Source organism: Streptomyces sp. NPDC059875, assembly GCF_042731085.1.
GTDB lineage: Bacteria > Actinomycetota > Actinomycetes > Streptomycetales > Streptomycetaceae > Streptomyces.
In genome coordinates, this window is the sequence record NZ_JBHWJZ010000005.1 from 227,687 (window position 1) to 284,577 (window position 56,891).

Consider the following 56,891-nt stretch of genomic DNA (forward strand, 5'->3'; position numbering starts at 1 on the left):
CCGACGAGGCCGACGGAGAACGGCGAGCGGGTGATGTCGTACACCTGGAGCGAGACCGCGAGCGCGGTCATGCCCTGGCCGACCCAGGAGACGGTGTTGCCGAACCAGAGGCGGCGGTAGTGCGCGGAGGTCCGGAGCGGGGTGAGGTCGGCGAAGACGCGTCGGCGGTCGGCCTGTTCGGTGGCGCTCACGCGACGTCGTACCGGAGCTCGGGCCTGGCCCAGTGGATCCGCCCGGCGGGCTCCACGGTGCCGGTGCGGCGGGCGCCGGTCCGCAGGTAGAAGTCCTCGGCGGGCGGATGCGCGACGACGCGTATGGACACGAGCCCGGCGGCGCGGGCCTGCCCGACCATGTGGTCCATCAGCAGCCGCCCGATGCCCCGCCCCTGGGCCTCGTCGGCGACGAAGGCGAGATCGAGCTCGGCCTCGTCGAGAAGGAGGGCGTAGAACCCGAGGACCCGGTCGTGCGCGTCGACGGCGACGAAGACGGGGTGGTGCTCGATGTACGTCCCTCCGACGACATAGCCGTCGACCATGGAGGCGTAGTCACCACGGTAGGCGGCGGATTTCCGGACGAGACGCGTGAGACGACGGGAGTCGTCGGCGGTGGCCCGCCGGATGGTGAGGGACGACATGGGACGAGTATAGGGGCGGGGTAGGGATTGAGTCCTTACAAAATCCTCTCCGCCACCCGCCCGCCCCCCTTGTGGGCATACGCCCCGCCGAGGCGGACCGCCACGACGATCCCCCCACCGTTGTGGGCATCTGTTCCGCTGGGGCTGGGGGTCCTCCCGGACGGAGTCTGGGGGAGGGTGGGCACGACCCACGACGAGCGGCACGCTTACGGGACCGGCTCGCCCAAGGCCCTCCGCGCCTCCGCCACGGCCGCCTCCGGCGAAAGGCCCCCTCCCCGCGCGTGGGCGACCTCGAAGGCCTCCTCCCCAAGGGCCCCCCGGGCCGCCGCGGCAACCCGCTCCACATCCCCCCGCTCCGCCGCAGGCAACGGCGCCCCCGTAGAAGCCCGCAACGCGGCGGCGGCCCCCAACAACACCGCCGCCCCCACCGCGCCGCCCGCCAGGGCCCCCGCTCCCGCCAACCCCTCCAGCGCCAGCGCCACCGCCCGCGGGTCCCCGGTCGTCAGCGCCGTCGCGTACCCCTCCTCGTGCAGCGCCAGCGCCGCCTCCGCGTCGCCGCGCAGCTCGGCCGCGAAGCCCAGCTCGGCGAGGATCAGCGCGTTGGCGCCGTCGAGCCCGACCAGCCGGTGCCAGTCCAGGACCTCCCGCAAATGCCCTTCGGCCTCCTCCAGGAGGCCCTCGCGGCGGGCGCCGAGCCCGAGCCCGAGGACCGCGTTGATCTCGCCCGCCCGGAAACCGACCTCGACGGCCTTCTCCCGCCCCGCCTGGTGGTACGCACGGGCCTGCGCCAGATCCCCCATGAGCAGGGCTGTCCGGCCGAGGCCCGACAGCAGATCGGGCACGTCGGTGGTCAGCCCGAAGCTCCGGGCCGCGTCCAGGGCGGCGCGCCTGAGCCGGGCGGCCCGCTCGTACTCGCCGCGGATCTCCGCGACCGTGGCCAGCGGGTAGACGGACCAGAGCCCCGCGCACGCGTCGCCGAGCCGCGCGAACAGCTCGGAGCCCGAGGCGGCGTCGGCCTCCGCGCCGGCCAGGTCCCCTCTGAGGAGCCGCTGGACGGACCGGTCCGCGAGCGCTGCGGCCTCACCCCACCGGTCGCCATGTTCCCGGAACCCTTCGAGCGCCTCCCCGGTGAGCTCCTCGCCCTCGCTCTGCCCTCCGGTGCCGCACAGCGCGTGGGCCAGGAACCACCGCGGCCAGGGGGCGGGCGCCCCACCGGGCGTCGCCGCGTCGTACGCCGCGAGCGCCCCCTCGATCCGCTGCCGCCGGTCGGTCCCGTCGCCGCTCATGACCGCCAGACCGGTCCGCCAGACCTCGACCCTGGCGCGCAGCCGGGCGTCACCGCCGTCCGTCCCGAGGGCCGCGTTCACCGAGCGGATCGCCTCGCCGAGCCGCCCGCCCCTGATCCAGTACCAGCCGAGGGCGTCCACGAGCCCCAGCGCTTCCCGCGCCGCGCCCTGTTGCACCGCCCGGTCCAGGGCCGCGCGCAGGTTCGCGCTCTCGGCGTCCAGGCGGGCCAGCCACTCCCGTTGCCCGTGCCCGCGGAGCTCCGGTTCGGCCGTCCGGGCGAGCCGCGTGTAGTACGCGAGGTGCCGTTCCCGTACGGCCTCGGTCTCGCCCGCCTCCCGCATCCGCTCCACGCAGTACGCCGCGACGGACTCGAGCAGCCGGTAGCGGGGGCCGTCCTTGCCGTCCACGGTGACGACGAGCGAGCGGTCCACCAGCCGTACGAGCAGGTCGAGTACGTCCTCGGGCGCCACCTCGCCGCCCCCGCAGACCTCCTCCGCCGCCTCCGGCGTGCAGCCCTCCGCGTGCACGGCGAGGCGCCGCAGGACCGCGCGCTCGGGGTCGGGCAGCAGCTCCCAGCTCCAGTCGATGACCGCGCGGAGCGTCTGCTGCCGGGCCGGCGCGCCCCGCTGCCCCGCGCTGAGCAGCCGGAACCGGTCGTCGAGCCGTTCGAGCAGCCGGTGGACGCCGAGTGCCCGCACCCGGGTGGCGGCCAGTTCCAGGGCGAGCGGTACGCCGTCGAGGCGCCGGCAGATGCCCTCCACGGCGGCGGTCTGGGCCGCGTCCGGCGCGAAGCCGGGAGCGGAGGCGGTCGCCCGTGCGACGAACAGCTCGACCGCCCCGGAGAGGTCGAGCGGCGGCACCGCCCACAGCGTCTCCCCGGCGAGGGCCAGGGGCTCCTGACTGGTCGTCAGCACCACCAGGTCGGGAACGGTGCGCAGGAGCAGCTCCGTCAGCGCGGCGGCCTCGTCGATCACGTGCTCGCAGTTGTCGAGGACGAGCAGCATCCGCTTGCCCCGCAGGACGGCGGCGAGCCGCTCCGCCCCGCCCATCGGACCCTCCGGGAGGACGCCCCAGACGCCGTCGTCGCGCAGTTCGAGGGTGGCCGCCACGACCTCGGCCAGGTCGCCCCGGGCTCCGGCGAGTTCGACGAGCCAGGCGCCGTCGGGGAAGTGCTCCCGGGCCCGCCGGGCCGCCTCGACCGCGAGCCGGGTCTTGCCGACCCCGCCGGGCCCGGTGAGCGTGACGAGCCGCCGGGTGGCCAGCAGACCGCACACCTCCACGACGGCGCCTTCGCGCCCGACGAGCCCGGCGAGCGGCACGGGCACATTGCCCCGAGCCTCGCCCCGCGTTGCACCGGCTGCGGCCTCGGCCGGTCCGTGGATTCCGACCCCGTCCTCGCTCCCGGACCCCACCCCCGCGCCTACCCGCACCGCGTCCAGCTCCGGGTCCTGGCGAAGCATCGCCCCGTGCAGGGCGACCAGTTCGGGGCTCGGGTCCAGGCCGAGGTCATCGGCGAGGCGGGCGCGCAGGTCCTCGTACCCGGCCAGCGCCTCGCTCTGCCGGCCCGAGCGGTACAGCGCGCGCAGGTGCGTGGCGCGCAGCCGCTCCCGCAGCGGATTCCGCTCGACGAGCTCGGCCAACTCCCCCACCAGCAGCGCGTGTTCCCCAGCAGCCAGCCGGGCCTCGGCCGCCTCCTCCCGTACGACGAGCCGCTCCTCCTCCAGCCGGTTCACCGCCGCCCGGGCGAAGGGTTCGTCCGCGAAGTCGGCGAACGCGGGCCCGCGCCACAGCTCCAGCGCCTCGGCGAAGAGCGCGGCCCGGCGCGCCGGATCGGGTACGGCACGGGCGCGGGCGGCGAGCGCGGTGAACCAGCCGGAGTCCAAAGCACCTTCCGGCACCACCAGTTGGTAGCCGGGCGCGCGGGATGCGACGAGGTCGCGGCCGCCGGGCTCGGCCTCCTCCAGGACGCGGCGGAGCTGGGAGACCTTGGCCTGGAGGGCGCGCAGCGGGTTGCCGGGCGGCTCCTCGCCCCACAGGTCGTCCACGAGCCGGTGCGTGGCGACCGGCCGGCCCGGATCGACGAGCAGCGAGGCGAGCAGGGCCCGCACCTTGAGCTCCGGGACGCGGACGGCCCGCCCGTCCTCGGTCCGTACGGACGTCTCCCCCAGCACCCCGAATCGCATGCGGCCACCGTAACCCCCGCCTGAGCAGGGCCGTAACACCGTCCGAACCGGACCCGAACACGTCCCGGGCCGAACCCGAACCGCCGCCCCGCAGAGTCGTCCCCGTCAAGCGAACGCCACACCGGCGGAAGGCCACAGCGGCCATACCGGCCACACCGGCCACACCGGCCACACGCCGAACGCCCCACACCCGAGGAGAGACCCATGTCCCCCACCACCCTCACCGGCAAGACCGCCCTCGTCACCGGCGGCAGCCGCGGCATCGGCCGCGCGATCGCCCTGCGCCTGGCCGCCGACGGCGCCCGCGTCGCCGTCCACTACGCGTCCAACGAGGCCGCCGCGAAGGAGACGGTCGCCGCGATCGAGGAGGCCGGCGGCGCCGCCTTCGCGATCCGTACCGAACTGGGCGTCCCCGGGGACGCCGAGGCCCTCTGGAAGGCCTTCGACGCACACGCCGACGGCGTCGACATCCTCGTCAACAACGCCGGAATCGCCGGCCCCGGCACGATCGACGAGGTCGAGGAGGCCGACTACGACCGGGTGTTCGCGGTCAACGCCAAGGCGCCGTTCTTCATCGTCAAGCACGGTCTCGGCCGGCTGCGCGACGGCGGCCGGATCATCAACATCTCCTCCGGCGTCACCAAGGTCGCCTTCCCCGGCATGACCTCGTACGCCGCCTCCAAGGGCGCGGTCGAGGTGCTGACCCTCACCCTCGCCCAGACCCTCGGCGGCCGGGGCATCACCGTCAACGCGGTCTCCCCCGGCACGATCGAGACCGACATCCACCCGTGGATGGCCGACCCGGCCGCCAAGGCGCACGCCGCCGGCTTCTCCGTCTTCGACCGGGTGGGACAGCCGGGGGACGTGGCCGACGTGGTCGGCTTCCTCGCCTCGGACGACGCCCGTTGGGTGACCGGCCAGAACATCGACGCGAGCGGCGGCTCCGGCCTCGGCCTCTGATCCCCCTCACTGCCCCGTCACGCCGGAAGGAAGCCGTCATGACCCGCCACACCCTCCTCGTCCACGCCCACCCCCGCCCCGACTCGCTCACCGCCCAGGTCGCCGACCTCGTGCACGCCCGGCTGAAGGACGGGGGCGGGACCGTCGACGTACTCGATCTGTACGCCGAGGGCTTCGACCCCGTCCTCCACCCGGCCGACGAACCGGACTGGGAGGACCGCGAGAAGACCTACACCCCCGAGGTCCACGCCCACATGGACCGCATCCTGGCCGCCGACGACATCGTCATCGTCTTCCCGGTGTGGTGGATGGCGCCGCCGGCCGTCCTCAAGGGCTGGATCGACCGGGTGTGGAACTACGGCTTCGCGTACGGGCGCAGCAGGCCCCGCCTGGCCTCGAAGCGGATGCTGTGGCTGGCCCTGATGGGCAATCCGCTGGAGGAGATCGAGCAACTGGGCCTGGACACCGTCCTCGACACCCAACTGCGCGTCGGCGTCTCCGAGTACTGCGGGATCCGGGACACGTCGGTACGGATCGTGTACGGCACCGAGCTCTCGGGCGTGCCGAAGGATCTGCGCCCGGCGCGGGTGCGGGAGCTGCTCGTCGAGGCCGGCGCGGCGTTGGACGGAGGGCTGTCGCGATGACCACGACCGCGCCGCCTCCCGAGGCGGCACCGGCGAAGGCCGGCGCCCGCCAGTGGCTCGGACTCGCCGTGCTGCTCCTGCCCGTGACGCTGATGACGGCCGACCTCGGCGTGCTGTGGCTCGCCACCCCGTACCTGGCGGCCGATCTGCGGCCGAGCAGCGCCCAGTTGCTGTGGATCACCGACATCTACGGCTTCCTCACCGCCGGCACCCTGGTCATCATGGGTACGCTCGGCGACCGCCTCGGCCGGCGCCGGCTGCTGATGGCGGGCTCAGCGGGCTTCCTGCTGGCCTCGCTGCTCGCCGCGTACGCACCGAACCCGGAGACGCTGATCGCGGCCCGCGCCCTGCTGGGCGTGGCGGGCGCCGCCGTGCTGCCCTCCACGCTCGCGCTGATCAGCCATATGTTCACCGACGCACGGCAGCGGGCGACCGCGATCGCGATGTGGGTGACGGCGCTCTCGGTCGGTCTTGCGATCGGACCGATCGTGGGCGGGGTGCTGCTGGCGTCCTGGTGGTGGGGTTCGGTGTTCCTGATCGGGCTGCCGGTGATGCTGATCGCCCTGGTCACGGCGCCGGTGCTGCTGCCGGAGTACCGCGATCGGGGAGCCGGCCGGATCGATGTGCCGAGCGTGGCGCTCTTCCTGCTGGCGGTGCTGCCGCTGGTGTACGGGGTGAAGTCGGTGGCCTCGCACGGCCCGACGGCGGAGGCGGCCGCGGCTTTCGCCGGGGGCGTCGCCCTCACGCTGGTCTTCGTCCGCCGCCAGAACCGGCTGGCCACCCCGCTGCTCGATCTGCGGCTCTTCCGCGATCGTGCCTTCACGGGGGCGCTGCTCACCCTGCTGCTCGGCATGACCGCGCTGAACGGGGTGGAGTACCTGGTCCCGCAGTACCTCCAGGCGGTCGCCGGCCAGTCGCCGCTGGTGGCCGGTCTGTGGCTGCTGCCGGGGGCGGTGGGGCTGATCGCGGGATCGCAGCTGACCCCTGTGCTCGCCCGCCGGTTCCGCCCGGCGTACGTCCTGATCGGCGGCCTGCTGGTGTCGCTGACCGGGTACGCGGCGATCGCCCTGGCCGCCGGGGTGGGCGTGGCCTCCCTGGGCCTCGCGGTGATCATGTTCGGGGCGGCCCCGATCAGTGTGCTGGGCACCGCCCTGGCGGTCGGCGCGGCTCCGCCGGAGAAGGCGGGCGCGGCGGCGGCGACCGGCCAGACGGCGTACGACCTGGGGCTGGCCCTGGGTATCGCGGTGACCGGCAGTGTGGCGGTCGCGGTCTACCGGAGCGGCATCCCGGGCGACGCCCCGGCAGCGGCGCGCGAGTCGCTGGGCGCGGCGAGCGCGCTGGCCGACGAGGGGCTGCTCGCGACGGCCCGGCAGTCGTTCACGACGGCTCTGCAGTCGGCGTCGGCACTGAGCGCGGGGTTCGCGCTGCTGACGGCGGTGCTGGTGGCGGTCTTGCTGCGAGGCGTTCCGCGGATCGCCTCGGGCGACTAGGCGCACAGGGCAGGCGGGGCCTGTCCTGCGGACTCTGCCGGGCGGCGCATGCCCGACGGAATCCGCAGGACAGGCCCTTCGTGCGTGCCGCTACCTGCAGGACAGGCCCTTCGTCCGTGCCGCTACCCGCAGGTGCTCAGTCCGTCGTCCCGCAGGCGCTCAGGTCGTCCGGGTCGGCGCTGTCGAGCCGGGCGGACAGTTCGTCGAGCCGGGCCCGCAGGCTGCGGATCTCCTCCAGCTCCATCCCGGTCGCGGCGGCGATCCGCCTGGGTACGCCGAGGGCCTTCTCCCGCAGCGCCGCCCCTTCCGCGGTGGGTCGCGCGGTCACCGACCGCTCGTCCTCCGCGCTGCGTCGCCGCTCGACGTAGCCGGCCGCCTCCAGCCGCTTGAGCAGCGGGGACAGCGTGCCCGAGTCCAGCCGCAGCCGCTCCCCGATCCCCTTCACGGGCAGCTCGCCGTGCTCCCAGAGCACCAGCATCACCAGGTACTGGGGGTAGGTGAGCCCGAGCTCCTTGAGCGCCTCGCGGTAGACGCCGTTGAAGGCGCGGGTCGCGGCGTGCAGCGAGAAGCAGATCTGGCGGTCCAGCCGGAGGAAGTCCTCGTCCCTGGTCGTGTCGAGCGTTTCCATGGCTCCAGAGTACGGGACACCTCATCGCGAGCCATTAAGTTGTGCACAACTGAATTGCACGCTACTGTCTATCTCAGACCCCGACCGAGCACGGAAACGAGGACCCATGAACGCGATCTACACCGCCGTCGCCACCGCCAACGGCCGCGAAGGCCGTGCCGTCAGCTCCGACGGCCACATCGACCTCCCCCTCGCCCACCCCCAGGCCCTCGGCGGCAACGGCCAGGGCACCAACCCTGAGCAGCTCTTCGCCGCCGGCTACGCGGCCTGCTTCGCGAGCGCCATGGGCCTGGTCGCCCGCCAGGAGAAGATCGACATCGCGGACGCCTCGATCACCGCCGAGGTCTCCATCGGCAAGGACGAGACGGACGGCGGCTTCGGACTCGCGGTCGTCATGCGCGCCGAGTTCCCCGACCACCTCCAGGGCGAGCCGGGCCGTGAGCTGCTCGAGAAGACCCACGCGTTCTGCCCGTACTCCAAGGCCACCCGCGGCAACATCCAGGTCGAGCTCGTCGTCGAGTAGTCGGCCCGCACACACCGTCGAGGGCCCGTACGCGTCAGGGGACGCGTACGGGCCCTCGGTGTGTTCCGCCGTTCGGTGCTTCCGCCGGCGCGCCGGTCAGCCGAAGCGGCCCTCGACGTAGTCCGCGGTGCGCTGGTCGCGGGGGCTGCCGAACATCGCCTCCGTCGGGCCGTGCTCGACGATCACGCCGGGGGTGGCCTGCTCGGCGAGGAAGAACGCGCACTGGTCGGAGACGCGGGCCGCCTGCTGCATGTTGTGCGTCACGATCACGATGGTGACCTCGTCCGCCAGGTCCCGGATGGTCTCCTCGACACGCCGCGTCGAGGTGGGATCGAGGGCCGAGCACGGCTCGTCCATCAGCAGGATGCGCGGCCGGACCGCCAGCGAGCGGGCGATGCACAACCGCTGCTGCTGACCACCGGAGAGCGCGCCGCCGGGCTGGCGCAGTCGGTCGCGGACCTCCTTCCACAGGCCGGCCCGGGTCAGGCACTCCTCCACCAGGTCGTCCCGGTCGCTCGCGGCGACCCGGGTCCCGGTCAGCTTCAGGCCGGCGGTGACGTTGTCGTACACCGACATCGCGGGGAACGGGTTCGGCTTCTGGAAGACCATGCCGATGCGGTGGCGGGCCTCGGTGAGCCGGCGCCCGCGCGCGTAGATGTCGTCGCCGTCCAGGAGCACCTCGCCGGCCAGCTCGGCGCCCGGGATCAGCTCGTGCATCCGGTTCAGGATGCGCAGGAACGTCGACTTGCCGCAGCCCGAGGGGCCGATGAGCGCCGTGACCCGGCCGGCCGGCATGGTCAGGGAGACGCGGTTGAGGACCTTGCGGGTCCCGAACCAGGCGGAGATGGAACGTGCGTCCAGGTGGGAAGCCACGGCTGTCCTTACAGGAGGTTGGGAAGGAGGAGGGCCGCCTGGTCGCCGGCCGTGAGGGCCAGCGCGACGAGGACCGGGAAGCCGACCAGCCAGACGTGCGCGCGCGGCACGCGGGACCGCGCCCAGACGAGACCGGCGGCGGCGAGCAGCAGCGCCTGCGACCACAGGACCAGCGGGATCCAGGACGAGGGCTGCCCCGCGAGCGGGAGTTCGTCGGCCGGGACCCGGCCGAAGCGGAAGGCGGGGACGGCGCCCGGCTGCGGCTCCGAGATCAGGTCCGCGTCGACCTGGAGGACCCCGGTCGGCCGGTACGGGGAGCCGGTCGCGGTCATCAGGGTGAGCCGGCCCGTGCCGGGCTGCAGGGCGGGCGGCTGCGGGTCGCCCGCGCGCCGGACTCCGCGCACCCGGTAGATGTGCTCGCCCTGACCGGTGGTGACCTGGAAGGTCTCACCGGTCTGCAACCCCGCGAGGTGCGCGAACGGGCCCCCGTACCCCGCCCGGCGGCCCATCACGATGCTGTTGCCGGCCTGGCCGGGCAGCACGGTGTCGCGACGGTGCCCGGGGCCGGAGGCCAGCACCTCCGCGGTGGTGCCCTCCCGGACGACCTCCTTCAGGCCCAGCTGAGGAATGGTCAGCAGCGCCATGGGGGTGCCCGGTTCGGTGGTCGCGCCGATGGGGGTGGTGGCGTTGGCGAGCGTGCCGCGGACGTCCGCGTAGCCGACGCGGAGGTCCCGCTCGTGGCGGAGGTGGCCGAGCGGGCCGACCTCGGCGACGAAGCCGAGGAGCAGCGCGCCGAGGATGGCCAGGGCCCCGCCGAAGGCCCACAGCGGGCTGGTGCGGGGTGCGGGCCCGGCCGGGGCCGGGGAGGCTTGGGGCTTCCCCGGCCCGGCGGGGGCGGGACGCACGTCCACCGGGGTGGAGGTGGCTGTCATCGCATGTGCTCCGTACGTCAGTTGTTGCCGAAGGTGATCAGTCCGCGCCGGCGGGCCCACCGGACGGCGAGCGCACCGCTGACCACGAGGACGGCGCTGAGCAGGCCGAGCACGACGGGGTCGGAGCCGGTGTCGGCCAGTCCCCCGCCGTTGCCGCCACCGGAGCCGCCGGAGGTGGACGAGCCGCCGGCCCCGCCCGCGGCGGAGGACGCCGGGTCGGTGGTCGAGGGCGACGTGCTGGGCGGGATGCTGGTGGAGACGCCGACCGTGTCGCCGCCGGTCGCGGTCGTGCTCGGCGAGGGCGACGCCGAGCCGGTGGGCGAGGCGGTGTCGGTCGGGGTCGCGGTCGCCGTGGCCGACGGAGTGCCGGACGGGGTGCCGGAGGGAGTACCGGACGGCGTGCCCGTGGGGTTCGGGCCGGCCGGGTCGGTGTCCTGGTAGACGGTGTTCGAGGTGAACCAGATGGTCCCGGTGAACTCGCCGAAGGTCTCGGTGCCGAACGCCTTGCGGCACACGACCGTCAGGTCGTACCGCCCCTCCAGGGTGGTGAACCCCGCCTCGTTGGCGTAGTCCCGCATGGTCATGGTCAGCGGCACGATGAAGCCGGTGCCGCCCGGGTCCTGCGGGTAGGTGGTGAGCGGCGAGTTGCCGACGACGTTCTTGCCCTCGGCGGGGAAGCCCTTGCCGGTCACCTTCACCAGGATGTTGGTGGCGGGCGCCGGGCAGGCGGCCGAGGTGGTCAGGTCGATGCTGGTGTCGTCGGTGCCCTGGCCCGGGTTGACCTTCGCCGTGCCCAGCGGGGCGGCCGAGGCCGTCGGCACCGTGAGGACGCCGACGCCGGCGAGGACCACCGCCGCGGCGGCGGCCGCACCGGCCGCGGTCCGCCGGGAGAGGCGAGTGAACTGCACGATGAGCTCCTTGTCGGGGGTCTCAGGGGTCTCGGGAGTGTTCTTCGGAGCCCAGCCCGCTCCGGCCTGCGCCGCCCGACGGTCCGAGCGCCGCCGGCGCCGCCGCCACAGGACGCCCGCGACGATCAGGAACAGCAGGGCGAGCAGCGTCCAGGGCACCGCCCAGAGCGAGACCGTGCGGGTCAGCGAGGGCAGCCGGGGGTCGACGCCGTCCCGCGTGGCGACCGGCTGCACGGAGACGACGGCCGAGGCCCGCACCAGCGGCAGCACGCCGTCCGCCTCGGCGGTGACGGTCAGCGAGTTGCCTGGCAGCAGTTCGCCCAGGTCACGGACGCCCTTGGCGGTGATCGAGGAGCCGAACACACCGTTGACGCGCACGGCCTGGCGGGCGCCGAGCCGGACGTTGCCGCTGTTGCGGACGGTGTACGTGACGGTGGCCGAGCCGGACCCGAAGGGGTTGAGGGTGCCGTGGTACTCGGCGCGGACGTTCTCCACGGTGAGCTCGGGCTTGATCGCGCCCGCCACCCGTACGTAGACGCGGGCACCCACCCGCTGGTCGAGCCGGACCTGGTTGCCCTGGGCGTCCTTGCCGGTCCCGGAGAGCGAGGCGACGATGCCTCCGGTGTGGTCGCCGGGGGTGACGTTGCGGGGCACCGTCATGGTGAAGGGGACGATGACGTTGCCCTTGGGCGGCACCGTCACCTTGTTCCTCGCCAGTGTGATCCAACTGCCCGTGTCGATCGGCTTCTTGTTCGCGGCGAGCAGGTCGAAGCCACCGTCGACGGTGTTGACGGCGTCGCTCGCGTAGACGGCGAGGGTGAGCGGCTCGGAGCCGTAGTTCCACAGGGCGATCTGGTCGCGGATGCCGGCGCCGCCGGTGACCCCGTACGAGAAGTGGGGCCGCTGGTCGGGCTTCCTGGGGCCGGCGGGCTGCACGCCGAAGACGGCCTTCTTCTTGTCGTCGGCGGCGAGGGCCGGTCCGGTCGGCAGCAGTGCCACAAGGACGAGCAGCAACAGGCCGACGGCGCCGGCCCGTTGGAGGAGACGGGAAACGGTCATGACGGTTCTCCAGAAGTCAGGGGCGGGGCGGAACCCCGGGCGCGCGGTGGGCCGTACGCGGCGCGGCTCCGCCCCGGAACTCACGCCTGGATCAGATGGCGGTGAGGGTGAGCGTGGCGGTGTACGTGCCGGCCGCCGTGGAGGTCGGCACGTTGAGGGCCAGGTCGGCGCCGACGTGGGCGGTGCCGAGCCCGGTGCCGTTGGCCAGCGTGCGCGCGGCCTTCAGGCCCGCGGTGCCCGCGTCGCCGGGGGCCGCGCCGGACGCCGCCGGGACGGCGGAGCCGGCGGTGACGGTCTGTGCGGGCGCCTTGTCGACGACCTTCGGGGACCATCCGAGGTTCTGGCCGTTGATGGTGTGGGTGGCTCCGTCGGAGAAGTCACCGACCTGGCCGCTCACGGTCCAGCCGGGGTTGCCGGCGCGGGTGTCGGTCAGGGTCACCGGGCTGAGGGCGCCGGCGGTGGTGAGCAGGTCGCCGTCGTTGTTGAGGACCGGCGAGGGGAGGGTGACCTGCGGGTTGTCGACGCTGATGACGAGGGCGCCGGCGTTGACGGTGGTGGTGATGGTCTCGGAGGCGGTCACTCCGGCGAACGCGCCGATCGTGTACGGGATGGCGGCGGAGTCCGAGCCGGTGTACCGGGCCGGGTCGGCCGGGATGAAGACGGCGGTGAAGGAGTGCGGTCCGGCCGGCAGGCTGGAGGTCGTGAGGACGGCGGTGCCGTTGCCGACCGGGACCGTGCCGAGCGGGGTGGTGGTACCACCGACGGTGTCGGTGAACCGGATCGAGCCCGCCGCGCTCGCCGGGGCGACCGTGCCGGTCAGGGTGACCGGGCTGTACTGCGGCGTGCTCGCCGCCGGGGAGACCGCGAGGGCCGTGGTGGTCTGGGTGGCCGCGGCGGGCTGGACCTCGTAGGAGACGGCCGTCGAGGTGGAGCCGTTGTACGAGGCGTTGGACGGGGTGAACACGGCGGTCAGCGCGTGCGTGCCGGCCGTCAGGTTGCTCGTGGTCAGCGCCGCGGTGCCGCCGGTCACGGTGACCGGGGTGCCGAGGTCGGCGGAGCCGTCCTTGAACTGCACGGTGCCGGCGGCGCCGGAGGGGGTGACGGTGGCGGTCAGGGTGACCGCGGTGCCGACCTGGGCCGGACCGGCCGGGGTGACGGCGAGCGAGGTGCTGGTGTCCGTCTTCACCGCCGGGTCGTTGGCCTGGTAGGTGGTGTTGGAGGTGAACCAGATCGCGCCGGTGAAGTCACCGAGGCTGGTGCCGTTGAACGCGGTCCGGCAGATGACCGTGAAGTCGTACTTGCCCTGGAGGGTGGTGAAGCCCGCCTGGGAGGCGTAGTCGCGCATGGTGGACGTCAGCGGGATGACCATGCCGCCGTTGCCCGCCGTGGGGTAGGTGGTGATCGGCGAGTTGCCGACCACGTTGAGGCCGCCGGCCGGGAAGCCGGAACCCTCCACCTTCACCAGCACGTTGGTGGCGTTCGACGGGCAGGCGCCCGAGGTGGTGAAGGAGACGCCACTGGTGTCGGCGCCGGTGGCGGGGGTGATGTCGAGGGTGCCGATCGGCGCGGCGTACGCGGCGCCCGCGGTGGCCAGGCCCGCCGCGAAGGCGGTGGTGACGGCCGCGACACCGAGGGCCAGGGCCCGGGAGATTCTGTTCTTCAGCACGTCAAGCTCCAGATCAGGGGGTCTGCTTGGTGGTGTCGCCGCAGTTCGGGTTGGTCGCGAAGCCGTAGGTGTTGATCACGGCGGTCTGCTTGCAGATCCCGGAGTTCGGGCCGACGAAGACGTCGCTCCAGGGCGAGGTGCCGACCTTGCTGGTCGGGATGACGTTGTAGACATCGCGCTTCACGCCGAAGCCGCTGTTCAGGACCGTCGGCGACAGGCCGTCGACCGTGCCGAGGATGGCGCGACCGCGCAGGTCGGCGATGGTCTGCGAGGACTGCGACTGGTACTGCGCGATAGAGAACGGCACGATCGACTTGTCGTCGAGGACCCGGCCGTCGTGCTCCTGGACCGGGGCGGTGCCCTTCTTGTCCTTGATGCAGGGGTAGACGCCCGCGACCACGTCGGCCTCGGTGATGCCCATCTGCGACTGCCAGAAGGAGCGCGTTCCGGAGCCGGCCTGCGGCAGGTAGACCGTCATGTCGTAGTTCGGCCCGGCGCCCACGTAGTTCGGGTCGCAGTGGTAGATGGCCTTCAGGTCGTTCAGCGTCAACTTGCGCGGGATCGACGAGCCGGGGGTGATGGCGTAGCTGACGCCGTCGATCGCGAACGGCACGTAGGTCAGGCCGGGGTTGGCCGCCCCCAGGCTCAGCGAGGAGGAACGGGAGAAGTCGAGGCACCCGTTGCCCGCCTGGAGGGAGTTCAGCAGCGCGGACCGCCCTGCGCCGGAGCCGTTGGGGCGGGCGATGGTGCAGTTGGGGTTGGTCGCCGGGTTCTTGGTGGTGATGTTCGCGGACCCCGTGGCGTCGTACGAGCCGATGACCTTCTGCCCGTTCACCATGACGACGTCGGCGAGGCCGTTCATGACGTCCTGGGTGGTGTCGGAGCCGACGCCGGAGAGCTGGCGGTACTGCGGAGGGCCGGCCGGGTCGGCGGAGGCGAGGCCACCGCCGACGGTGACGACCGCGATCGCCGCCACGGCGAGCGCGAAGCCGGTCTTCTTCTTGTTCACTGGGGGTTCTCCTCAGCTAGGCTGCGCTCCGGGTGGTGCCCGGGGCGCGTGTGCAGGACTTCCGTTGGCGCGGACGAATCAGACGCTTTCGGGCATCACCTCCTTACGCGGTGGCGTGCGGCCGCCAGCAGGCGCGGCAGGTACCTCGGCAGCAGCGGGCCCGCGAAGGCCGCGAGCGCGCCGACGATCAGACAGACGAGCAGCACGTTCCGGACGAAGCCGACGGCCCAGCCGGGTGTCGGCGCGCCCAGCGCCGTGGCGGCGGGCGCGCCCGGGGAGGGCTTCCCGGTCGTCGGTGGCACCGCGGCCCGGCTGGGGCTCGGGCTCGTGGCGGACTGCGTACCGCCCGCGGCCGCCGCGCCACCGGAGCCCGTACTCGATCCCGTACCGGACCCACCGCTCGTGCCGGTGGAACCGCCGGCACCGCCGTCACCGGACGTGCCGGCGTCACCCGCCCCCGGAGGGGGCGTGGGCGTGGACGTCGACGGGGTCCTGCCCGCCAGCGTCGTCACCTGGTGCGCCACCTGCCGGGTCTGCGCGCGCAGCGCCTGCGGCAGCGGCGCGTAGCCGTGCGGCAGGGTGCCGGCGGCGACGCCCGGGGTCTGGCCGGCGCCGGCCGCGTACGTCAGGAGGGTTCCGTAGTCGCGGCCCTCGGCGGCGGTGAGGTCGGCCGGCACGGTGGCGGCGTAGGTGAGGACGGTGAGCGGGTAGGCGGCCGGGTCCTTGGCGCCCGGGTCGGGCAGGCTGACCCCGTCCAGGCTCTGCTTGCGGGCGTTCGCGGCGGCGGTCAGGGAGGCCGCGTCGGGGGCGGTGAACCGGCCGGCCGCGTTGAGCAGTTCGGCGCGCATCAGGCCGTACCGCTCGGCGGTCGCGGTGTCGGTCACGGCGAGCACGGCCCGCTGGCCGGCCGGCTGCGGCGGGTCCTTCTTGTACGCGGGCGGGGTGGCGGTGGCGTCCCAGGAGGTACGGGCCAGGGTGTCGCCGCGGCCGGCGGCGCGCGCCGCGGAGTGCATGTCGGTGGCGTAGGGGTGCTTGTCCTGGATGCAGAGCGGGAAGTCGGGCCGGTCGTCGAAGGGCTGGCAGTACGGGTCGCTCTTGGGGAAGGTGTCCAGCGGCAGGGCGATGTTCTTGTAGTGCGGGTTGACCTTCATGCCGGAGTTCCCGCGGTCCCCGTGGGCGCCCTCGTTGTCGGGGGTCCCCTTCAGGAACTCCGCGGCGGCCGGGTCCTGGGCCACCCACTCCCACAGCTGCCGGGTGGTGTCGGCGAGCGGTTGCGGGACGAGGGCGTCGCCGAGCTTGCCGCCGAACTCCAGGTCGGCGTAGTCGGGGTTGTGGCGGATGAACTCCGGGTCGCGGCCGAGGTTCTCGGGGTTCTTCGCGACGCTGTCGGCGAAGCGGGAGACGCCGTCGCGGTAGGACTCCGTCAGGAGCTTGGCGACCAGCCGCGGGGTCAGCCGCAGGCTCGCCATCCGGGTGCCGTTGCGCTGCTTGACCTCTTCGGGGGCCCGGAAGGACGCCTGGCTCTCGATGAAGTAGCCGATGGTGATGCCGGAGAGCGCCACCGGGGCGTAGACGGGCTTGCGGTGGATCTCGCGCGGGGTGGTGATCTGGGCGGCGCGGCCGACGAAGACCAGGCCGGGCTTGCCCGAGAGCAGCTTGACGCGGGCGGTCTCGTCGGGGACCTGGGCGTAGCCGTAGAGGGCCTTGGCGCCGCTCTGGCAGAGGGCGGGCTGCCAGCGGGTGACGGCCTCGGCGGCCATCTCGCTGCCCAGCGTGCCGCGTTCCTCCGCGCCGATCGGGCAGTGGCTGCCGATGGGCTCGAAGCCGAGCGGGACGGTGATGCGGTGCTTCCAGTTGGCCGGGCTGAGCGGGGAGGACTGGAGCTGGCCGCTGGACTGGGCGGTGTACGCGGAGCCGTCGACCTCGGTGGTGCCGCGCGGCACGATCACCAGCCAGCAGCCGCGGCCGGTGACCTCGCCCTGCTCCTCGATCGCGGCACCGCAGCCGAGGCCGGGGGCCTCGACACCGGTCTGGGCCTCGAAGTAGACCTCGCCGGTGCCGCGGGCGTTGGTGCGGGCGTACGGGATCTCGTTGGTGCTGTTGACGTCGAAGAACTCGTTCCAGTTGCCGGGGCTGACGTCGTCGCCGGTGACCGAGCGGAACGGCGCGTACGAGATGCCGCTCGGGCTGGGAGGCGGCAGCGGCTGGTTCTCGGAGTCCTTGAGGTGGGCGCCGTAGTTGAGCTGCCGGCTGTTGGTGTACGCCCCGGCGGCCTGGTTGCCGGCTCCCGCGCCGAGGGCGGAGGAGCCGCCGAACTGGCACTGGTCGGTTCCCGGGCCGTTCCTGTCGCCCCAGCACTGCATGATCTGGAGGTAGTTGGCGGCGTACGCGGTGTCGGAGACGGTGGGCGCGCCGCCGGTCCAGGTGATCCTGACGACCTGGTTGACGAGGTTGCGGGTCTGGCTGACGGTGATCTTCAGGTCGGCGAACGGGCCGGTGCCGGAGACGGTCGTCTGCGAGCCGTCGCCGGTGGCGGCGTACGCGGGTGCGGCGGCCGGGTCCAGGCCCGTGCCGACGGTCGCGACGACGGGGACGAGAGCGAGGCAGAGGGTGCCCAGCAGCGCGCGCAGCCGGGCACGGGCGCCGGTGCCGGTGCCGGTACGCATCGCGGTACGAGTTCGGGTGCGGTCGCCGGTCATCGGGACTCCTCCCCCGCGCGGCGGGCGGCCAGGCGCCGGTGCAGCAGCGGCGGACCCACGGTGATACCGAAGAACAGCAGGGCGCCGACGACCATCAGGGTGGTCTGGAGCCCTCCACCCAGGCCGGCGGCCGTGGTCACGGGGACGCCGTACAGCTCGCCGCCGCCCCCGCCGGAGCCGCCCGCGTCGCCCGCGGCGATGGGCTGGCCGGTGTCGGGGTCGAGCGCGCCCCCGGTGGCCGCGCCCGAGCCGGCGGTCGTGCCGGCTCCGCCCGCGCCCGCCGTGCCGGCGCCGCCGGAGCCGGAGCCGCCCGTGGCTCCGCCGGTCGCGCCGCCCGCCGCCGTACCGCCGGACCCCCCGCCGCTCGCACCTCCGCTGCCGCCGGAACCGCCGGAACCGCTCGAACCGCCGGAGGAACCGCCCGTCTTGGTGGGGGTCTTGTTGCCGCCGGTGCCGGTGTCGCACTGGGTGGCGCCCTTGAGGTCACAGGCGGGCGGGTACGGCGCGGTCTTGGCGAGGGTGTTGGTGCCGTCGCTGGAGAACGTCGGGTTCTTGCACTTCTTGATGTCGATGGTCTCGGCGGCCACGCCGGGGATCCGGCGGACCTGCGTCAGGCCCGCCTGGACCAGGTTGATGGGCAGCGGCGAGTAGCCGAGCCGGTCCACCGACTGCTGTCCCTGGCACAGGAAGTAGTAGGCGAACGCCCCGAGCGACTTGCCCTTCTGCGGGTTGAAGTTCGACTCCGCCGCCGTCGGGACGATCATGTAGCTGTAGCTGGAGAGCGGGTACGTGCGCGCGTCGGTGCTGTTGTAGACCTCGTCGAGGCGCTGGGTGAGGTCGGGGTTGATGCCCGCCTTGGTGAGCGAGACCGCCACGTTCTGGGCGGTGGGCTCCGTGTAGTAGCCCTTCTCGTTGAGGATCTTGGCCACCGGGAAGCCGGTGGTGGAGACCGCGTACGAGTACTCGACGTAGGTGATCGTGCCCTGGTTGCCGTCCTGGGCGACGTAGCCGGAGACGCCGTTGGAGCCGGACTGGCCGACGAAGCCCTTGCCGCCGATGACGGGGAAGTTGGAGGTGGGCCCGCAGGGGGTGCGGCGGCCCGCCCGGCCGCAGTACGCGTCCCACAGGCCGGCGTGCTTCTTGCTCAGCCAGGTGGTCAGCTGGGCCGTCGTACCCGAGCCGTCGGAGCGGACCACGGGGACGATCCGGCGGGCGGGGAGGCTCGCGGCGAGACCGGGGTTGTCGGCCTTGAGGGCCGGGTCGTTCCACATCGTGACGGCGCCGGTGAAGATCTTGGCGACGTTCTCGCCGGAGAGCCGCAGATTGGTCACCCGGCGGTTGCCGATCTTCAGGTTGTACATGAAGGCCGTGCCGCCCGCGACGATCGGCATGTAGCTGAACTTCCGCGAGGGCGGCGGGTCGGCGACGCCGGAGTCGTTGATGCCGTACGGGATCTCCGAGACGGCGAAGTCGACGGTGCCGTTGCGGAACTGGTTGCGCCCGTCGGAGGAGCCGGTGCCGTTGTAGTTGACCGTCATCCCGTACTGCTTGACGTTGGCCCGCCACTGGTCGAGGGCGTTCTGGCTCCAGGTGGAGCCCGCGCCGGAGACCGGTACGTAGCTTTCGGCGGCGGCGGGCAGCGCACCGGGCACCACGAGCGCGAGGGCGGTGACGAGCACGGCCAGGGTGCGCCGCAGCACGCGCGCGGGGAGCGCCGGGGGGCGTCCGGACATCGAGGGTCTCCTGATCGGTGGCGGGTCGTACGGGTCGTGCGGGTCGTGCGGCGTGCGGTCGCACGGGGGGGGCGGGTCGCTCGCCGGCGGCCGCGGGCCGTACGGGTGCGGGTGTGCGGTGAGAGGGGCGACGGACCGTCAGTCGACCGGGGGCGGCGGCGCCGCGTCCGTCGGTCCGGCGCCGGCCGGACCCGGCTCGGCCGGGCCCCTGGGCGCCGGGAGCACCGCGCCCGGTGGCCAGGTCGGCTTCGCGGGGCGGGACCCCATCCGCTCCAGGTCCTTCAGCGAGGCGGCGGCCCGGCGGCGCTGCTGGCCGCGGCTGAGCTGACCGGGGCCGCGCCCGCCGATGACGCGGGCCAGCAGGAAGAGCAGCAGGACCAGCGCCATCAGCAGGGCCGCGCAGCCGAAGCCGCGGGTGATCATGGTCTTCTCGGGCGAGGCGACGAGGGTGAACGTGGCGAGCGGCAGCGAGGTCTGCGGCCCGTCGAACGGGTCGAGGTTGAGACCGGTCGCGGCGCCCGAGGTCAGCAGCACCGGGGACGTCTCGCCGATGCCGCGCGCGGTGCCGAGGATCACGGCGGTGGTCAGGCCCGAGCGGGCGGTGGGCAGCACCACCGTCCACACGGTGCGCCACTGCCCGGCGCCCAGCGCGTACGAGGCCTCCCGGAGCGAACCGGGCACGAGCCGGATGACCACGTCCGCGGCCCGGATGATGATCGGCAGCATCATCACCGAGAGCGCGAGGGAGGCGGCGAAGCCGGACTTGTCGAGGCCGAGGGCGAGGATGGCGGTGGCGTAGATGAACAGGCCGGCCACGATGGACGGCAGCGCGGTCATCGCCTCCACGATGGTGCGCACGAACCGTGCGTAACGGCCGGGCACCTCGTTGAGGAAGACCGCGCAGGCCAGCCCGAGCGGCACCGTGATCAGCAGGGAGATGCCGATCTGCTGGAGGGTACCGACGATGGCGTGCAGCATGCCGCCCTCGGTGATCGGCTGGAGGGGTCCGGTGCCGGACATGTCCTCGGTGAAGAAGTTCAGGTGCGGCAGCGCCTCGCGGCCGCGCCACAGGGCGTAGCCCACGATGAACAGCAGCGCCGCGAGCAGCAGCGCCGCCAGGGCGTGGACCATGGTCTGGGCGAGCCGGGCGCGGACCGTCGCCCCGTTCTCGTCGAGGGAGACCAGGACGGCGTACAGCGCCATGAAGGCGAGGTAGGCGACGACGGTGAAGCCGAGCGGGGCGTCGAAGGGCAGCACCCGGCCGAAGATCACGGCGGTCGTGGCCACGGCCGCGGCGCCCGAACCGACCAGGGCGAAGACGTCCCGGGCGTGCAGCGTGGAGGTGGCGCGGCGGGCCTCGGCGGGCGCGCCGGGACCGTCGGGGACGACATCGGGCGTGACCGTGAGGGTCGCGGTGTCGGCGGTGGTCGGGGTCATGCCTCGGCTCCCGTTCCGGACCGGCTGCGCGCGACCACGGAGGACGCGATGAAGTTGACGACGAGGGTCATCAGGAACAGCGACAGGCCGGCCGCCATCAACGCGGACATGCCGAGCGGGCTGGCGGCTCCGTAGCGCAGGGCGATCAGCGCGGAGACGGAGTTGGCGCCGTTCTCCAGGATGTGCGGCTGGAAGAAGAAGACCGGCGAGATGATCATGACGACGGCGATGGTCTCGCCGAGGGCCCGGCCGAGCCCCAGCATGGTCCCGCCGATGATGCCGCCCTTGCCGAAGGGCAGGACGACCGTGCGGATGACACCCCACTGGCTCGCGCCGAGCGCGAAGGCCCCCTCGCGCTCGCCGGGCGGGGCCTGCGCGAACGCCTCGCGCATCACCGAGCAGGCGATCGGGGTGACCATCAGCGCCACGACGATCCCGGCGATGAAGGTGGAGGAGGTGTAGACGGTGGCGGGTGCGAGCGGGTCGCGCGGATCGGCGCCGTCCACCGTGAAGATCGGGATCCAGCCGAAGTACGTGGAGATCCAGCGGGCGAGGCCGGTGATGTGCGGCTGGAGGAAGAAGAACCCCCACAGGCCGTAGACCACGCTGGGGACGGCGGCCATCAGGTCGACGAGGCTGACCAGGGTCCGGCGCAGCCGGCGGGGCGCGTACTCGGTGATGTAGAGGGAGGTGCCGAGGGCGAGCGGCACGGCGAAGGCGATCGCGGTGATGCCGATCAGCAGCGTGCCGGGCAGGACGGCCGCGATGCCGAAGCGGTGGGAATCGGGTTCCCAGGCGGCGGTGGTCACGAACGACCCGCCGGCGTCGCCGAGGGCCTGGGCCGCGCGGACGCCGAGGAAGACGCCGACCAGCGTCATGGTGACCAGGACGACGGCGCCGGCGCCGCGGGCACCGCCGCGGAACAGCCGGTCGGCGGGGTCCCCGGCCTTGGACCTGGCGCGCGGCACGTCCGTGTCCGTCGTGTCCGCGGTGGCCGTGGTGGCGGTGCTCACGAGGCGTTCCCCCGGACGGCGTCGGGCAGCCGCAGGCCGCGCAGCCGCCGGGTGTGCGTCACGCCCGCGGCCACCTCTCCCTGGGCGGCGGCCGTGAGGAAGAGCTGGAGGCTGTGACGGCACTCGCGCTGGCGCCGGTAGCTGCGGGCGGCGACGGCGACGCAGCGCTCGTCCAGGGCGAGTTGCCAGGTCCAGGCTCCGGTGGTGGCGGCCATGGACACCAGGGGGACTGTGCGGTCGAGCCCGTCACGCAGCCCGACGACGGCGGCGCAGCAGGCGGAGTGGCCGGCGTGGAGGTCGGGGCCGCGCCCGAGTTCGTGGTTGTTGGCGCCGACGAGCCGCCAGGTCACGGCTTCCGCGTCGGCACCGCCGGGCGTCCACGCGTGCGGGGCCTGGCGTCTTTCGACATCCACCCATGAGACAAACAGAAACCGTGGCCGAGACACGGAACGCCCCCTCCGCCCGGAACCCACGCGTGGCCGACAATCGACGACGCGGCCGTGGCTGCGCGCATGACAATCACGGCGCTGGGCGCTGGGCGCTCCACGGACCGGTGAAGCAGAGACGGAGAAACCATGAACGAGGAGTAGAAGTCCTCGGGAGGTGTCGCAGAGGGTGCGGGCCCTCGATCCGTGGATGTACGGCGGTGAGGCAGATGCGACATTCGGAAGGAGGCGCTCCGAGAGCACCGCGCCGGAGATGTCATCCGGCCACGGGGGCCGCTCGGCGGCGGGGTGTGGGGTGGCTCCCAGAGGCCGGACCGGGCCGGCGGTGCGGGGACGGCTTCCAGGATCGCCCGGGGCGGGTCAGCCGCGCAGGGCTTCGGCCGGTTGCACGGAGGACGCACGCCGGGCGGGATAGATCCCGGCCACGACTCCGGTCGCCAGACCGATGAGCGGGGCGGTGGCCAGGGTCACCGGGTGCATGACCGGCGTCCAGTCCCTGATCAGCGCCACCACCAGGACGGCCAGCGTGCCGATGGCCGTACCGATGAGTCCACCGAACGCGCCCAGCGTGCCCGACTCGGCGAGGAACTGGGCGGTGACATGCCGCCTCTGCGCGCCGAGGGCACGGCGCAGGCCGATCTCCCCGGTGCGCTCCAGGACCGCTACCAGGGTGGTGTTGGCGATCCCGACCGCTCCGATGACCAGGCACACCCCGGCGAGCAGCAGAAACAGCTGTTCGAGGTCGGAGGTCACCGAGGTCCGCAGGCTCTTCGGGTCGGGCGGCGGCACCGCCTTGAAGTACTCCGGGTGGTCGGGGCGCAACGCCGTGGGGGCCTCCCCGGCCACTTGACGGGCCGCGCCCAGATCGGTGGCGACGAGCATCCTGGCGCCCGCGGTCGGCCGCCCCCACAGTTCAACCGCGGTGGTCTGCGGTACGAGAACCGAGAGCAGCACGTCCGGCTGGCGCTGGACGTCCTCGACGATGCCGGTGACGGTGAACGGCTGCCCCCCGATGAAGATCGCCGGCTTGGTCTCCAGCGTGGTGATCCCCAGCCGTGCGGCGATGCCCGAGCTGATCACGGTGACGCGCTGACGGGTGTCGGTGTGGAAGTCGTCGTACAGCCTGCCCTGGGAGAGCCGGGGCTCGGCCGCGCGCAGGGCACCGGGGGCGGCGGCCACCACGTTGAGGGTTTCCCCTCCGGTGTCGCCCACCGGGGCGGCGGTGACGGCGAGTTCGGCGGGGTTGCGTCGGGGCTGCACCGTCCACAGCACGCCGGCGTGCCGCACCCCGTTGAGCCGCTCGACGCGGTCCGAGGCGTCGTCCGGGAACGCCGCGTCGGCGAACTCGTTCTGTTCGCGGGCGATGTCCTCGACCGTCACCTCGGTCGCGGAGAGCACGTTGAAGCGGGAGTCGATCTGCGAGGAGGCGGTGGCGGTGAGGCCCAGTACGGCGACGAAGGCACCGACACCCAGGACGGTGCCGAGCATGGTGAGCGCGGAGCGGGCGGGGCGCTGCAGCATCCCGGCCAACGCCTCGGCCAACAGGTCCCGTGGCGCGAACGCGGAGCGCCCGATTCCGTGCGGGGGCGCGGCCTTCCGTGCCTTTCGGTTCCGGCTCAGCATGCGTGTGCCTGCTCGCTCTCGCTCAGAATGCCGTCCCGGATGGTGACCGTCCGCCGCCCGCGGTCGGCCACGGCCAGGTCGTGCGTGATGAGGACGATCGTGATGCCCTCGGCATTGAGGGCCTCCAGCAGCTGGAGCACCGCCTCGGCGTTGCCGGTGTCGAGGTTTCCCGTCGGCTCGTCGCACAGGAGCAGCGAGGGCCGGGCGACCAGGGCCCGCGCGATGGCCACCCGCTGGCGTTCGCCGCCGGACATCCGGGTGGGCAGTGCGTCGGTCCGGTGGCCGAGGCCGACCCGGTCCAGCGCCTCGCGGGCCCGCTGGGGGCGCTCGCGGCGCGGGGCGCCGCTGTAGACCATGGCGAGTTCGACGTTCTCGCGGGCGCTGCGGTGCGGCAGCAGGTGGAAGGCCTGGAAGACGAACCCGATACGGCGGCCGCGCAATGCGGTGCGCTCGGTGTCCCTGAGCCGGCCGGTGTCGATGCCGTCGAGGAGAAAGCTGCCCGTCGTGGGGGTGTCGAGGAGTCCGGCGATGTTCAGGAACGTGGACTTGCCCGATCCGGAGGGGCCGACGACGGTGATGAACTCGCCCCTGCGGACCGTGAGGTCGCTGGGGCGGAACGCCTCCACGGGCGGCGGCCCCGGATAGGTGAGGCCGACCTGCCGGAATTCGATGACGGGCGGCTCGGACGGGGTCGGGGACGCGGTCATCCGGTGCCTCCCTGCGCGGCGGCGTCGGCCCGGACGCCGGTCACCACCCGGTCGCCCTCGCCGAGGGACCCGCTGTCCAGGGGGATGACCTCGACATGGCCGTCGCCGGTGGTACCGGGCTTCACCCGGACCCGGCGCTCCCTGCCGTCGTCCTCGAGCACGGTGACCGCGGTGGAGCCGTCGGCGCCGGCCGACACCGCCGTGACGGGTACGACCAGGACCTTGCCGCCGGTTGTGGCGGCCAGGACGGTCAGGCGGACGTTCTGCCCGGTCCATTCGGCCTCGAGCGGCCGGCCCGGCGCCAGAGTCATCAGATAGCCGTCCGCGTCGGCCTGCCCACCGGCCGGCTGTCCGTCCTGCGTGTCGCCCTCGGGACGCGGCGTCGTGCGGGTGGTGGCGATGGACCGTACGGAGGCCGTGGCGGTGGCGCCGTTGATCTCGGAGAGGATCTCCGCCTTCTGGCCCGCCCTGATCAGGCCCTTCTGGTGGTCGGGCACGTAACCGTGCACCACCAGGGGGCCCGCGGCGACGGTCATCACGGCCCCCTGCACCTTCGCGCCGAGCCGTACCGGGAGGTCCTGCACCCGCGCCGGGAAGCTCTCCAGGAACGCGACCTCGCCGGACGGGACCATGGGGCCCGCGGCCGCCCGGGCGGCGACGAGGCCCTCGCGCGCGGTGGCCAGGTCCTCCCGGGCACGTGTGACAGCCTTGCGCAGGCCCTCCGGACCGCGGCCGCCGGCATCCGCCTCCCCGACCGTTCCCGCGGTCGAGCCGGCCGTCTTGCCCGAGCCCGTTCCGGAGCTGCCGGAGCCCGAGCGGGAGCCGGAGCCGGCCTCGGCGGTCTTCAGTGCGTCCTCGGCGTCGTCCAGAGCTCGTTCGGCCGAGGTCACCTGCGCTTCGGCCGAGGTGACGGTGGCCGAGCCCTCGGCGCCGCCGACTGGGACGGGTTCGTACCCGAGCGCGTCGTAGAGCGCGGTGACCGCCGACTTCGTGCCCTCGCCGAAACGCCCCCGGTTGTCGGGGGAGGTGGAGTGCCCGAGCCGCTGGAGCGCGTCCTGGAGCTGGCCCACGTCACTGCCCTGGGCACCGGGCTTGAGGTCGCGATAGAGCGGAACGGTGCCCTGGAGCGCGATCACCGGACGGCCGGAGATCTCGACCAGCAGCCGACCCGCGCGTACCTGGTCTCCTGCCTTCAGCGGCAGCTTGGAGACCGTGGGGCTGCCTCCCTCGGCCGCGCCGCCGGGGGTGATCTCCACGCTCTGGCCGGCGACCACGGTGCCGCGAATGATCATCGAGGAGGCCAGCGTCCGGTACTCGACCGGCGCGGTGATCACGGACGGTGCGGGGGGCCGGGAGTCCGCCGCCGCCTGGGCGGGCGACTTGATCAGCAGGGAGGCCCCGAAGCCCGCCCCGGTGAGCGCGACCGCGCCCACCGCGATCAGGGCGAGCCAGCGGCGCCTGATCCGTACACCGTCACCCCCGTGACCACGGGCTGCCTCGGCCGCGTCCACGGAGGGCTGTTCGTCGTTCTGCATTCAGTTCGCCAATGCCTCGTTGGCCGACTTGATGACCGCGGCCTGATCCTTCTTGATCTCGGCGAAACCGGCGGCGTTCTGCTCGATGTAGTCGTTCTGGATCTGCGTTTCGAGGCGGAGCAGCACGGTGGCGAGTTTTGCGTCCTGCTTGCACTTCACATCGACCTTGGCCACGGCCTTCTCCTGCGGCGACGCAGAATTCCCCTGGAGCGCGTACTTTTCGCCGGGCTGCAGGAAAGCGGTGTGCTGATATCCGGCCTTCTTCATGCAGGACACCCATTCGTCCTGCGCTTTGATGAATTCCGGCATCCTCTGGGCCTGCCCGAAGGAGGAGAAGTCGATGCTGAGCAGTCCGATCTTGCCCCTTTTGGGGTTCTGCACCTTGTCGAGCCCCAGCTTGCGGGCGGCCTCCCCGATGCAGCCGCCCTCGGGGATGTCCTTGCCCTGGTACGTGCCGCCCGAGCCCGCCTTGCCGCCCTTGGCGCCGTAGACCATGTACGCCTCGGGCGGAAGCTTGGCCCCGCCGGACGCCGCGCCGGCGGCGTGCTCGTCGCCGCCCTCCGACGGGATCATGTGATAGCCGTGCTCGGCGGCGACCTTCTCGCCGACCACGCCGTACCGACGGCTCACGACCTTGACGGGCTCGGCCTTCGTGGCCGGCCAGTCGAACCCGAACCGCTTCATGCAGTCGGAAGCCAGGGTGGAGTGCGCGGTGTCCACCAGCGCCTGCTGCTCGGGGGTGAAGAAATAGGCGGACACCGGGAGGACGATGTCGGCCTCCGTGACGACCTCCCGGGCCACGGAACCGCCACCGCCACCGTCGGCACCGACGCCTTCCGGGGCGCCCTCCGCGCACCCGGTGAGCAGCAGCGTGCCGACCCCGGCGGCGATGACAAGACGTGCGTAACGCAAGGGAACCCCTGGATAGAGTGGATGTGCTGCGGTGGGGCGGACTTGGCCTCCGCCCCACCGCGGTCATGAGGCGGCGATCAGAAGTTGTAGACGGTCCCCGAGCAGTTGTTGCCGAAGAGGTGCGAGTTCATCACGTCGTTGGCGGTCTTGCCGTTGCTGAGGTTGATGTACGCCATGTTGGACACGTAGCCGTAGGCCGCGATCTTGAAGCAGGGCCCGAAGTGCTGGGAGTTGTAGTACACCGAGATCCTGGTGTCCGTGTCCCAGTTGTCGATGGAGCTGACGTTGAAGAGGTAGCCGTCACCCCGGTAGAGCGGGATGTCGGGGGTTCCGGGGTAGTAGATGATTTCCCAGTTGTGACGGGAGCTGTAGTCGTCCCGCTTGTATCCGCCGAAGTCGGCGTCCGAGTAGAGACAGGCGTTGTCGGGGGTACATGAGGCGGCCTGCGTGGGCGCGGCCGTGACGACTCCCACACCGAACAGCGATGCCACGGCAAGCAGCATCGCCGAAATACGTCGAATCATGAGGGTTCCTCGTTCTCGATCCATGCCGAAATAACGGCCGGTGAACGGCGAGGGATAAACGCAATGCGGCGCCACATCACACACCCCCCGCCGATGTGCATGTTGTGTGCACATCAGGTGTAGAGGTCGAAGGCTAACCGATCTTCAGTGGATTGAAAACGATCTTGCGTGCTACCCGTCGGTCCTCTGTTGATCCGCCAAGCCCCTTTGACGGATCAACCAGTCCAGGGGCGACCACTTAAAGGTCGTTTTATCCCGGCGTTTCACCCCGGAACGAGTTGCTTGGTGACGCTTTTTGCACCTCATCATTGACCTGCCGCACGACGCCGCGCCGATCGTCGCCCCCCTCGAAGCCCACCGGCGCGTTCCTGCGTCGCCGGCTCGGCGACGACTACGTCAACATCGGCCTGACCTCAACGAGGGCACCATCAACGCGCTGCCCGACTACACCGCGCAGCAGCCCAAGACCTACGCCGTCACTCCCGCCCCGGAAGGCCACAACGAGAACACCCTCGACAAGGTCCGCTACCGCGACTTCAGCATCGACCTGCGCACCGCGCCCGCGGCGGCCCTCACCTCGCTCGACACGGCTCGCCCCACCCGCTCCTACGGCCTGTACTGGTCGACCGACGACCCGGGCACCGCTCTCAGCCGGTCCTACGACATCCTCATCCACCTGCACCGAGTCGAAGCCAGCCGCCGTCGCTGACCCGACCAGGGGGCATGACCGAGGTAGGGGTCAAAGGGGCAATGAGATGATCTTGGCTCCCGTACTCGGCCCACCGGCCGGGCGCCACGGCGCCAGATGCGGAGACGCCTTCAGCAAGTCGTCGGCGTTCACCTAGAGTGCCGTCGCGAGGGCGTCCAGGTCGTTCGTCACAAAACGATCTTGGAGGCCCTCGTTTTCGTCTCCGTCGACACCCCCTTGACTTTGATCATCCGGTGAGTCTTGTTCAGTCACCGGTACGCAGAAAGGAGCGTGGCATGTCCAGCGGCCGTCTCATGCGCATCCACAGCGCCGAGTTCCAGGCCATGGCCGAGAGGGTCCTGCGGGTCACCGAGCTCACCTCCCGCCTGAACGTCCTGCCTTTCGAAGACGAAGCGGGCAAGGCGGAACTGTACGAACAGATCCTCGGCAAGCCGCTGCCGCCGAGAGTCACGATCTATCCGCCCTTCTACACGGACCATGGCCTGAACCTCGACCTCGCCGAGCGGGTCTTCATCAACCAGAACTGCACGTTCCTGGACTACGCCGGCATCCGGCTCGGCGAGCGCGTGATGATCGGACCGAAGGTCACGTTCATCACCAGCGGCCACCCGGTCGATCCCGAGGAGCGGCGGCTGTACCTCACCGGGGCGCCCATCGACGTCGCGGAGAACGTGTGGATCGGTGCCGGTGCCACGATCCTGCCCGGCGTCAGCATTGGCCGTGACGCCGTGATCGCCGCCGGCGCGGTCGTGGCCGATGACGTTCCGCCGGCAAGCCTGGTGACCGGCAGTAAGGCAACCGTGCAACGAAAGTGGTGACGGCCTCTTCGGGGCCACGCCGAGCCCGACTGCGGGTCAACGGCCTGGTGGCGGAGCTCGCGCGGCCCTTCCGCCGCCTCGGCGCCGACCGGACCGGCACCGGCGGGGGCAACGGCCTCGGCCTCTTCATCGTCGCGGCCATCGCCGAGGCGCACTGCGACGCCCTGGACCTCCACGCCCGCGCCGAGGGTGGCCTGCGCGTCATCGTGCCCCTCCCCCGCACCGATGACGGGACTGCAGAAGCCCGGCACAGGAATGGACGTGGCACGGTGGGAGTCCTGGGGGTCGAGGATGCCCGCTCCCTCGCCGAAGTGATCGCCGAAGGCCTGCTGCGTTGTGGGTCGTCTCACACCGACGTCAGGCGTCGTTGTGGATGCGTCATCCGAGTGACTTGGGCGTGTCGGACCGCGCGTCCACACACGCCGTCCACACACTGGGTAAAAGCGCCTGGTCGAACGCCGTCGCGATCACGGAGGCGAATCGTCCGACCAGGGAAAGTGCCTGGTCAGAACGATTCTGCTTCACCATGAGCTGGTGGGGCGGGTGGGACTCGAACCCACGGCCGACGGATTATGAGTCCGCTGCTCTAACCGGCTGAGCTACCGCCCCTAACGGTGTGGCGCGTACATGTGTGCGCGCCGTCTGCCGCAGCATAGCCGCTCATACGATCTCCTGCTCCGGATGGTCGGCACTGCTGCGCGCTGCTCGACCAAGAGGACTGTGCAGCGTCGCGCATGGTTCCCGGACCAAAGAAAAAGGACCCCTCAGGGTCCTCTTTCGCTTGCTCCCCCGGCTGGACTCGAACCAGCAACCCTCCGGTTAACAGCCGAATGCTCTGCCAATTGAGCTACAGGGGATCGCGCTCCCCCGACTGGACTCGAACCAGTAACCTGCCGGTTAACAGCCGGCTGCTCTGCCAATTGAGCTACAGGGGATTGCTGCGTTGCACCGAACGGATCCACCTCGGGTGTCCCCGGGCGGCGCGCGCTCGCTGCGACACATACATTAGCGCAAGCAGGGGGGTGCTCCGCCAATCGGTATGCCGCGGGCGCTCGTGGGCACCAGTGAGGCAACAGGGAAGCTCAAGGGAAGGGTGGTGCCGCCGTGCGGTACAAGCTGACGTTCGTCGTGGGGCTGGCCCTCGGTTACGTCATCGGCACGCGCGCCGGGCGCGAGCGCTACGAGCAGATGAAGAAGTCCGCGAAGGACTTCAGCCGGAACCCGGCGGTGCGCAACGCGGCCGAGTCCGCGGCCCACACCGGGCGCGACGTGGCCGGAAGGGCGTTCCACGCGGTGAGCGACAAGGTCGGCGACAAGCTGCCCGCGTCGGTCACCGACCGGATCCACGCCCTGCGCCACCACAACGGCCAGGTCACCGAGGACGACTGGGGTGTGAGTAACACCTGAGCCGCGCGGTCCCCGCCCGGCTCCCCACGCTCGAAAACGCGTCTCCTACCCCGCACGCGCTCCACCTACTCCCCCGCGTGCGGCAGAATCTCCTGTCATGGGGATAGTCGCCGGCTTGGACAGCTCTGCTGGGTTCACACGCATCGTCGTCTGCGACGCGGACACGGGTGCCGTACTGCGGCAGGGGTATGCCCCGCATCCCGGTGAGCCGAAGGCCTCCGACGTCGACCCGCAGGCCTGGCTGCTCTCGCTCGGCGAGGCCGCGGGCGGCGGGCTGCTCGAAGGGGTGCAGGCCATCGGGGTCTCGGCCCAGCAGCACGGGCTCGTACCGCTCGACCCGCAGGGCGCTCTGGTGCGGCCCGCGATGGTCGGCAACGACAAGCGGGCGCAGGTGGCCGCCGCCGACCTCGTCGAGGCGTTCGGCGGACGGCAGGCCTGGGCCGAGGCCGTCGGGTCCGTGCCCCAGTCCGGGCAGCCGATCGCCAAGCTGCGCTGGCTGGCCCGCTCCGAGCCGGAGAACGCCCAGCGCGTCGCGATGCTCCTGCAGCCGCACGACTGGCTGGTCTGGCAGCTGCTCGGCCGGCCCGCGCGCCGCACCACCGACCGCGGCGCCGCCTCGGCCACCGGCTACTGGTCGGCCGGCGCCGGCGCCTACCGCCCCGACCTCGTCGAGCTGGCGCTCGGTCACCAGGCCGTCCTCCCCGAGGTGCTCGGCCCCGCCGACGCCGCCGGGACCACGCCCGAGGGGCTGCTGATCTCCGCCGGTACCGGCGAGACCATGGCCGCCGCGCTCGGGCTGGGCCTCGGCCCCGGCGACGCCGTCGTCTCCCTCGGTGCCTCCGGCTCCGTGATGGCCGTGCACCACGAGGCGCTCGCCGACCCGCAGGGTCTGATCACCTCGTTCGCCGACGCGACCGGCATGCATCTGCCCGTCGTGCACACCGCCAACGCGGTGCGGGCGCTGCGCGGCACCGCCGAGATGCTCGGTGTGGAGAGCCTGGAGGAGCTGTCGGCGCTCGCGCTGAAGTCGACGCCGGGCGCCTCCGGACTGGTCCTCCTGCCCTATCTGGAGGGCGAGCGCACCCCGCAGCTGCCGCACACCGCCGGCACGCTCAGCGGACTGCGCCGCGAGTCGATGAAGCCCGAGCACCTCGCGCGGGCCTCGTTCGAAGGGATGCTCTGCTCGCTCACCGACGCGATGGACGTGCTGCGCGGACGCGGGGTCGAGGTGCGCCGGGTGTTCCTGCTGGGCGCCGCGGCCGAGCTGCCCGCGGTCCAGGCGATCGCGCCGGCGATCTTCGGCGCGCAGGTCGTCGTACCGCAGCCGGCGGACTACGCGGCGCTCGGCGCCGCCCGACAGGCCGCGTGGGCGCTCGGTGTCTCGCAGGGCAAGCTCTCGCCGACCGCTCCCCCGGCCTGGCAGGGCGCAGCCGCCCAGGTCTTCGAGCCGGGCGACGAGCTGGCGGTGGGCCAGGCCGTACGGCAGCAGTACGTGGCCACGCGGGAGCAGATCCACCCGGGCGCGTTCGGCGCGTAGCGGCAACGGGTTCCGCCGGCAGCGGAGTCCGTTCAAGACTCGACAAAACCCGGTCGTAACGCCGTGGGGGCGCGGGCGATAGTAGAGCCCGTGCTCCTACGACTTCTCCGAACCCACCTTCGACCGTACAAGAAGCCCATCGGCCTGCTGGTCCTGCTCCAGCTCCTGCAGACCTGTGCCTCTCTCTATCTGCCGACCCTGAACGCGGACATCATCGACAACGGTGTCGTGAACGGGGACACCGGCTACATCCTGCGGTTCGGCGCCCTGATGATCGCCGTCTCGGTGGTGCAGGTCGTCTGCAACATCGGGGCCGTGTACTACGGAGCGCGGACCGCCTCCGCCCTCGGCCGGGACGTCCGCGCCGCGATCTTCGATCGGGTGCAGTCGTTCTCCGCCCGGGAGGTCGGGCAGTTCGGCGCGCCGTCGCTGATCACCCGGACCACCAACGACGTCCAGCAGGTCCAGATGCTGGTCCTGATGGCGTTCACGCTCATGGTCTCCGCGCCCATCATGTGCGTCGGCGGCATCATCATGGCGCTGAGTCTCGACGTGCCACTGTCGGCGGTGCTGATCGCGGTCGTGCCGGTCCTCGGCATCGCGGTCTCGCTGATCGTGAAGAAGATGCGGCCGCTGTTCCGGACCATGCAGGAGCGGCTGGACACCGTGAACCAGGTGCTGCGCGAGCAGATCACCGGCAACCGCGTGATCCGCGCGTTCGTGAAGGACGACTACGAGCGGGAGCGGTTCAAGGGCTCGAACACCGAGCTGACCGACGTCTCGATGGCGACCGGCCGGCTGATGGCGCTGATGTTCCCGGTCGTCATGACGGTGGTGAACGTCTCCAGCATCGCGGTGGTCTGGTTCGGTGCGCACCGCATCGACAGCGGCGGGATGGAGATCGGGGCGCTGACCGCGTTCCTCGCCTATCTGATGCAGATCGTGATGGCCGTGATGATGGCCACCTTCATGTTCATGATGGTGCCGCGGGCCGAGGTGTGCGCCGAGCGCATCGAGGAGGTCCTGTCGACCGGGAGCAGCGTCGTGCCGCCGGCCGAGCCGGTGACCGCGCTGGCGCGGCGCGGCCATCTGGAGGTCCGGAGCGCGGACTTCCGCTACCCGGGTGCCGAGGAGTCGGTGCTGCGGGAAGTGGAGCTGGAGGCGCGGCCCGGCGAGACGACGGCGATCATCGGTTCGACGGGCAGCGGGAAGTCGACCCTGCTGGGTCTGGTGCCCAGGCTCTTCGACGTGACCGGCGGCGAGGTGCTCGTCGACGGGGTCGACGTACGGAAGCTCGACGCCGCGCTGATGGCGCGGACCGTCGGACTCGTCCCGCAGAAGCCGTATCTCTTCTCCGGGACGGTGGCGACGAACCTGCGGTACGGGAAGCCCGACGCGACCGACGAGGAGCTGTGGCACGCGCTGGAGGTCGCCCAGGCCGCCGACTTCGTGAAGAAGCTGGAGAACGGGCTGAACGCGCCGATCGCGCAGGGCGGCACGAACGTCTCCGGCGGGCAGCGGCAGCGGCTCGCGATCGCGCGGACGCTGGTGCAGCGGCCGGAGATCTATCTCTTCGACGACTCGTTCTCCGCGCTCGACTACAAGACGGACGCCCTGCTGCGGGAAGCGCTCAGGGAGGAGACGGCGGACTCGACCGTCGTGATCGTCGCCCAGCGGGTGTCGACCATCCGGGACGCCGACCGCATCGTGGTCCTCGACGAGGGCCGGGTCGTGGGCACCGGGCGCCATCACGAGCTGATGGCGGGCAATGAGACGTACCGGGAGATCGTGCTCTCCCAGCTGACCGAGGCGGAGGCAGCCTGATGGCCGGTCCTGGCGGACGAATGATGGCCGGTGGCGGACCCGACCAGCGGTCGATGGACTTCAAGGGCTCGGGCAAGCGGCTGCTGAAACAGCTCGCCCCCGAGCGGGGCGCACTGTGGCTGATGCTGATCGCCTGTGTGCTCAGCGTGGCGGCCTCGGTGGTCGGCCCGAAGATCCTCGGCAAGGCGACCGACCTGGTCTTCGCCGGTGTCGTCGGGCGCGAGATGCCCGAGGGCACCACGAAGGCGGAGCAGATCGAGCGGCTGCGGGCGGCGGGCGACGGCGGGATGGCCGACATGCTGTCCGGGGTCGACTTCACCCCCGGGCAGGGCATCGACTTCGACGCGGTCGGGGTGGTGCTGCTCTGGGTGCTGATCATCTACGTGGCGGCCGGGCTCCTCATGCTGGTCTCGACCCGGATGTCGATCAAGGTGATCAACCGGACGATCTACCGGATGCGGGAGGACGTGCAGGCGAAGCTGGCGCGGCTGCCGCTGTCGTACTTCGACAAGGCCAAGCGCGGCGAGGTCCTCAGCCGGGCGACCAACGACATCGACAACATCTCCCAGACGCTCCAGCAGTCGATGGGGCAGCTGATCAACTCGCTGCTCACCATCGTCGGCGTCCTGGCGATGATGTTCTGGATCTCGCCGCTGCTCGCGCTGGTCGCGCTGGTGACCGTGCCGGTGTCGGTGGTCGTGGCGACGAGGATCGGCAAGCGTTCGCAGCCGCACTTCGTGCAGCAGTGGAAGTCCACGGGCACGCTCAACGCCCATGTGGAGGAGATGTACACCGGCCACGCGCTGGTGAAGGTCTTCGGGCGGCAGGACGAGTCGGCGGCCGACTTCCGCGAGCAGAACGAGGCGCTGTACGAGGCCGGGTTCAAGGCGCAGTTCAACAGCGGTGTGATGCAGCCGGTGATGTTCTTCGTGTCGAACCTCAACTACGTGCTGGTGGCCGTGGTCGGCGGGCTCAGGGTCGCGAGCGGGACTCTGTCGATCGGTGACGTGCAGGCGTTCATCCAGTACTCCCGGCAGTTCTCGATGCCGCTGACGCAGGTCGCGTCGATGGCGAACCTGGTGCAGTCGGGCGTCGCCTCGGCGGAGCGGATCTTCGAGCTCCTGGACGCCGAGGAGCAGGCGCCGGACGCGCCGAAGAGCGAGAGGCCCTCGGAGTCCCTGGGCAAGGTCGCTCTGGAGGAGGTGTCCTTCCGCTACGAGGCGGACAAGCCGCTCATCGACGATCTGTCGTTGACGGTGGAGCCCGGTCAGACGGTCGCGATCGTCGGCCCGACCGGCGCGGGCAAGACGACGCTGGTGAACCTGCTGATGCGGTTCTACGAGGTGACCGGCGGCCGGATCTCCCTCGACGGCGTGGACGTCTCGACGATGTCCCGGGAGGACCTCAGGTCCGGGATCGGCATGGTGCTTCAGGACACCTGGCTGTTCGGCGGCACGATCGCCGACAACATCGCGTACGGGGCGTCCCGGGCGGTGTCGCGCGAGGAGGTCGAGGAGGCGGCGCGGGCCGCGCACGCCGACCGGTTCATCCGCACCCTGCCCGACGGCTACGACACCGTCATCGACGACGAGGGCTCGGGTGTCAGCGCCGGCGAGAAGCAGCTGATCACCATCGCGCGGGCGTTCCTGTCCGACCCGGTGATCCTCGTCCTGGACGAGGCGACCAGCTCGGTCGACACCCGCACCGAGGTCCTCATCCAGAAGGCGATGGCGCGACTGGCCCACGGACGTACGTCGTTCGTCATCGCCCACCGGCTCTCCACCATCAGGGACGCGGACGTGATCCTCGTGATGGAGAACGGTTCGATCGTCGAACAGGGCACGCACGACGAGCTGTTGGCTGCGAACGGGGCCTATTCCCGGCTGTACGAAGCCCAGTTCGCCCAGGCGGTCGCCGAGGTCGACTGACCGGTGGGGAAGAAGTGAAGGAGAAGTGATCGACGTGCGGTGATCCATGTCGCATCATGATCGGCATGGGTCACATGGCGAAGAACGCGAACTCCTGGGTTCCGTCGGTCACTCTGCGCGTGGCGGTGCCGGGCGTGGACGTCTCGGCGCTGCTGCTCGGGGCGGACGGCCGGGTCCGGGGGGACGCCGACATGGTCTTCCACGGGCAGCCGCTCCATCCGTCCGGGGCGGTCCGGCATGAATCGGCCGCGCTCGTCCTCGCGTTGGGCGAGGTGGAGGCGGAGGTCGAGCGGATCGTGATCGCCGGGTCGGCGGACGGCGGCGTCCTGACGGCGGTCGCCCCGGACCGGGCGGCCGTCGCCTCGGCCACGGTGCCGGGGACCGGGGACGTCTCCGCCGTCGCCTTCGGAGAGTTCCTCCGGGAGTCGGGCGGCTGGAAGTTCGGCGGGATCGGGAAGGGGTACGCTTCCGGGCTCGCCGGGCTCGTCACGGAGTACGGGGTCGAGGTCGCGGAGGAGGAAGCGAAGGAGCCGGCCGTCACCGGGCCCGTACCACTGACCGGGGTCGTGAAGATGCGGGGCCACATGCCGCCCGCCGAGGGCGCGTTCGCCGCCGAGGAGCCGGTCGGGACGCCCGTCGCATCGGGGCCGTTCCCGCCGGCCGACCGGCCGTACGAACTGGTCGAGGGCTGGGAGTTCGGCCCCGTCTTCGAGCCTTTCGTCGCCGAGGGGGTCGGCAACGACGTGATCACCCTGGACGACCGGGTCGGGGACGGCCCCGTCCTCGTCGAGGTCGCGCAGGAGGACCGCGCGTACCTGGGCCTCTTCACGCTCGATCGGCGCAACAAGGACGAGGTCGACTACCTCTTCAACGACCTCCTGCCCGACTTCCGGGGCAGCACGTTCGCCCCGGTCCCCAAGGGCCGGCCGCTGCGCATGCGGCTCGCCGCCGACAACCGCTGGATCCTGCGGGTGAAGCCGGTGGCCGCCGCCCGCCGCCTGGAGGGAACACTGCGGGGCTACGGCCCCGAGCTGCTGCTCTACCTCGGCAACGGGGCGGACCTCCGGGTGGATTTCAAGGGCAGGCCGGAGGACGCCGGCGGCTACATCGGCATCCAGGCCTATGGGGTCGACGGACGCACCGGCGGACGCCTGCCTCATATGGACCTGCTCCTCAATGAGACCGGGGCGCTCCAGCAGACCGTCCCGGTCCCGCGGGGACCGCAGCTGCTGCACCTCCGCGCCGAGGGCGCGTGGACGTTCACGGTCAAGGAGCTGGACTAGGGCCTGTCCCTAGTCGAGATAGCCGCGCAGCTGGTCCGCGTAGGCGTGGTCCCGCAGCTTGTTGAGGGTCTTCGACTCGATCTGGCGGATGCGTTCGCGTGTCACGCCGAAGAGGCGGCCGATCTCCTCCAGGGTGCGGGGTCTTCCGTCGTCCAGGCCGTAGCGGAGCTGGACGACCTTGCGTTCGCGCTCGCCGAGAGTGGAGAGGACGGCGTCCAGGTGCTCGCGCAGCAGCAGGAACGCCGCCGATTCCACTGGACTCGTGGCGTCGCCGTCCTCGATCAGGTCGCCGAGGGCGACCTCGTCCTCCTCGCCGACGGGGGCGTGCAGGGAGACCGGTTCCTGGGCGAGGCGCAGCACCTCGCTGACCCGCTCGGGCATGAGGTCGAGCTGGGCCGCGACCTCCTCGGGGGTGGGTTCGTAGCCGCGCTCCTGGAGCATCCGGCGCTGGACCCGGACGACCCGGTTGATCAGCTCGACGACATGGACGGGGACGCGGATGGTCCGGGCCTGGTCGGCGAGGGCCCGGGACATCGCCTGGCGGATCCACCAGGTCGCGTACGTCGAGAACTTGTAGCCGCGCGCGTAGTCGAACTTCTCCACCGCGCGGATGAGGCCGAGGTTTCCCTCCTGGACCAGGTCGAGCATGGTCAGCCCGCGCCCGACGTACCGCTTGGCGACGGAGACGACGAGCCGCAGATTGGCCTCGATGAGGCGGCGCTTGGCCATCCGGCCGAGGACCACGAGCCGGTCCAGGTCGAGCGCCAACTGGGAGTCCAGATCAGGGGTGTTGGCCAGCTTCTCCTCGGCGAAAAGACCGGCCTCGACGCGGCGGGCGAGCTCGACCTCCTCGGCGGCGGTGAGGAGTGGGATGCGACCTATCTCCCGCAGGTACTGGCGGAACAGGTCGGAGGAGGGTCCGTTCCCGCCGAGGTCGGTGCGGCGGGGAACCGGCTCCGGTTCGGGCGTGTCGTCCACGAACTCGGCGGGCTCGGGCGGATCGGAGACCTCGGCCGGCTCTGCGGGGGCCGGCGCCTCCGGATGGTGGGCGGCCGGGCGCTGCCCGGGCACGACGTCCGTCGGGGACAGGGTCTGGGTCTGCACGGGGGCGACCTCCAGGGTGATCGCTGCCGGTGCTCCGGGGGCTCAGGCACCGCTCCCCAGTGTGGGGTACGACACATCGCCGCCACGAGGGGCGTGCGGTGACTTTTTGAGTCCGCTCCGTGACCGCGCGTCAGAGAGCGGCGGCACCGTTGGTGCGCAGCGACTGTCCGTACTGGGTGAGGACCCACAACTCGTTCTGTACGGCGGCGAGTTGTTCCGGGTCGCCGTGGGCGCCCAGGCGGGCGAGGGTGCCCTGGATGTCGCGGATGCGGCGGTCGACGGCGCGCAGTCGGACCGTGACGAGCTGGGCGCCCGCGTAGACCTCGTCGACGGCCTTGGCGAAGATCGCCTCGACGGCGAGTTCGGTGACGAGCGCGCGGACCGTGTCGTTGGGTGCGGCCTCGCGGACCGCGGACAGATAGTCGGCGGGTGCGTCGGTGGCGCCGCCGGCGTCCTGGACGCACTGGCGGACGGCGGCGTAGGGCGGGGCGGTGAACTCGTCGGCGCCGTACGCGTCGAAGGCCGGGGAGACCAGCTCGGGGCGTTGGAGGGCGAGCTTGAGCAGTTCGCGCTCGGTGCGGTGGGCGGGGCTGCGCAGGTTGAGCGCCGGGCCCGCGGGGGCGGTGGGCGGCGCCTGGGTCTCGTACTCCCCCGTAGCCCTTCGGGCACGGGAGGCACCCCCATGCTGCTGGGCCGCGGGGGCCTGAGCGCCCCGGCCTCCGCGGTCGCGCTGCCAGCGGGCGATCTGGGCGACGCGCTTGACGACGAACTGGGTGTCGAGGATGCCGAGCATGCCGGCGAGCTGGACGGCGACCTCGTGCTGGGCGCCGACGTTCTTGATCCGGGCGACGATCGGCGCGGCCTCGTCGAGGGCTGCCGCGCGGCCGGCCGGGGTCTCCAGGTCGTACCGCTTGACGATCTGGCGGAGCGCGAACTCGAACAGCGGGGTGCGCGGCTCGACCAGCTCGGCGACGGCGTGGTCGCCCTTGGCGAGCCGCAGCTCGCAGGGGTCCATGCCGTCCGGGGCGATGGCGATGTAGGTCTCGGCGGCGAACTTCTGGTCGTCCTCGAAGGCGCGCAGGGCGGCCTTCTGGCCGGCCGCGTCGCCGTCGAAGGTGAAGATGACGCGGGCCGAGCCGTTGTCCATCAGGAGCCGGCGGAGGATCTTGATGTGGTCGCCGCCGAAGGCGGTGCCGCAGGTGGCGATGGCGGTGGTGACCCCGGCGAGGTGGCAGGCCATGACGTCGGTGTAGCCCTCGACGACGACGGCCCTGCTGACCTTGGCGATGTCCTTCTTGGCCAGGTCGATGCCGTAGAGCACCTGGGACTTCTTGTAGATCGGCGTCTCGGGCGTGTTCAGGTACTTGGGCCCGTTGTCGTCGTCGCGGAGCTTGCGGGCGCCGAAGCCGACGACATCGCCGCCGACGTCCCGGATCGGCCACATGAGCCGGCCGCGGAAGCGGTCGATGGGGCCGCGCCGGCCGTCCTGGGAGAGACCGGAGAGGATCAGCTCCTTGTCGGAGAAGCCCTTGCCGCGCAGGAAGCGGGTGAGGTGGTCCCAGCCGGCCGGGGAGTAGCCGACGCCGAAGTGTTCTGCGGCGGCCTGGTCGAAGCCGCGCTCGGCGAGGAACTTCCGGCCGATCTCGGCCTCGGGCGAGCCGAGTTGGTCGATGTAGAACTGGGTGGCGACCTTGTGGGCCTCGACCAGACGGATGCGCTCGCCGCGCTGGTGGCCGGGGTTGTAGCCGCCTTCTTCGTACCGCAGCGTGATGCCCGCCTTCGCGGCGAGGCGCTCGACCGTCTCCGAGAAGGAGAGGTGGTCGATCTTCATCACGAAGGCGATCGTGTCGCCGCCCTCCTGGCAGCCGAAGCAGTGGAACAGGCCCTTGCTCGGGCTGACCTGGAAGGAGGGGGACTTCTCGTCGTGGAAGGGGCACAGGCCCTTGAGGTTGCCGCCGCCGGCGTTGCGGAGCTGGAGGTACTCGGACACGACGGCGTCGATCGGGACCGCGTCCCGTACCGCCTTCACGTCGTCATCGTTGATCCTGCCTGCCACGCTGGAATTCTACGGGGGTCCGGGGTGGTCGTCCCCCGCCGAAGCCGCTGTCGTGGGCGTCCGGACTAGGGGACGAGGCTCTCCAGCGGGACGGAGGGATTCCCGAGGGCCTCGGTGTCCACCGGGGACTGGGCGCGGATGAGCCGCTGGATCGGCTCTGTGACGTCCCACACATTCACGTTCATCCCGGCCAGGACCTTGCGGTCCTTGAGCCAGAAGGCGATGAACTGCCGCTTGCCGACGTCGCCGCGCAGCACGACCTGGTCGTAGGAGCCGGGCGGCGCCCAGCCCGAGTACTCCATGCCCAGGTCGTACTGGTCGGAGAAGAAGTACGGGACACGGTCGTAGGACACGGACTGACCGAGCATGGCGCGGGCGGCGGCCGGGCCGCCGTTGAGGGCGTTGGCCCAGTGTTCGACCCGCAGCCGGGTGTCCAGGAGCGGGTGGTGCGCGGCGGCGACGTCGCCGGCCGCGAAGATGTCGGGGTCGGAGGTGCGCAGCGACGCGTCGACGGCGATGCCGCTGCCGTGGGCGCGGTCGATCAGGTCGAGGCCGGCGGCCTCGGCGAGGGCGGTGCGCGGGGCAGCGCCGATCGCGGCGAGGACGGCGTGGGCGGGGTACTCCTCGCCGTCGTCGGTACGGACGGCGAGGACCATGCCGTCCTGGCCGACGATCTCGGCGAGCCGGGCGCCGAAGACGAAGCGGACGCCGTGCTCGGTGTGCAGGTCGGCGAAGAGCTGGCCGAGCTCGGGGCCGAGGACCTGGTGGAGCGGGGTGGGCTCGGACTCGACGACGGTGACCTCGGCGCCGTAGCCGCGGGCCGCGGCGGCGACCTCCAGGCCGATCCAACCGCCGCCCGCGATCACCAGGTGGCCGTTGTCCCGGCCGAGGGCGGCCAGGACCTGGCGCAGCCGGTCGGCGTGGGCGAGCCGGCGCAGATGGTGGACGCCGGCGAGTCCGGTGCCGGGGACGTCGAGGCGGCGCGGCTCGGCGCCGGTGGCCAGCAGGAGCCGGTCGTAGCGGATCGTGGTGCCGTCGCCGAGGCGTACGGTGCGGGCCTCGCGGTCGATGGCGGTGACGGGCTGCCCGAGGTGGAGCTCGACCTCGGCGCGGGCGTACCAGGCGGCCTCGTGGACGAAGACGCTGTCCCGGGCCTCCTTGCCGGTGAGGTAGCCCTTGGAGAGCGGTGGGCGTTCGTAGGGGTGGTCGCGTTCGTCGCCGATGAGGATCACCCGGCCGGTGAACCCCTCGGAGCGGAGCGTCTCCGCCGCCTTGGCCCCGGCCAGGCCCCCGCCGACGATGACGAAGGTCTGATCTGCGTCGACCACTTGATGCCTCCTCGTTGCGACCGCTTCTACGCTACGCCTCCGGGCGTTCGCCGAGCCGTACCGCCTCGGGCTCCCGGACGAGCGTCCCGCACGGAGCGTGATGGCGAAAGGGGGCCGGGCTCTAGGAGTGGTGGCGGCGCAGGCGCGCGTGGAGGGTGCGGGCGGAGGCGTCGGTGAGGGAGGCGATCTGGTCGATGATCACCCGCTTGCGCGACCGGTCGTCGCCGGCCGCGTCGAACAGGGCGCGGAACTGCGGGTCGAGTCCTTCGGGGGCGCGGGCGGTGAGCGCCTCGGCGAGCTCGGCGAGGACGATGCGCTGGTCGGCGCGGAGCGCTTCCTGCTCGGCGCGCTGCATCACGTACCGGTCGGCGACGGCCTTGAGAACGGCGCATTCGTTGCGGGTCTCGCGGGGGACGACGAGCTCGGCGGCGTACCGGGTGAGGCGGCCGGAGCCGTACGCCTGGCGGGTGGCGCCCTCCGCGGCGAGGCAGAAGCGGCCGATGAGCTGGCTGGAGGCGTCCTTGAGGCGGGCCTGGGCGACGGCCGAGCCGTCGTAGCCGTGCGGCCACCAGTCCTGGTCGACGAGCCGGTCGAGCGCCTCGGCGAGCTCCTGCGGGTCGGTGTCCTCCGGTACGTAGCGGCCGATGGCGACGGTCCAGATGTCGGCGCGCTCGGGCTCGGCGAAGAGCATGTTCGGGTCGATGTGGCCGGCGTGCAGGCCGTCCTCGAAGTCGTGGACGGAGTACGCCACGTCGTCGGACCAGTCCATGACCTGGGCCTCGAAGCACTTGCGGTGCCCGGGGGCGCCCTGTCGGGCCCAGGCGAAGACGGGGAGGTCGTCCTCGTACACCCCGAACTTGGGCGAGTCGGGGTTGTCGGGGTGACCGCCGCGCGGCCAGGGGTACTTGGTGGCGGCGTCGAGCGCGGCGCGGGTGAGGTTGAGGCCGACGCTGACGGGCTCGCCGGTGGCGGGGTCGGCGATGAACCGCTTGGGCTCGATCCGGGTGAGGAGGCGCAGGGACTGGGCGTTGCCCTCGAAGCCGCCGCAGTCCTTGGCGAAGTCGTTGAGCGCCTGCTCGCCGTTGTGCCCGAAGGGCGGGTGGCCCATGTCGTGGGCGAGGCAGGCGGCCTCGACGAGATCGGGGTCGCAGCCGAGTGCCGCGCCGAGCTCGCGCCCGACCTGGGCGCACTCCAGGGAGTGGGTGAGCCGGGTGCGGGGGCTGGCGTCCCAGGCGTGACTCCGCGAGCCGGGGGTGACGACCTGGGTCTTGCCGGCGAGTCTGCGCAGGGCGCTGGAGTGCAGCACCCGCGCGCGGTCGCGCTGGAAGGCGGTCCGCCCTGGCCGCTTGTCGGGCTCGGCGGCCCAGCGCTCGGTCGCGGTGTCGTTGTAGCCGGGGGTGTCCGTGATGCCGGGGGTGTCCGTGGAGCCTTCCATGCACCGAAGGTAACCGGCGAGACGGACAGTGGGAGGCAGGCCAGGGGCGAAATCCCGCCCGGGCGTGCGGTGCGCGACGCTTCCGTCCCCCGCGGCCGCACCGCCTAGGCGGAGGTCAGTTCCCGCTCCGGGGTGGCGGGGACGGCGAGGGAACGGTCGTAGCGGTGGAGGACGAGGCGGGCCAGGGCAGGGTGGGCGCCGAGGGGGGCGGCGGCGATCCACGGGGCGTGGGCGGCGGCCCGGGTGGCGAAGAGGCCGGGGGCGGTGAAGCAGGAGGCGACGGCGATCCGGTGGCGGCCGCGTGCGGCGAGGGTGCGCAGGGCGTCGGGCACGGTGGGTGCGGCGGCGGAGGCGTACGCGGGGACGACGGGCACTCCCCCGAGGCGTTCGCCGAGGAGGGCGGCGGTGCGGCGGATGTCGGCGAGGGATTCGGGGTCGCGGGAGCCTGCGGCGGCGAGGACGACACCGGTGGAGCGCGACGCGCCGTCCGCTGAGGTCCAGCCGGCCTCGGCGAGCCGGTCGGCGAGGGCTTCGACGAGCAGCGGGTGCGGGCCGAGCGGGGCCGCGATCCGGGTGCGCAGGGCCGGCGCGGCGGCGGCCGCGGCGGGCAGGTCGTGCTTGACGTGGTAGCCGCGGCCGAGGAGCAGCGGTACGAGGACGGCGTCGCGGCCGCCCTCCTCGGTGAGGCCGGCGAGGGTGTCGCCGAGCAGGGGGGCGTTCAGCTCGATGTGGGCGAGGCGGACGTCGAGGCCGGGGCGGAGTTCGCGGACCCGGTCGAGCAGCAGGGCGAGGGTGGCGCGCGCCCGGGGGTCGCGGCTGCCGTGGCCGACGGCGATGAGGGTGGGCGTGCTCCCGGGCCTGTGCGTCGGCCGGTTCGCGGGCCAGGTCGTGGGCCTGTGCATGGGCCTGCCCGTTCTCGTGCGGGGGAGTTGGCTCAGCTGGTCGCCGAGCTGCGCGGTGATCCGGCCGAGCAGCTCGGCGGTGCTGTCGAACGTGGTGTCCGGCTCCGTCATGAAGTGATCCTGACGGCGGCGCGTTGCCTCCCCGTTGCGTGGGGGTCACGAGTTTTTTCCGCGGGCTCACGGTCCGCCCGCCCGCGCTGTCAGGCGTCCAGCCAGACCCGCAGGCTCCCGGTCTCCTCGAAGCCGACCGCCAAAGCGGGCGGCAGGTCGTCGCCGGACTCGTAGCCGACGACGGGCCGGCCGCCGTCCACGAGGCCCAGGCAGCCGGCCCATGCCTCGGCCGGGTCGGTGCCGTCGGCGGCGAAGAGGTTGGACACACCGGTCACCCGGCCGCCTTCACCGGCGCCGCTGTCGCTGAGCACCGCGCCCCCGGTGATCCGGCCGTCGGCCGCGTACCCCGCGACGACCGTCGTCGCCGGATCGGCGAGGAGTTCGGCGCGGAAGAGGGCGGCCTCGTCGGCGTCCCCTGCGCTCCACGCCAAGGCCCAGGCGGCGAGTTCGTCCGCGGAACGGACCGCCTGCCAGCGTGCGTCGACGGCCGGTACCCGCCGGCCGGCCGGGCGGTGGATCCACCGCGCCTCGAAGAGCAGGCGGAAGCCCTCCCCGGCCAGGTCCAGGCGGGCGAAGCTGTCCTTGACGGAGGCTCCGGGGACGTCCCGGTCGATGCCGTCGAGGACGTCCCGTACGGACGCGTCGGCGGTCAGCGTCACGGCGTCCGGGTAGTAGAGCGGGGTGCGGCGGGCGTTCGTCCAGGCGCGCGGACCGAAGGTTCCGGGGCGGCCGTGGGCCCGGCACATGGCCTCGCACCACTCGGCGTTGTTGCGGACGGCTTCCATGATCATGCGCGGATCGTACGGTTCTCCCCCTCCCCTCCTCATTCTTTTATCTAGCGGAATATCTTTTCCGCCATGCGAATGAATCCCTCTCCTGCCCCCGGACTCCTCAGACGGGCCGTCGCCGAACTCGTCGGCACCGCGGCGCTGGTGGCCGTCGTCGTCGGCTCGGGCATCCAGGCCGCCGCGCTCAGCCAGGACGTCGGGGTGCGCCTGCTGGCCAACTCGCTCGTCTCCGCCCTCGGCCTCGGCCTGCTCATCGCCCTCCTCGGCCCGCTCTCCGGCGGCCATCTCAACCCGGTCGTCACCCTCTCCGAGTGGTGGGCCCGGCGGGGCGAGGACGGCGCCGCGGGCGTCCGCGAGGTCGCCGTCTACCTCGCCGCCCAGTTCGCCGGCGCCGTCGCCGGGGCCCTGCTCGCCGAGGCCATGTTCGGGCGGACGCCCGGCACCTGGTCCACACAGGTCCGCTCCGGCACCCACCTGCTGCTCGGCGAGGCCGTCGCCACCGCCGGACTCGTCCTGCTCGTCCAGGGGCTGCGCCGCATCGACCGCTCCTCGCTCGCCCCGGTCGCGGTGGGCGGATACCTCCTGGCGGCCATCTGGTTCACCTCCTCGGGCTCCTTCGCCAACCCGGCCGGGACGGTCGGCCGCGCCTTCTCCGACTCCTTCACCGGAATCGCCCCCGCCTCGCTGCCCGCGTTCATCGGGGCGCAGCTCCTCGGCACGCTGCTCGGCCTCGCCCTCGCCGCTCTTCTGTACGGCCGGAGCGAACCGAACGGCTCCTTTCCGCGTCGAAAGGGGTGACGGGGCAGGCAAGATCGACGGAGGTTCGTCCATGCGACGCGTACGCGTACCGGCCCGGGCAGCGGTGGCCGCCCGGCTGAAGCGGCTGACGCCGCGGTCGCTGCCGCTGCCGCTGCCGCGCACGACCCGGGCCCGCCGCCGTACCGTCCAGGCCGTGATGCTGGGCGCCGTCCTCGCCCTCGCCCCGGCCACCTGGACGCACGCCGTCGCCGACAGCCGGCTGCGGACCACCGCCGACGTGCCCGCCCAGGACGTCGCCGTCGTCTTCGGCGCCGGTCTCTGGAAAGGCCGCCCCACCCCGTACCTGGCGCACCGCCTCGACACCGCCGCCGAGCTCTACCGCGCCGGCAAGGTCAAGGTCGTCCTCGTCACCGGCGACAACAGCCGCATCGAATACGACGAGCCCGACGCGATGCGCGCGTACCTCACCGAACGCGGGGTGCCGGACGGCCGGATCGTCAGCGACTACGCGGGCTTCGACACCTGGGACTCCTGCGTCCGTGCCAAGAGGATCTTCGGCGTCGACCGGGCCGTCCTGGTCACCCAGGACTTCCACATCAAGCGGGCGGTGGCGCTCTGCCGGGCGGCCGGCATCGAGTCGTACGGCGTGAAGGTCGTCGAACCCCACGACTCCGTCTTCTACTACGGCGGCGTCCGGGAGCTGGTCGCCGCCGGCAAGGCGGCCCTGGACGCGGCCGTACGGCCGGACCCGCACTTCCTGGGGGAGCGCGAGGAGGGCGTGACCGAGGCGCTCGCCTCGGCACGCTGACCCTCACGTCGGGGACGGGGTCCGGGGGAGCAGATGGCACGTGACTTGTAATCCGCCACGCTCCCTCCCGTAACACGCCCGTCGCATGCTTTCCGCATGTCCGAGGCTGTCACCACCCCCACGCACTGCCCCTACTGCGCCCTCCAGTGCGGCATGTCACTGCGTCCGCAGGGCGGCACCGTCGAGGTGGTCGAGCGGACGGACTTCCCGGTCAACCGGGGCGCGCTCTGCGGCAAGGGCCGCACCGCCCCGGCCGTGCTCTCCTCCCGGGTCAGGCTCACCGGGCCCCTGGTCCGATGCCCTGACACAGGTGCCCTGGAACCGGCCTCCTGGGAGGAGGCACTCGCCGCCGTCGCCGACGGGCTGCGCCGGACCCGCGCCGACCACGGACCCGATGCCGTGGGGGTCTTCGGCGGCGGCGGCCTCACCAACGAGAAGGCGTACACGCTCGGCAAGTTCGCCCGGCTCGTCCTCGCCACCTCGCAGATCGACTACAACGGCCGCTTCTGCATGTCGTCGGCGGCGGCCGCGCACCAGCGGGCCTTCGGGCTCGACCGGGGGCTTCCCTTCCCTCTGGAGGACATCCCCCGCACCGGCTGCGTGATCCTCGTCGGCTCCAACCTGGCCGAGACCATGCCGCCCGCGCTGCGCTACCTCACCGAGCTGAAGGAGAACGGCGGGAAGCTCATCGTCGTCGATCCGCGCCGCACCCGCACCGCCGAGCAGGCCGACCTCCATCTCGCGCCCCGCCCCGGCACCGACCTCGCGCTCGCGCTCGGGCTGCTGCACCTGGTGGTGGCCGACGGCCGGGTGGACGAGGAGTTCGTCAGGGACCGTACGGAGGGCTGGGAGGCCGCCCGGGCCGGGGCGATGGCGCACTGGCCGGAGCTGGTCGAGCGGATCACCGGCGTGCCGGTGCCGCAACTCCGTGACGCCATGCGGATGTTCTGCGACGCGGAGACCGGGATGGTGCTCACCGCGCGGGGCCCGGAGCAGCAGTCGAAGGGGACGGACACGGTCGGCGCGTGGATCAACCTCTGCCTCGCGACGGGGCGGGCGGGCCGGCCGCTCTCCGGCTACGGCTGCCTCACCGGCCAGGGCAACGGCCAGGGCGGCCGGGAACACGGTCAGAAGGCCGACCAGCTGCCCGGATACCGGAAGCTCGACGACCCGGCCGCGCGGGCGCACGTGGCGAAGGTGTGGGGGGTGGCCCCGGAATCCCTGCCGGGCCCCGGCCGCAGCGCGTACGAGCTCCTCGACGCGCTGGGCGGCGAGGTGAAGTCCCTCCTGCTCATGGGCTCCAACCCGGTGGTCTCGGCGCCGCGCGCCGCGCACATCGAGGAGCGGCTGCGCTCGCTCGACTTCCTTGCCGTCGCGGACGTGGTCCTGTCGGAGACGGCGGAGCTGGCGGACGTAGTCCTTCCGGTCACCCAGTGGGCGGAGGAGACCGGGACCACGACCAACCTGGAGGGCCGGGTCCTGCTGCGGCAGCGCGCCCTGACCCCGCCGGAGGGGGTCCGCAGCGACCTGGAGGTGCTGCACGCGCTGGCCGCGCTGCTCGGCTGGGAGAAGGGCTTCCCCACGGACCCGGAGGAGGTCTTCGACGAACTCCGCCGCGCCTCGGCCGGCGGCCCGGCGGACTACTCCGGCATCAGCTACCGCCGCATCCGCGAGGAGAACGGCGTCTTCTGGCCCTGCCCGGAGGAGGCGGAGGAACCGGCCCGGGGGGCCGGGCTGCCCGGATCCGGCCCGGCCGGGGCCGCGGCGGAAACCGGCGCCGCGCGGTCGGACGGGGAGGCCCCGCGGCCGCACCCCGGCACCCCGCGGCTCTTCCTCGACCGGTTCGCGACCGCCGACGGCCGCGCGCGGTTCGTGCCCGTCGTGCACCGGGCCGCCGCGGAGGAGACGGACGCCGAGTACCCGATCGTGCTGACGACCGGGCGGGTCGTCGCCCAGTACCAGTCCGGGGCGCAGACCCGGCGGGTCGAGGAGCTGAACGCGGCGGCGCCCGGCGCCTTCGTCGAGTTGCACCCGCGGCTCGCGGAGCGGCTCGGAGTGGCCGACGGCGAGCAGGTCGCCGTGGTCTCGCGGCGCGGGCGGGCGGTGGCGCCCGCCCGGGTCACCACCACCATCCGGCCGGACACCGTCTTCATGCCCTTCCACTGGCCGGGCGAGGGCCGGGCGAACACCCTCACCAACCCCGCGCTCGACCCGGTCTCCCGGATGCCCGAGTTCAAGGTGTGCGCGGTCCGCCTCGAGCCCGCCAGTCCCCGCCCTCGATGAGCGGGCCGTGCGGGGTGCCGGGCGCCGCGAACCAGACCCAGGCGCGAACGGCCGCGCCGTCCCGGAGCCGTACGACCGTGCGTGCCGCCCGCTCGTAACCGGCGGGGAGCTCCACCCGGTCGAGTTCGGCGAGGAGTTCGCCGTACGCCCCGGGCGCCGCGGTCACCAGGTCGCCCGCGATCCGGCCCTCGCCCGGCATCGCGTACGGATAGCCGGGGCCGTCGTACAGCAGCGCCCCCGACAGCCGGGCCGGTTCCTCCGTCGCCGTGCGGCCGAGGAGGAACCGGTCGTGGTTGTACTCACCGGGGCGGAGGGTGCCGTAGACGAAGAAGGGCAGCTCCGTCACGGCGCCGCGGTCTCCGTCTCGATCCACTCCAGGTACGCGGCCGAGGCCCGCACCACCGGGGTGGCGACGATCTCCGGGGTGTCGTAGTCGTGCCTGGCGAGGAGATGGGCCTCCAGCTCCTCGTAGCGCGCCTCGGTCGTCTTGAACAGGACCTGCCACTCCTCCTCGGTCTCGATCGCCTTCCGCCAGTGGTAGACGGAGGTGATCGGCCCGGAGATCTGCGCGCAGGCGGCGAGGCGGGCCTCGACCGCCCCGCGCGCGAGCTCCTGCGCCTTGGCGGCGCTGTCGGTCGTGGTCAGTACGGTGAGTGCGAGGGTCACGCCGTCACCGTACCGTCAGGCCGCCGCCGCGAACTGGGCCGCGTACAGCCGGGCGTAGGCGCCGCCCGCGGCCAGCAGCTCCTCGTGCGTGCCCTGCTCGGCGATGCCCCCGTCCTCCATCACGAGGATGACGTCCGCGTCCCGGACGGTGGAGAGCCGGTGGGCGATGACGAACGAGGTGCGGCCCTCCCTGAGGGAGGACATGGCCCGCTGGATGAGGACCTCGGTGCGGGTGTCGACGGAACTGGTCGCCTCGTCGAGGACCAGGATCGCGGGCTCGGACAGGAACGCCCGGGCGATCGTGATGAGTTGCTTCTCGCCGGCGCTGAGCCCGGCGCCGTCCTCGTCGAGGACGGTGTCGTAGCCGTCGGGCAGGGTGCGGATGAACCGGTCGGCGTGGGTGGCCATGGCGGCCTCGACGATCCGCTCGCGCGACACCGCCCCGGACGCCCCGTACGCAATGTTGTCGGCGATCGTGCCGCCGAACAGCCAGGTGTCCTGAAGCACCATGCCGATCCCGGACCTGAGGTCCTCCCGGGACATCGTCGAGACGTCCACGCCGTCGAGGGAGATCCGGCCGCCGGTCACCTCGTAGAACCGCATCAGCAGGTTCACCAGAGTCGTCTTGCCCGCGCCGGTCGGGCCGACGATCGCGACCGTCTGACCCGGCTCCACCGTCAACGACAGCTCCTCGACGAGCGGCTTCTCCGGCTCGTAGCGGAAGGAGACCTTCTCGAAGGAGACCCGGCCGGTGACCGTCTCCGGGCGCACCGCGCCGGCGGGCGCCGGGGACTCCTCCTCGGCGTCGAGGAGGTCGAAGACCCGCTCGGCGGAGGCGACTCCGGACTGGAGCAGATTGGCCATGGCCGCGACCTGGGTGATCGGGCCGTTGAACTCGTACGAGTACTGGATGAACGCCTGGACGTCTCCGACGGTCAGCGTCCCGCTCGCCACCCGCAGCCCGCCGACCACAGCGATCAGGACGTAGTTGACGTTGCCGACGAAGGTGAGGGCCGGCTGGATGAAGCCGGACATGAACTGGGCGCGGAAGCTCGCCGCGTACAGCTCCTCGCCGAGCTCGTCGAAGCGGGCCACCGCCTCGTCGCGCCGGCCGAAGGCGACGACCTCCGCGTGGCCGGTGAACATCTCCTCCACATGGCTGTTGAGGCGCCCGGTGACGGCCCACTGCTTCACGAACTGCGGCTGGGCGCGCTTGCCGATCCGGGCGGCCACGAGCAGCGAGACGGGCACGGTCGCCAGTGCGACGAGCGCGAGCAGGGGCGAGATCCAGAACATCATCACCAGCACGCCGACGAGGGTGAGCAGCGCCCGGACCATCTGGCTGAAGGCCTGCTGGAGGGTCTGGGTGATGTTGTCGATGTCGTTGGTGGTGCGGCTGAGGACCTCGCCGCGCGGCTGTCGGTCGAAGTACGAGAGCGGCAGCCGCGCCAGCTTGTGCTGGGCTTCCTCGCGCAGCCGGTGGCCGGCCCGCTGGACGACGGTCGTGGCGAGCCGCTGCTGCAGCCAGTTGAGCCCGGCGGAGCCGACGACCAGGACGAGGGCGACGACGAGCACCCGGGCGACCGCCGGGAAGTCGACGCCGGCCGGGCCCGCGGCGCCGGAGACGACGAGGTCGGTGGCGTGGCCGAGGATCATCGGGCTGAGGACGGCCAGCGCGACGCCGACCGCCGCGGCGGCGAGCACGGCGAGCAGCCGGGGGCGTTCGGGGGCCATGGTGCGCAGCAGGCGCAGGCCGGAGGAGCGGAAGTCCAGGGATCGTTCGAGCGAGGGGGTGCTGATGCCGGGACCGCGCTGCTGTACGGCGGGTCCCCGGCGCTGGGGGGCACTCACGCTGCTTCCTCCTCGGTGAGCTGGGAGAGGACGATCTCCCGGTAGGTGACGTTGTCCCGCATCAGTTCCTCGTGGGTGCCGCTGCCGACGGCCCGGCCCTGGTCGAGGACGACGATCCGGTCGGCGTCGCGGATGGTGGAGACGCGCTGGGCGACGATGACGACGGTCGCGTCCGCGGTCTCGTGCCTGAGCGCTTCGCGCAGCAGCGCGTCGGTGCGGTAGTCGAGTGCGGAGAAGGAGTCGTCGAAGAGGTAGACCCGGGGGCGGGCGACGAGGACCCGGGCGATGGCGAGGCGCTGGCGCTGGCCGCCGGAGAGGTTGGTGCCGCCCTGGGTGACCGGCGCGTCGAGTCCCTCGGGGAGGTCCGCCACGAAGTCGGCGGCCTGGGCGACCTCCAGCGCGTGCCACAGCTCCTCGTCGGTGGCCTCGGGCCTCCCGTACCGCAGATTGCTCGCGACCGTGCCGGAGAAGAGGTACGGCTTCTGCGGGACGAGTCCGACGGTACGGGCGAGCAGTGTGCGGTCCATGGTGCGTACGTCGACGCCGCCGACGCTGACCTCGCCGCCGGTCGCGTCGAAGAGGCGCGGGACGAGGCCGAGGAGGGTGGTCTTGCCGCTGCCGGTGGAGCCGATGACGGCGGTGGTGCTGCCGGGGCGGGCGGTGAGGCTCACCGAGCGCAGGACGGGTTCCTCGGCGCCGGGGTAGCTGAAGTCGGCGCCGACGATGTCCAGTTGACCCGGCCCCCGCAGCTCGTGGACGGGCGCGGCGGGCGGGGCGACGGACGGCTCGGTGGCGAGGATCTCCTGGATGCGTTCGGCGCTGACCTCGGCGCGGGGCATGTGCATCATCAGGAAGAGCACCATCATCACCGACATCATGATCTGGAGCAGGTAGCCGAGGAACGCGATCAGCGAACCGGCCTGCAGGGCGCCGGACTCGATCCGGTGGGCGCCGGCCCAGACGATGGCGACGGTCGCGAGCTCCCAGACGATCAGCACGATCGGGAACATCACGGACTGGAGCCGGCCGACCCGCAGTCCGACCTCGCGCAGCTCGTCGTTGGCGGCGCCGAACCGCCGCTGCTCGTGCCGGTCGCGGACGAAGGCGCGGACGACCCGGATGCCGGTGATCTGTTCGCGCATCACGCGGTTGACCCGGTCGACGCGCTCCTGCATCCCGCGGAACAGCGGCCGCATGCGCAGGACGACCGCGCCGACGGCCCCGGCCATGAGCGGGACGAAGAGCAGGAGGAGGAGGGCGAGGGGGACGTCCTGGTCGAGGGCCATGACGATGCCGCCGACGCACATCAGGGGTGCGGCCACGAGCATGGTCAGGACGAGGACGGCGAACGTCTGGACCTGCTGGACGTCGTTGGTGGTGCGGGTGATGAGGGAGGCGGTGCCGAAGCGGCTCATCTCGCGGGCGGAGAAGTCCTGGGCGCGACGGAAGGCGGTGGCGCGCAGATCGCGGGCGACCCCCATGGCGATCTTGGCGCCGAAGTAGACGGCGGCGCCGGCCGCGGCGGCCTGGAGGAGGGTGACGGCGGCCATCAGGCCTCCGCCGGACAGGACATGGGCGGTGTCGCCGCGCAGGACTCCGTTGTCGATGACGTCGGCGTTGAGGGTGGGCAGGGTCAGGGAGGCGAGGGACTGGACGAGCTGGAGGAGCACGACCAGGGCCAGGGTGCGCCGGTAGGGCCGCAGCCGGCCGCCGACGAGTCGGAGCAGCATGGATCCGGTCCCTCCTCAAGCCGCGTACGGGCGGGTGGACTTGGCGGACCTGAGCGCGTGCGCCCACCAGGCGATCTGGTCGAGCATCGACTTGGCGGCGGCGTCGGGTCCGGTGGGGTCCTTGTGCCGGCCGTCCTCGCCGAAGTGCCCGTGCGCGTTGTGGAAGGAGACGGTGTCGCGGACGGTGACGGCGTGCATCTCGGCGTAGACCTGGCGCAGTTGCTCGACGGCCCGCAGACCGCCGGCCATCCCGCCGTACGAGACGAAGCCGACGGGCTTGGCCTGCCACTCGGTGTAGTGCCAGTCGATGAGGGACTTGAGGGAGGCGGGGAAGGAGTGGTTGTACTCGGGGGTGAGGACGACGAAGGCGTCGGCGGCGGCGAGGACCGGGGAGACCTTGGCCAGCTCGGCACGGACGGTGGCGTCGGGGTCGTACGAGAGGGAGGTCGGCAGATCGATGTCGGCGAGGTCGACGACGTCGACGGTGAAGTCGTCGCGCTCGGCGGTACGGCCGAGGAACCAGTCGGCGATGACGGGGCCGAAGCGGCCTTCGCGGTTGCTGGCGACGATGACGGCGAGCTTGAGGGGTGCGGAGTCGGCCGAGTGGGCGGAATGCGCGGAGGCCGCGGAGTTCGTGATGTCCATGCCGAGGAGCTTGGTACCTCAAGTTTGGTTGAGGTCAAGCGCCGATTTCGAGCGCCGATGTGCGCCTGCGTTTCCGCATTACGGTGAGGTCATGACGACACCTCCCCCGCACATCGAGATCGACGGCTCCCCCGCCGGCGACCCGGACCTCCTCGCGGAGCTCATGACCGGCTACGGCCACTTCACCGCGGCGCAGGTGCGCGACGGCCGGGTCCAGGGCCTCGACCTGCACCTCGACCGGCTCGACCGCGCCGGCCGGGAGCTGTTCGACGAGGGCGTCGACAGGGATCGCGTACGGGCCCTGCTGCGCGGCGCCCTGGAGTCGGCGGGCCGTCGGGACGCGGCGGCGCGGGTGTACGTCTACCCTGACCTGACGGCCGGAGGGACCCGGACCGTGGTGACCGTGCGGGAGCCGTACACGCACGTCCCGACCCCGCAGCGCTTGAAGTCCGTCCCGTACTGGCGGCCCGCGCCCCACATCAAGCACCTGGGCGGCTTCGGCCAGACGTACTACGGGGAGGCGGTGCGGCGCGAGGGCTTCGACGAGGCGCTGCTGACGTCCCCGGACGGCGAGATCGCCGAGGGCGCGGTCACCAACATCGCTTTCTGGGACGGCACTTCGCTGGTCTGGCCGGCGGCCCCCTGCCTGCACGGCATCACGATGAGCCTGCTGGAGGACCGCCTGGACTCGGTGCGCCGCCGGGTGACCCGGGGCGACCTCGCGGGCTTCCGTGCGGCCTTCGTGACGAACTCCCGGGGGATCTCGCCGGTCGCGGAGATCGACGGGGTGGAGTTCACGGTGGACGAGGAGCTGATGGGGCGCGTGTACGGGGCGATGGCGTCGGTGCCGTGGGACGCGTTGTAGGGCCACGGCAACTCACCGGGAACCGACGGGCGTTGGGCCACCTCCGGTACCATCGATGATCCTGGTGGGCGCACATGGGGGGCGGGAATGGTCGCGAGGTACGTCGTCTCGCCGCACGGCGGTCGTCGCGCCCACCCCGACATCACGTCCGCCCTGCGCGCCGCCGCCGCGCGGGGCCGGCCTGCGCTGATCGAGATCGCGCCCGGCCTGTACGAGGAGAGCCTCGTCGTCCAGGGCGAAGTCCGGCTGACCGCGGCCGCAGGGCCGGGTTCCGTCGTGGTGAACCGGCTGCGCGGGACCGTACTGGAGACGTACGGAGCGGTCCACGTCGACGGCCTCGTGCTGACCAGCCGTGACCCCGACGCCGATGTCGTCGCCTGCGCGCGGGGCACGCTCACGCTCGAGCACGTGGAGGTCCGGACCCCGGGCGGCGTCGGCGCGCACGCGCGGCCGAACACCCATGTCACCCTGCGGGACAGCGTCTTCCTGCACGGCCGCACCCTCTTCACCGCGTCGGCCGGAGTGATCGAGCGGTGCCGCTTCACCGACGCCGCCGACAACGCGATCGCCGCCATCGAGGGCGCCCGGCTGTCCGTCCGGGGCAGCCGGATCGAGGGCAGCGCGATCCACGGCGTACGCGTCTGCGACGCGCGCGCCGAGGTCGTCGGCTGCGAGCTGACCGGCACCGGGAACGCGGCCCTCATGGCGGACACCCGGGCGGAGCTCGCCGTGGCCGACTGCGCGATCACCGCCGTGCACGCGGAGGGGGTCATGTTCGTCCAGCAGTCCCGGGGCTCCGTGGACCGCACCCGCGTCACCGACGCGCAGCACGGGATCGCCGCGGCGAGCGGCGCCGACCCGGTGGTGCGGGGCTGCGTGCTCACCGACTGCCGCGACTCCGGCATCAACGTCCAGTCCGCGGCGCGTGGCAGGTTCGAGGACTGCTCGGTCGTCGGCGCGCGCAACATCGCGGTGTACTCCAGTCAGGGCGGCGCGCCGGAGGTCGACGACTGCCGCATCTCGGGAGGCAACGTCGGCATCGCCGTCGCCGAGGGCGGCAGAGGCCGGTTCACCCGCGTCGGGGTCGAGGATCTGACGAACTCCGCGCTGCGGGTCTGGGACGGATCCGGGGGCGTGTTCGAGCACGTCCGGGTGGACCGCTGCGGGCTGGGCCTGGACACCAAGGGTGACGGCGGCACGACGGCCGGCCTCACCGACGTGGTGTTCCGCGACGTCGAGACCGCGGTGACCGCGCTCGGCCAGTCCAGGATCACGCTCGAGAAGGTCACGGCGGAGCGCACGGTCGTGGGCTTCTTCGCCGGCGAGGAGGCGCAGCTGCGCGTGCACGACTGCGACGTCACGGCGGTGGCCGTCGGTGCCGTCGTCATGTCCGGCAAGGGGAAGCTCTTCGCGCGGGACCTCACCGTGAACGGGTCCGAGGGAACCGGATTGACCGGGAGCGGGTCCGGCTACCTGGACGTCGCGAACAGCGAGTTCACCGACTGCGCGAGCGCGGGCGCCGCTTTCGCCGACGAGAGCGGGGGCCGCCTGGTGGACTGCTCCGTGAACGGGACGCAGGGGTCTGCCGTGGTGCACAACGGCCGCGTCGAGCTCGTCCGGCTGCGTACGTCGCTGCCGATCGTCCGCAAGACCATCCGCACGTCCGAGCAGACACCGACGGTCATCAACAACTACCACGGAGCGGTCGTCAACGGCACAGTCATCAACAGCCAGTTCTCGTGGAACAACGACAACGCCATCCAGCGGCAGACGACAGAGGACGGTCCCGGCACATGAGTGACCCGCACAGCGTGAACAACTACGACGGGCCGGTGTTCAACGGCCCCGCCTCCCACAACCAGTTCGCCTGGAACAACGAGACGGTCACCCAGAACCAGCAGGACAACAGCACGGCCGTCGCCCCCGGCTACGAGGCCCTCGCCGAGCGGGTCGCGGAGCTGCTCCGCCAGCTGCCCCACGCGGGCCTCTCCGACCAGGACCGCGAGGACGCCGAGGCGGCCGCCGGCGAGGTCCTCGCGGAGATCACCCGGCCCGACCGGCCTGAGGAGGGCCGGCTGCGCCGCGCGCTCGCCATGCTCAGGGGAGCCCTGGCCCCCGTCGCGACCGGCGTCGCGGCCGGTACGACGGTGGGCGCGCAGGAGTGGGCCCTGGCGGCGATCGAGGGCCTGATCGTCTGACGTGCGGGGCCCCGGAGCGTGTCGCTCCGGAGCAACGCGCTCTCCGGGCCCGTCACCCGTTCGGCACGGGACGTCAGCTGACGCCCGATGACCCTCCCCGACCTGCACAAACGTCCGTCCGCCAGGCGACACACCGTACCGGACGGCGTAATTCTGATTCTCCATCAGCAGGCGCGGGGCGCGCCGCGGCACTTACCTCGGTCCTACGGAAGACCGCTCGCGCGCCCCGGAGGACCCCATGCGCACCACTGCCCGTCTGCTCACCGGTACCGCGCTGACGGTCGCCGCGATCGGCGCCTTCGTCGCGCCGGCGGCGTACGCCGGGGACTCCGAGTCGCTGGAGGTCTACCCCTCCTCCGCCACCCCCGGCACCACCGTCACCGTCAACACCCTCGCCTGCGGGAAGCACGGGCACGGCATCGGGGACGCCA

The 56,891-nt window shown here is 72.3% G+C and carries 47 protein-coding genes, 3 tRNA genes and 1 pseudogene (2 of these 51 running past the window's edge); 18 read left to right on the forward strand and 33 right to left on the reverse strand.

Features of this window, described 5'->3' with window-relative positions:
- The 3 genes from ACFV9D_RS08595 to ACFV9D_RS08605 form a co-directional block, all read right to left on the reverse strand.
- Positions 1-191, reverse strand: partial view of an MFS transporter gene (locus tag ACFV9D_RS08595; protein ID WP_385142934.1) — the start only. Its footprint begins 1,060 nt before the window's first position; the window shows 191 of its 1,251 coding nt (coding positions 1-191); the start codon lies at positions 189-191; its stop codon lies beyond the left edge, outside the window.
- Positions 188-634 carry a GNAT family N-acetyltransferase gene (locus tag ACFV9D_RS08600; protein ID WP_385142937.1) on the reverse strand — a complete coding sequence of 149 codons (447 nt, stop codon included), beginning with the start codon at positions 632-634 and terminating at the stop codon, positions 188-190. The genes ACFV9D_RS08595 and ACFV9D_RS08600 overlap by 4 nt, the downstream gene beginning before the upstream one ends.
- Positions 635-840: 206 nt before the next feature.
- Positions 841-4,104 (reverse strand): BTAD domain-containing putative transcriptional regulator, encoded by a 3,264-nt coding sequence (locus ACFV9D_RS08605; RefSeq protein ID WP_385142940.1) that lies wholly within the window; start codon positions 4,102-4,104, stop codon positions 841-843.
- A gap of 204 nt (positions 4,105-4,308) precedes the next feature.
- Between ACFV9D_RS08605 and ACFV9D_RS08610 the strand changes: the two genes are divergently transcribed.
- From ACFV9D_RS08610 to ACFV9D_RS08620, 3 genes are read left to right on the forward strand one after another with little or no spacing between them, the layout of a single operon-like run.
- Positions 4,309-5,064, forward strand: coding sequence for an SDR family oxidoreductase (locus ACFV9D_RS08610; protein WP_385142942.1), 756 nt, complete (start codon positions 4,309-4,311; stop codon positions 5,062-5,064).
- Positions 5,065-5,102: 38 nt separating this feature from the next.
- A complete protein-coding gene (locus tag ACFV9D_RS08615) occupies positions 5,103-5,708 on the forward strand; it encodes an NAD(P)H oxidoreductase (protein WP_385142945.1) in 606 nt (201 codons plus the stop codon).
- Entirely contained in the window at positions 5,705-7,198 is a 1,494-nt protein-coding gene (locus tag ACFV9D_RS08620) for an MFS transporter (protein WP_385142948.1), read from the forward strand. Before ACFV9D_RS08615 ends, ACFV9D_RS08620 begins: the two co-directional genes overlap by 4 nt.
- Before the next feature lie 136 nt (positions 7,199-7,334).
- Here the strand turns inward: ACFV9D_RS08620 and ACFV9D_RS08625 are convergent, their stop codons facing one another.
- Entirely contained in the window at positions 7,335-7,826 is a 492-nt protein-coding gene (locus ACFV9D_RS08625; protein ID WP_385142951.1) for a MarR family winged helix-turn-helix transcriptional regulator, read from the reverse strand.
- A gap of 106 nt (positions 7,827-7,932) precedes the next feature.
- Here ACFV9D_RS08625 and ACFV9D_RS08630 point away from each other — a divergent pair, with 106 nt between their 5' ends.
- The gene (locus ACFV9D_RS08630; RefSeq protein ID WP_352190772.1) at positions 7,933-8,349 is read left to right on the forward strand and encodes an organic hydroperoxide resistance protein; all 417 of its coding nucleotides are present in this window, start codon (positions 7,933-7,935) and stop codon (positions 8,347-8,349) included.
- 96 nt (positions 8,350-8,445) lie between these two features.
- On the opposite strand, the gene ACFV9D_RS08635 is transcribed toward ACFV9D_RS08630, so the two are convergent.
- From ACFV9D_RS08635 to ACFV9D_RS08705, 15 genes are all read right to left on the reverse strand, one after another.
- Positions 8,446-9,222: a phosphate ABC transporter ATP-binding protein gene (locus tag ACFV9D_RS08635; protein WP_385142954.1), complete on the reverse strand. Its 777-nt coding sequence runs from the start codon at positions 9,220-9,222 to the stop codon at positions 8,446-8,448.
- 8 nt (positions 9,223-9,230) lie between these two features.
- Positions 9,231-10,154, reverse strand: coding sequence for a sortase (locus ACFV9D_RS08640; protein WP_385142956.1), 924 nt, complete (start codon positions 10,152-10,154; stop codon positions 9,231-9,233).
- Positions 10,155-10,171: 17 nt separating this feature from the next.
- On the reverse strand, positions 10,172-12,121 hold the full coding sequence (locus ACFV9D_RS08645) for a WxL protein peptidoglycan domain-containing protein (RefSeq protein ID WP_385142959.1): 1,950 nt from the start codon (positions 12,119-12,121) through the stop codon (positions 10,172-10,174).
- Between the two features lie 91 nt (positions 12,122-12,212).
- Entirely contained in the window at positions 12,213-13,787 is a 1,575-nt protein-coding gene (locus ACFV9D_RS08650; protein WP_385142962.1) for an Ig-like domain repeat protein, read from the reverse strand.
- 13 nt (positions 13,788-13,800) lie between these two features.
- A complete protein-coding gene (locus ACFV9D_RS08655) occupies positions 13,801-14,796 on the reverse strand; it encodes a substrate-binding domain-containing protein (RefSeq protein ID WP_385142964.1) in 996 nt (331 codons plus the stop codon).
- A gap of 95 nt (positions 14,797-14,891) precedes the next feature.
- Positions 14,892-17,495 (reverse strand): hypothetical protein, encoded by a 2,604-nt coding sequence (locus tag ACFV9D_RS08660; protein ID WP_385142967.1) that lies wholly within the window; start codon positions 17,493-17,495, stop codon positions 14,892-14,894.
- Positions 17,492-19,228 carry a phosphate ABC transporter substrate-binding protein PstS gene (locus ACFV9D_RS08665; RefSeq protein ID WP_385142969.1) on the reverse strand — a complete coding sequence of 579 codons (1,737 nt, stop codon included), beginning with the start codon at positions 19,226-19,228 and terminating at the stop codon, positions 17,492-17,494. Before ACFV9D_RS08665 ends, ACFV9D_RS08660 begins: the two co-directional genes overlap by 4 nt.
- Before the next feature lie 138 nt (positions 19,229-19,366).
- The gene (gene pstA / locus ACFV9D_RS08670) at positions 19,367-20,665 is read right to left on the reverse strand and encodes a phosphate ABC transporter permease PstA (RefSeq protein WP_385142972.1); all 1,299 of its coding nucleotides are present in this window, start codon (positions 20,663-20,665) and stop codon (positions 19,367-19,369) included.
- Positions 20,662-21,678: a phosphate ABC transporter permease subunit PstC gene (gene pstC, locus ACFV9D_RS08675; protein WP_385142975.1), complete on the reverse strand. Its 1,017-nt coding sequence runs from the start codon at positions 21,676-21,678 to the stop codon at positions 20,662-20,664. The genes pstA and pstC overlap by 4 nt, the downstream gene beginning before the upstream one ends.
- Positions 21,675-22,091, reverse strand: coding sequence for a hypothetical protein (locus tag ACFV9D_RS08680; protein WP_385142978.1), 417 nt, complete (start codon positions 22,089-22,091; stop codon positions 21,675-21,677). The genes pstC and ACFV9D_RS08680 overlap by 4 nt, the downstream gene beginning before the upstream one ends.
- Before the next feature lie 393 nt (positions 22,092-22,484).
- The gene (locus ACFV9D_RS08685; RefSeq protein ID WP_385142981.1) at positions 22,485-23,747 is read right to left on the reverse strand and encodes an ABC transporter permease; all 1,263 of its coding nucleotides are present in this window, start codon (positions 23,745-23,747) and stop codon (positions 22,485-22,487) included.
- On the reverse strand, positions 23,741-24,454 hold the full coding sequence (locus ACFV9D_RS08690) for an ABC transporter ATP-binding protein (protein WP_385142984.1): 714 nt from the start codon (positions 24,452-24,454) through the stop codon (positions 23,741-23,743). Before ACFV9D_RS08690 ends, ACFV9D_RS08685 begins: the two co-directional genes overlap by 7 nt.
- Positions 24,451-25,989 carry a peptidoglycan-binding protein gene (locus tag ACFV9D_RS08695; RefSeq protein WP_385142987.1) on the reverse strand — a complete coding sequence of 513 codons (1,539 nt, stop codon included), beginning with the start codon at positions 25,987-25,989 and terminating at the stop codon, positions 24,451-24,453. Before ACFV9D_RS08695 ends, ACFV9D_RS08690 begins: the two co-directional genes overlap by 4 nt.
- The gene (locus tag ACFV9D_RS08700) at positions 25,990-26,901 is read right to left on the reverse strand and encodes a hypothetical protein (protein ID WP_385142990.1); all 912 of its coding nucleotides are present in this window, start codon (positions 26,899-26,901) and stop codon (positions 25,990-25,992) included.
- Between the two features lie 77 nt (positions 26,902-26,978).
- Positions 26,979-27,425 carry a hypothetical protein gene (locus tag ACFV9D_RS08705; protein WP_385142992.1) on the reverse strand — a complete coding sequence of 149 codons (447 nt, stop codon included), beginning with the start codon at positions 27,423-27,425 and terminating at the stop codon, positions 26,979-26,981.
- Positions 27,426-27,720: 295 nt separating this feature from the next.
- Between ACFV9D_RS08705 and ACFV9D_RS08710 the strand changes: the two genes are divergently transcribed.
- On the forward strand, positions 27,721-28,134 hold the full coding sequence (locus ACFV9D_RS08710) for an erythromycin esterase family protein (protein WP_385142995.1): 414 nt from the start codon (positions 27,721-27,723) through the stop codon (positions 28,132-28,134).
- A gap of 275 nt (positions 28,135-28,409) precedes the next feature.
- The gene (locus tag ACFV9D_RS08715; protein WP_385142998.1) at positions 28,410-28,952 is read left to right on the forward strand and encodes a DapH/DapD/GlmU-related protein; all 543 of its coding nucleotides are present in this window, start codon (positions 28,410-28,412) and stop codon (positions 28,950-28,952) included.
- Between the two features lie 532 nt (positions 28,953-29,484).
- Here the strand turns inward: ACFV9D_RS08715 and ACFV9D_RS08720 are convergent.
- The 3 genes from ACFV9D_RS08720 to ACFV9D_RS08730 form a co-directional block, all read right to left on the reverse strand.
- Positions 29,485-29,561, reverse strand: a tRNA-Ile gene (locus tag ACFV9D_RS08720).
- A 175-nt stretch (positions 29,562-29,736) separates the two neighbouring features.
- Positions 29,737-29,809: transfer RNA gene (locus tag ACFV9D_RS08725), tRNA-Asn, on the reverse strand.
- A gap of 5 nt (positions 29,810-29,814) precedes the next feature.
- Positions 29,815-29,887: transfer RNA gene (locus ACFV9D_RS08730), tRNA-Asn, on the reverse strand.
- A gap of 169 nt (positions 29,888-30,056) precedes the next feature.
- On the opposite strand from ACFV9D_RS08730, the gene ACFV9D_RS08735 reads away from it, so the two are divergent.
- From ACFV9D_RS08735 to ACFV9D_RS08755, 5 genes are all read left to right on the forward strand, one after another.
- On the forward strand, positions 30,057-30,359 hold the full coding sequence (locus ACFV9D_RS08735) for a YtxH domain-containing protein (RefSeq protein WP_385143001.1): 303 nt from the start codon (positions 30,057-30,059) through the stop codon (positions 30,357-30,359).
- 97 nt (positions 30,360-30,456) lie between these two features.
- Positions 30,457-31,896 carry an FGGY family carbohydrate kinase gene (locus tag ACFV9D_RS08740; protein ID WP_385143004.1) on the forward strand — a complete coding sequence of 480 codons (1,440 nt, stop codon included), beginning with the start codon at positions 30,457-30,459 and terminating at the stop codon, positions 31,894-31,896.
- A gap of 90 nt (positions 31,897-31,986) precedes the next feature.
- Complete coding sequence (locus ACFV9D_RS08745; RefSeq protein WP_385143007.1) at positions 31,987-33,720, forward strand: ABC transporter ATP-binding protein; 1,734 nt, start codon at positions 31,987-31,989, stop codon at positions 33,718-33,720.
- A complete protein-coding gene (locus ACFV9D_RS08750; RefSeq protein ID WP_385143009.1) occupies positions 33,720-35,648 on the forward strand; it encodes an ABC transporter ATP-binding protein in 1,929 nt (642 codons plus the stop codon). Before ACFV9D_RS08745 ends, ACFV9D_RS08750 begins: the two co-directional genes overlap by 1 nt.
- Positions 35,649-35,713: 65 nt before the next feature.
- Positions 35,714-36,931, forward strand: coding sequence for a TerD family protein (locus ACFV9D_RS08755; RefSeq protein WP_385143011.1), 1,218 nt, complete (start codon positions 35,714-35,716; stop codon positions 36,929-36,931).
- Between the two features lie 9 nt (positions 36,932-36,940).
- On the opposite strand, the pseudogene ACFV9D_RS08760 reads toward ACFV9D_RS08755, so the two are convergent.
- From ACFV9D_RS08760 to ACFV9D_RS08785, 6 genes and pseudogenes are all read right to left on the reverse strand, one after another.
- Positions 36,941-38,074: pseudogene (locus ACFV9D_RS08760) on the reverse strand (RNA polymerase sigma factor); the annotation flags it as partial.
- 91 nt (positions 38,075-38,165) lie between these two features.
- Entirely contained in the window at positions 38,166-40,091 is a 1,926-nt protein-coding gene (gene dnaG / locus ACFV9D_RS08765) for a DNA primase (RefSeq protein WP_385143014.1), read from the reverse strand.
- Positions 40,092-40,156: 65 nt separating this feature from the next.
- On the reverse strand, positions 40,157-41,419 hold the full coding sequence (locus ACFV9D_RS08770; protein ID WP_385143018.1) for an NAD(P)/FAD-dependent oxidoreductase: 1,263 nt from the start codon (positions 41,417-41,419) through the stop codon (positions 40,157-40,159).
- 121 nt (positions 41,420-41,540) lie between these two features.
- Positions 41,541-42,854 carry a deoxyguanosinetriphosphate triphosphohydrolase gene (locus ACFV9D_RS08775; RefSeq protein WP_385143021.1) on the reverse strand — a complete coding sequence of 438 codons (1,314 nt, stop codon included), beginning with the start codon at positions 42,852-42,854 and terminating at the stop codon, positions 41,541-41,543.
- A gap of 104 nt (positions 42,855-42,958) precedes the next feature.
- Positions 42,959-43,867, reverse strand: coding sequence for a sirohydrochlorin chelatase (locus tag ACFV9D_RS08780; protein WP_385143023.1), 909 nt, complete (start codon positions 43,865-43,867; stop codon positions 42,959-42,961).
- Between the two features lie 89 nt (positions 43,868-43,956).
- Positions 43,957-44,658, reverse strand: a complete 702-nt coding sequence (locus ACFV9D_RS08785; RefSeq protein WP_385143026.1) for a hypothetical protein — start codon at positions 44,656-44,658, stop codon at positions 43,957-43,959.
- A gap of 66 nt (positions 44,659-44,724) precedes the next feature.
- Between ACFV9D_RS08785 and ACFV9D_RS08790 the strand changes: the two genes are divergently transcribed.
- The 3 genes from ACFV9D_RS08790 to ACFV9D_RS08800 all read left to right on the forward strand — a co-directional run bounded on the left by ACFV9D_RS08790 (position 44,725) and on the right by ACFV9D_RS08800 (position 48,505).
- On the forward strand, positions 44,725-45,453 hold the full coding sequence (locus ACFV9D_RS08790; RefSeq protein ID WP_385143029.1) for an aquaporin: 729 nt from the start codon (positions 44,725-44,727) through the stop codon (positions 45,451-45,453).
- 31 nt (positions 45,454-45,484) lie between these two features.
- Positions 45,485-46,222 (forward strand): vancomycin high temperature exclusion protein, encoded by a 738-nt coding sequence (locus ACFV9D_RS08795; RefSeq protein ID WP_385143032.1) that lies wholly within the window; start codon positions 45,485-45,487, stop codon positions 46,220-46,222.
- A 96-nt stretch (positions 46,223-46,318) separates the two neighbouring features.
- Positions 46,319-48,505, forward strand: coding sequence for a molybdopterin oxidoreductase family protein (locus ACFV9D_RS08800; protein WP_385143035.1), 2,187 nt, complete (start codon positions 46,319-46,321; stop codon positions 48,503-48,505).
- On the opposite strand, the gene ACFV9D_RS08805 is transcribed toward ACFV9D_RS08800, so the two are convergent.
- The 5 genes from ACFV9D_RS08805 to ACFV9D_RS08825 are packed head-to-tail and all read right to left on the reverse strand — an operon-like array spanning position 48,456 to position 53,397.
- Entirely contained in the window at positions 48,456-48,851 is a 396-nt protein-coding gene (locus ACFV9D_RS08805; protein WP_385143038.1) for a gamma-glutamylcyclotransferase family protein, read from the reverse strand. The genes ACFV9D_RS08800 and ACFV9D_RS08805 overlap by 50 nt on opposite strands.
- Entirely contained in the window at positions 48,848-49,171 is a 324-nt protein-coding gene (gene cutA, locus ACFV9D_RS08810) for a divalent-cation tolerance protein CutA (protein ID WP_385143040.1), read from the reverse strand. Before cutA ends, ACFV9D_RS08805 begins: the two co-directional genes overlap by 4 nt.
- Positions 49,172-49,186: 15 nt before the next feature.
- Entirely contained in the window at positions 49,187-51,022 is a 1,836-nt protein-coding gene (locus ACFV9D_RS08815; protein WP_385143043.1) for an ABC transporter ATP-binding protein, read from the reverse strand.
- Entirely contained in the window at positions 51,019-52,752 is a 1,734-nt protein-coding gene (locus ACFV9D_RS08820) for an ABC transporter ATP-binding protein (RefSeq protein ID WP_385143046.1), read from the reverse strand. Before ACFV9D_RS08820 ends, ACFV9D_RS08815 begins: the two co-directional genes overlap by 4 nt.
- A gap of 15 nt (positions 52,753-52,767) precedes the next feature.
- Positions 52,768-53,397, reverse strand: coding sequence for an NADPH-dependent FMN reductase (locus tag ACFV9D_RS08825; RefSeq protein ID WP_385143049.1), 630 nt, complete (start codon positions 53,395-53,397; stop codon positions 52,768-52,770).
- Positions 53,398-53,488: 91 nt separating this feature from the next.
- On the opposite strand from ACFV9D_RS08825, the gene ACFV9D_RS08830 reads away from it, so the two are divergent.
- The 4 genes from ACFV9D_RS08830 to ACFV9D_RS08845 form a co-directional block, all read left to right on the forward strand.
- Positions 53,489-54,262, forward strand: coding sequence for an aminotransferase class IV (locus tag ACFV9D_RS08830; RefSeq protein WP_385143052.1), 774 nt, complete (start codon positions 53,489-53,491; stop codon positions 54,260-54,262).
- 87 nt (positions 54,263-54,349) lie between these two features.
- Positions 54,350-56,059 (forward strand): right-handed parallel beta-helix repeat-containing protein, encoded by a 1,710-nt coding sequence (locus ACFV9D_RS08835; RefSeq protein WP_385143055.1) that lies wholly within the window; start codon positions 54,350-54,352, stop codon positions 56,057-56,059.
- A complete protein-coding gene (locus ACFV9D_RS08840) occupies positions 56,056-56,460 on the forward strand; it encodes a hypothetical protein (protein WP_385143058.1) in 405 nt (134 codons plus the stop codon). Before ACFV9D_RS08835 ends, ACFV9D_RS08840 begins: the two co-directional genes overlap by 4 nt.
- Positions 56,461-56,698: 238 nt before the next feature.
- Positions 56,699-56,891, forward strand: partial view of a hypothetical protein gene (locus ACFV9D_RS08845; RefSeq protein WP_385143061.1) — the 5' end (the start) only. 314 nt of this gene lie beyond the right edge of the window; 193 of the gene's 507 nt are visible here — the first part of the coding sequence; it begins with the start codon at positions 56,699-56,701; its stop codon lies beyond the right edge, outside the window.

Coding starts and splice junctions, on each gene's coding strand:
- ACFV9D_RS08600 (WP_385142937.1), bottom strand. CDS start 634: ATGTCGTCCCTCACCATCCGGCGGGCCACCGCCGACGACTCCCGTCGT.
- ACFV9D_RS08605 (WP_385142940.1), bottom strand. CDS start 4,104: ATGCGATTCGGGGTGCTGGGGGAGACGTCCGTACGGACCGAGGACGGG.
- ACFV9D_RS08610 (WP_385142942.1), top strand. CDS start 4,309: ATGTCCCCCACCACCCTCACCGGCAAGACCGCCCTCGTCACCGGCGGC.
- ACFV9D_RS08615 (WP_385142945.1), top strand. CDS start 5,103: ATGACCCGCCACACCCTCCTCGTCCACGCCCACCCCCGCCCCGACTCG.
- ACFV9D_RS08620 (WP_385142948.1), top strand. CDS start 5,705: ATGACCACGACCGCGCCGCCTCCCGAGGCGGCACCGGCGAAGGCCGGC.
- ACFV9D_RS08625 (WP_385142951.1), bottom strand. CDS start 7,826: ATGGAAACGCTCGACACGACCAGGGACGAGGACTTCCTCCGGCTGGAC.
- ACFV9D_RS08630 (WP_352190772.1), top strand. CDS start 7,933: ATGAACGCGATCTACACCGCCGTCGCCACCGCCAACGGCCGCGAAGGC.
- ACFV9D_RS08640 (WP_385142956.1), bottom strand. CDS start 10,154: ATGACAGCCACCTCCACCCCGGTGGACGTGCGTCCCGCCCCCGCCGGG.
- ACFV9D_RS08645 (WP_385142959.1), bottom strand. CDS start 12,121: ATGACCGTTTCCCGTCTCCTCCAACGGGCCGGCGCCGTCGGCCTGTTG.
- ACFV9D_RS08660 (WP_385142967.1), bottom strand. CDS start 17,495: ATGACCGGCGACCGCACCCGAACTCGTACCGCGATGCGTACCGGCACC.
- ACFV9D_RS08665 (WP_385142969.1), bottom strand. CDS start 19,228: ATGTCCGGACGCCCCCCGGCGCTCCCCGCGCGCGTGCTGCGGCGCACC.
- pstA (WP_385142972.1), bottom strand. CDS start 20,665: ATGACCCCGACCACCGCCGACACCGCGACCCTCACGGTCACGCCCGAT.
- ACFV9D_RS08685 (WP_385142981.1), bottom strand. CDS start 23,747: ATGCTGAGCCGGAACCGAAAGGCACGGAAGGCCGCGCCCCCGCACGGA.
- ACFV9D_RS08690 (WP_385142984.1), bottom strand. CDS start 24,454: ATGACCGCGTCCCCGACCCCGTCCGAGCCGCCCGTCATCGAATTCCGG.
- ACFV9D_RS08695 (WP_385142987.1), bottom strand. CDS start 25,989: ATGCAGAACGACGAACAGCCCTCCGTGGACGCGGCCGAGGCAGCCCGT.
- ACFV9D_RS08705 (WP_385142992.1), bottom strand. CDS start 27,425: ATGATTCGACGTATTTCGGCGATGCTGCTTGCCGTGGCATCGCTGTTC.
- ACFV9D_RS08715 (WP_385142998.1), top strand. CDS start 28,410: ATGTCCAGCGGCCGTCTCATGCGCATCCACAGCGCCGAGTTCCAGGCC.
- ACFV9D_RS08740 (WP_385143004.1), top strand. CDS start 30,457: ATGGGGATAGTCGCCGGCTTGGACAGCTCTGCTGGGTTCACACGCATC.
- ACFV9D_RS08750 (WP_385143009.1), top strand. CDS start 33,720: ATGGCCGGTCCTGGCGGACGAATGATGGCCGGTGGCGGACCCGACCAG.
- ACFV9D_RS08755 (WP_385143011.1), top strand. CDS start 35,714: ATGGGTCACATGGCGAAGAACGCGAACTCCTGGGTTCCGTCGGTCACT.
- ACFV9D_RS08775 (WP_385143021.1), bottom strand. CDS start 42,854: ATGGAAGGCTCCACGGACACCCCCGGCATCACGGACACCCCCGGCTAC.
- ACFV9D_RS08780 (WP_385143023.1), bottom strand. CDS start 43,867: ATGACGGAGCCGGACACCACGTTCGACAGCACCGCCGAGCTGCTCGGC.
- ACFV9D_RS08785 (WP_385143026.1), bottom strand. CDS start 44,658: ATGATCATGGAAGCCGTCCGCAACAACGCCGAGTGGTGCGAGGCCATG.
- ACFV9D_RS08790 (WP_385143029.1), top strand. CDS start 44,725: ATGCGAATGAATCCCTCTCCTGCCCCCGGACTCCTCAGACGGGCCGTC.
- ACFV9D_RS08795 (WP_385143032.1), top strand. CDS start 45,485: ATGCGACGCGTACGCGTACCGGCCCGGGCAGCGGTGGCCGCCCGGCTG.
- ACFV9D_RS08800 (WP_385143035.1), top strand. CDS start 46,319: ATGTCCGAGGCTGTCACCACCCCCACGCACTGCCCCTACTGCGCCCTC.
- ACFV9D_RS08820 (WP_385143046.1), bottom strand. CDS start 52,752: ATGCTGCTCCGACTCGTCGGCGGCCGGCTGCGGCCCTACCGGCGCACC.
- ACFV9D_RS08825 (WP_385143049.1), bottom strand. CDS start 53,397: ATGGACATCACGAACTCCGCGGCCTCCGCGCATTCCGCCCACTCGGCC.
- ACFV9D_RS08830 (WP_385143052.1), top strand. CDS start 53,489: ATGACGACACCTCCCCCGCACATCGAGATCGACGGCTCCCCCGCCGGC.
- ACFV9D_RS08835 (WP_385143055.1), top strand. CDS start 54,350: ATGGTCGCGAGGTACGTCGTCTCGCCGCACGGCGGTCGTCGCGCCCAC.
- ACFV9D_RS08840 (WP_385143058.1), top strand. CDS start 56,056: ATGAGTGACCCGCACAGCGTGAACAACTACGACGGGCCGGTGTTCAAC.